Origin of the sequence: Stenotrophomonas sp. PFBMAA-4, assembly GCF_030053215.1 — a bacterium.
GTDB lineage: Bacteria > Pseudomonadota > Gammaproteobacteria > Xanthomonadales > Xanthomonadaceae > Stenotrophomonas.
This window is the reverse complement of sequence record NZ_JASGBW010000038.1, coordinates 1-46,137: the sequence shown is the minus strand read 5'-3', so window position 1 is coordinate 46,137 and position 46,137 is coordinate 1. Positions and strand designations below refer to the sequence as shown.

The window sequence follows — 46,137 nt, the reverse complement described above, 5'->3', positions numbered from 1 at the left end:
TCCGCAGATCCATGCTTGTCGGTCCCTCCACCCTGGCTCCTACATACCTCGTAGGAGCCGGGGGGAACATACAAGCCATGCTCGGCTGCCTCTGCCAAAAGTAGCCGGGCATGGCTCGGCTCTACGGAAAATCAAAAGCAGCCGAGCATGGCTCGGCTCTACAGAAGATCGAAAGCAGCCGAGCATGGCTCGGCTCTACAGAAGATCAAAAGCAGTCGAGCAAGCTCGACTCTACGGAATATCAAAAGCAGCCGGGCATGGCTCGGCTCTACAACGGGCGAACTCAACAAGGCGCATGATGTAGTCGGTCATCGCCCCGGAGCACGTGCATGTCCCGCTTCGCCAGCTTCCGCGAGTTCTACCCGTTCTACCTGGACGAACACCGCCATCCGGTCTCGCGACGCCTGCACTTCATCGGCAGTTGTGGCGTACTGCTGCTGGTGGCCGCAGCGCTGCTGCGCGGCCAGCCGATGCTGCTGCTCGCGGCACTGGCATGCGGCTATGGGTTCGCCTGGGTCGGCCATTTCTTCTTCGAGAAGAACCGCCCGGCTACCTTCCGCCACCCGCTGTACTCGTTCGTCGGCGACTGGGTGATGTTCGCCGACATCCTGCGCGGCCGGATCAAGTGGTGACCCGTTTTTGTAGCAGAGCCAGCCGAGCATGGGCTCGGCTCTACAGAGAAGCAGGCGCCGCCATCACACCGGCTGGCGCGGCCCGAACATGATCACCGCCATGCCCGCCAGGCACAGTGCGGCACCCAGCAGGTCCCAGCGGCTGGGGCGGATGCCATCGACCAGCCACAGCCAGAACAGCGCGGTGCCGATGTAGACGCCACCGTAGGCGGCATACACGCGGCCGCTGGCGGTGGGGTGCAGGGTCAGCAGCCAGGCAAACAGGGCCAGGCTGGCCGCAGCCGGCAGCAGCAGCCACACGCTGCCGCCCTTGCGCAGCCACAGCCACGGCAGGTAGCAGCCGACGATCTCTGCCAGCGCAGTCAGCAGGAACAGGGCGAGGGTCTTCACGCCTTCTCCGCGGCCTTGGCGTGCTGCCACAGCGCTTCCTGCGCATCCAGGTCCAGCGCGGCCAGACTTTCGCCCTGCGCGCCCGCCTGCGCTTCCATTGCCCGGAAGCGCCGCTCGAACTTGTGGTTGGCACCGCGCAGGGCCGCGCCCAGGTCGAGGTCGGCATGGCGCGCCAGGTTGGCGCAGACGAACAGCAGGTCGCCCAGTTCTTCCTGCAGCCGCGCCTTGTTGCCGGCGACGTCGCCGCGCTCGAATTCCTCGCGCAGTTCCTGCAGTTCCTCGGCAGCCTTGTCCAGCACCGGCAGCGGACCGGGCCAGTCGAAGCCGACCTTGGCCGCGCGCGACTGCAGCTTCACCGCACGCTGCCACTCGGGCAGCCCGCGCGAGATGCCGGCCAGCGCCGAGGTGTCCTGGTCGCCCTTGGCGGCACGCTCGGCACGCTTGATCGCGTCCCAGTTGCGCATCACGCCATCGGCATCGTCCACGCTGGCATCGGCGAACACGTGCGGATGGCGGCGCTGCATCTTGTCGCTGATCGCGCGCGCCACGTCGGCGAAGGCGAACGCTCCCTGCTCCTCGGCCATGCGCGCATGGAACACGACCTGCAGGAGCAGGTCGCCCAGTTCGTCGCAGAGGTCGTCCAGGTCGCCACGATCGATCGCATCGGCGACCTCGTAGGCTTCCTCGATGGTGTACGGGGCGATGGTGGCGAAGTCCTGCTCCAGGTCCCAGGGACAACCGCCCTGCGGATCGCGCAGCCGCGCCATGATCGCCAGCAGGCGCTCCAGTTCGGTGCTGGCGGCACTGCCGGCGGTGGGGATGTCGCTCATGCGGGCTCCAGGGTCAGTCGGACAGCCAGTCCCGCCACGGCAGGCTGGTGTCGCCAAGGGCGATGAAATCGCCGTTCAACAGGGTGCTGCGGCGGTTGTAGCGGAACGGCTTGCCGCTGCTGGCCGAGAGCACCGCCCCCCCGGCAGCGTGCAGCACGCACTGGCCGGCGGCGGTGTCCCATTCGGAGGTCGGGCCCAGCCGCGGGTACACGTCCAGGCCGCCCTCGGCGATGCGGCAGAACTTCAGCGACGAGCCCTGCGCCACGGTTTCGATGTCGCCCATGCGCTCGAGCAGGGCGATGGTTTCCGGCGAGCGGTGCGAGCGGCTGGCGGCCACCCGCAGCGGCGCGGTGGCCGGCGTGCGGGTGCGCAGCACGCTGTCGTGCAGGCCCTGGCGGCGGTAAGCCAGCTCGCCGCGCATGGCGTGCCAGACGATGCCGGTGACCGGCGCCTGGACCACGCCGAAGGCCGGCGCGCCTTGGTAGATCAGCGCGATGTTGACGCTGAATTCGCCGTTGCGCTTGACGAATTCGCGGGTGCCATCCAGCGGGTCGACCAGCCAGTAGGCGCCCCAGTGCTGGCGCTGTTCCCACGGCACCATCGCCGATTCCTCGGACAGGATCGGCAGGTCCGGGGTCAGCTGGCGCAGGCCCTGCTGGATGACCCGGTCGGCGGCGAGATCGGCGGCGGTGACCGGGCTGTCATCGGCCTTCAGGGTGACATCGAAGCCGTCGCTGTAGACCTGCATGATCGCCTGCCCCGCTTCCTGGGCAATGGCGATCGTGGTTTCGCGCAGCTCGGTGGTCAGCTTGATCATCAGCGCCCCTGCAGCCACTGGCGCGCGATGAACAGCGCGGCCAGCGAGCGCCCTTCGGAGAAGTCCTCGCGCAGCATCAGCTGGTCCAGGTCGGCCAGCTTCCACGGCACCACCTCCAGCTCTTCCGGCTCGTCGCCGGCCAGCTTTTCCGGGTAGAGGTCGCGCGCCACCACCAGCCACGACTGGTGGCTCATGTAGGTCGGTGCCAGGGTCATCGCGCGCAGCACGTCGACGCGGCGGGCGCCATAGCCGGCCTCTTCCTTCAGTTCGCGGTCGGCGGCCTGCTCGGGCGTTTCGCCGGCATCGATGCGGCCCTTGACCAGGCCCAGCTCGTAGCGGTGCACGCCGGCAGCGTATTCACGCACCAACAGGACGGTCTCCTCGTCCAGCATCGGCACCACCACCACCGCGCCATGGCCACGGCTGACCAGGCGCTCGAAACGGCGGTGTTCACCGTTGGAGAACTCCAGGTCCAGGTGCTGGCGCTGGAAGGGACCGTTCTCCTCGTCGGTGATCCGGTGGATGATCGGCAGGCGACGGCCGCTGCGGTCGTCGTTCATGCGGAATCTCCGTGGCGGCCGGCGCGTGCGCCGGGGCCGATAGAATGTGCAGGCAGCAACATGTTCATGAGCCCGAAATGCTAGCAGACCCAACCCCCTCCCCGCTGCCCCGGCAGTGGCAGCAACGCGACCTGCAGGTGCTGTGGCACCCGTGCACGCAGATGCGCGAGCATCCGGACACGCTGCCGCTGGTGCCGATCGCGCGTGGCCAGGGCGCCTGGCTGATCGACCACGACGGCAACCGCTACCTGGATGCGGTCAGCAGCTGGTGGACGAATCTGTTCGGTCATGCCGAACCGCGCATCGGCGCGGCCATCGCCGCCCAGGCCGGGCAGCTGGAACAGGTGATGCTGGCCGGGTTCAGCCATGAACCGGCGATCACCCTGGCCGAACGCCTGCTGGCGCTGGCGCCGCGCCAGCCCGGCCGCGCGCCGCTGGCCAAGGTCTTTTACGCCGACAACGGCTCGGCCGGGGTGGAAGTGGCACTGAAGATGGCGTTCCAGTACTTCCAGAACCGCGGCGAGACCCGGCGCACACGCTTCATCGCGCTGGAAAACGGCTACCACGGCGAGACCCTGGGGGCGCTGGCGCTGGGCGACATCCCGCTGTACCGCCGCGTGTACGCGCCGCTGCTGGCCGAGGGCCTGTTCGCGCCCTCCCCCGATGCCTACCTGGCCGAACCGGGCCAGAGCGCGGCCGACCGTGCGCGGCAGGCCGCCGATGGCCTGGCCACCCTGTTCGACCAGCACCCCGGCGAGATCTGCGCGGTGATCCTGGAACCGCGCCTGCAATGCGCCGGCGGCATGCGCATGCATGACCCGGTCTACCTGCAGCGCGTGCGCGAGCTGTGCGATGCGCACGGCGCGTTCATGATCGCCGACGAGATCGCCACCGGCTTCGGCCGCACCGGCACGATGTTCGCCTGCGAACAGGCCGGGGTGATGCCCGACCTGATGTGCCTGTCCAAGGGCCTGACCGGCGGCTTCCTGCCGCTGGCCGCGGTGCTGGCCACGCAGGCGCTGTACGACGCCTTCCTCGATGAGTCGCGCGAGCGCGCCTTCCTGCATTCGCACAGCTACACTGGCAACCCGCTGGCGTGTGCGGCCGCCCTGGCCACACTGGATATCTTCCGCGACGAGGACATGGTCGCGCGCAACCGTGGCACCGCCGCGGTGATGGGCACGCTGGCCGCGCCCTTCGCCGACCACCCGCACGTGGCCGACGTGCGCCAGGCCGGCATGGTGGTGGCCTTCGAACTGTCGCGCAACGGCAACCGGCGCACGCCGTTCAACCCGACGCTGCGGCTTGGCCTGCACGCCTACAAGGCCGCGCTGAAACGCGGCGTGGTACTGCGCCCGCTGGGCGACGTGCTGTACTGGATGCCACCTTACTGCGTGGATGACGAACAACTGGAGCTGCTGGCACATACCACGCTGGCAGCCATCGACGAGGCGATTGCATGCGCGTGACCCGCTGCCCCATCGACCTGGCGCTGCACAGCGGCCAGACCGTGACCCTGCCGGAAGAGACGGCCAACCACCTGGTACGGGTGATGCGCCTGCGCGAAGGCGATGCCTGCGTGCTGTTCAACGGTGATGGCCACGATTACAGCGCCACCCTGACCGTGGCCGGCAAGCGCGAGGTGCAGGTGCGCATCGACGCGGTGCAGGCCGTGGACAACGAATCGCCGCTGGTGATCACCCTGCTGCAGGGCATCGCCCGTGGCGAGAAGATGGACCTGATCCTGCAGAAGGCCACCGAGCTGGGCGTGGGCGCCATCGTGCCGGTGAATGCCGAGCGCACCGAGGTGAAGCTGGATGCGGCGCGTGCGGAAAAGCGCGTGGCGCACTGGAACAATGTGGTGACCTCGGCGTGCGGCCAGTCCGGGCGTGCGCGCATTCCGCAGGTGGGCCCGCCGCTGTCGCTGGCCCAGGCAGCGGCGGCGCTGCCGGCCGATACGCTGCGGCTGACGCTGGACCCGCAGGGCGCGCACCGGCTGTCGACGCTGCAGGCCGCGCCGTCCGGTGGCATCGTCATTGCGATCGGTCCGGAAGGTGGCTGGTCGCCGCGTGATCGCGACCAGCTGGCGGCGGCCGGTTTCCAGGGGCTGCAGCTGGGCCCGCGCATCCTGCGCACCGAAACCGCGGGCCTGGCTGCGATTGCAGCGTTGCAGGCACGGCTGGGGGATCTGGGGTAAGGGGCGGATCGCGCGACCGCTGCGCTCGCCGGGCATGGCCCGGCGCTACCACCGTCCGGTAGCGCCGGGCCATGCCCGGCGGATGGTCAGGCGGCCAGCGAATCCAGCGCGGATTCCAGCGCGTCCAGGTTCGGCAGCAGCGCGCTGCGTTCACCCAGCAGCACGCGCATGTGCACGATGTCCGGCAGGGTTTCTTCCGAAGCGTCGGCCAGCAGGCCGTCACGCGGCACGGCAATCAGCTGCGGGAAGTTCTGCGTCAGCAGCGCGTAGTACGGGCGCTGTGCGTTGCCGCTGAGGGCCTTCAGCACCACCACCTTGTTGTGGCCGCCGACCACTTCATCGCCCAGGCCGGACAGGCGGGCGAAGGACAGCAGCGGCACCTGCCAGCCGTGCCAGGCGATCTGCCCGACCAGCCAGCGCGGTGCGTCGGCCACCGGTTCGACCGGCACGCGCGACATCATTTCGGCCACCGTGGCATTGGGCAGCAGCACGCGTTCGCCACCGGACTGGATCAGGACGCCACGGATTTCATCGTTGCTTGCGTAGCTCATGGCGTCTCTCCGTTGTCCTCGTCCACGCCCCAGCGCGCGGCGATGGCCCGCGCCAGTTCCTGCGGTTCGCCGGCGACCATGCCGGCAGCCACCACGGCGGTCGCCGCGGCGGGGTCATAGCAGCCTTCACCCACCTGCCCGGCCACCCAGGCACCGGCGGCGGCCAGATCCAGCGCCGGGCCGACATGGGCCAGGTCGGCACCACTGAGCAGGATCAGGGCGCTGTGTTCGGCCGGCAGGCCGGCAATCGATACACCCAGCGGATCGGTCTGGAAATGCAGGCCATCGGCGGCGGCACGCACGCCGATGTCGTCGGACAGGATGTGGACTTCGCCCGGCGTTGCGCGCTGGCCGGCTTCGGCCAGCTGCACCGGCAGCGGCGAAACCCGCGCCATCTGCTTGACCAGGTTGCCGTAGCGGCCACCGTCCAGGCGCATGTGCACCAGCACCGGCACGGCCAGCCCGGTCGGCAGCGCGCCCAGCAGGCGGCGCAGCGCATCGGGACCGCCAATGCCGGCCAGCACCAGCAGCGAGCCGGCGCGCGCGCCGGCCGGTAGGCCGGCATCCAGGTCGACCAGGCTCAGGTGGCCGGTCTCGAAGGACGGCACTGCGGGCGGCTCGTTGCGCGTGGGCGCGGCGGCAGGCGCATCGGCGGCCTCATCAACCAGCGACCACGCGGTGTGATCGAAGGACACCGGCGGCGGCACGGGGGCGTCGGCAGCGGGTGCCTCGGCTGCATCAGCGGCCGGCTCCGGCGGCAGCGCCTGCAGGGCCGCCAGGTGCTGTTCCAGCGACACCGGCTCGGCGAACGTGGGCGACGGCGTCGGCGGTGCGTACAGGCTGTCGGCGGGCACATCGCCGGCCCAGTCCTGGGCCTGCTCCATGTGCGCGTGCAGTACCTCGTCCTTCGGCGGCACCGGCGGCGGCGAAGGCCGGCCCGGTTCCAGCTGCAGGCTGGGTTCGTCCTCGGCGCCCGGCGGCAGCACCTGCTGGTGGCCGTGCAGCTTGGCCGACAGGTGGCGGCCCCAGCGCTGCGCTTCCCAGCCATCGCGGCGCGCGGCCAGTTCGGCCTCGTCGAACACCAGGGTCAGGCCCGGCGCCGACAATGCCGGCTCCAGGCGCTCCAGCGCGTCTTCGATGGCCGCTTCCAGGGCGATCACCACGAACTGCGGATGGGCATCGGCCAGCGCCTGCGGCTCCAGCGTGACCGGATCATCTTCCAGCACGATCTGCACATCGGCATGGGCCAGCGCTTCGCGCAGGCGCTCGCGTGCTGCGCCCGGGCGGGCCAGCAGGGCAACGGCCGGAACCGGATTGACGTCACTCACGGACACGGGCGATCCCCAGCAGGTCATACACGTTACGCATCAGGTCCAGCTCCTGGTACGGCTTGCCCAGGTAGCGCTGCACGCCGATCTCGAAGGCGCGCTGGCGATGCTTGTCGCCGCTGCGCGAGGTGATCATCACGATCGGCACATCCTTGTAGCGCGGGTCGGCGCGCATCGCGGTGGCCAGCTCGTACCCGTCCATGCGCGGCATTTCGATGTCCAGCAGCATCAGGTCGGGCACGCGTTCTTCCAGCTGCTCCAGTGCTTCGACACCGTCGCGGGCGACGCTGACCTCGAAGTTGTGACGCTCCAGGATGCGGCCGGTGACCTTGCGCATGGTCAGCGAATCGTCGACCACCATCACCAGCGGTACCTGGCGGTCCTGGCGCGGTGCGTTTTCCTGCACCGGCGCGATCGGGTTGGCCAGGTAACGGCGCACCAGCGGTGCCACGTCGAGGATGACCACCACGCGGCCATCGCCGGTGATGGTGGCACCGTAGATGCCGGGCACCGACGCGATCTGCAGGCCGACCGGCTTCACCACGATTTCGCGGTTGCCCAGCACCTGGTCGATCGCCACGGCGGCACGCAGGTCGCCGGCGCGGACCAGCAGCAGCGGCACCTGGTCCTGGCCGTCGGCGCGCGCCGGGGCCTGCCCGACCAGGCTGCCCAGGTCGTACAGCGGATAGTCTTCGCCGCTGTAGCGGTAGCTGCTGTCGGCGGCTTCGAACCGCTCGCGCGACAGGCGGCCGATACCACTGACCGACGCCACCGGCACGGCGAAGGTGGTTTCGCCGATCTGCACGAACACGGCCTGGGTGACGGCCAGCGTCTGCGGCAGGCGCAGGGTGAAGCGCACGCCCTGGCCACGCACCGACTGGATGTCGACCGAGCCGCCGAGCTGGCGCACTTCGTTGCGCACCACGTCCATGCCCACGCCACGTCCAGCCAGCTGGCTGACCTGGTCGGCGGTGGTGAAGCCGGAGGCAAAGATCAGGTTGTCCAGTTCCTGCTCGTTCGGCGCGGCATCGGCGGCCAGCAGGCCACGGTCGATGGCACGGCGGCGGATCGCCTCGCGGTCCAGGCCGGCACCGTCATCGGCCACTTCCAGCACGATTTCCGAGCCTTCGCGGTGCAGGCGGATGGCGATCTCGCCTTCTTCCGGCTTGCCGGCAGCGCGACGCTGTTCCGGTGCTTCCAGGCCGTGGGCCACCGAGTTGCGCAGCATGTGTTCCAGCGGCGCGACCATGCGGTCCAGGACGTTGCGGTCCAGTTCGCCGTGGGTACCTTCCAGGGTCAGGTGGACCTGCTTGCTGGTGTCCATGCCCGCCTGGCGGACGACACGGCGCAGGCGCGGCACCAGGCCGTCGAACGGCACCATGCGCGCACGCATCAGGCCGTCCTGCAGTTCCGAGCTGACGCGCGACTGCTGCTGCAGCAGGGAGTCGTACTGGCGCGACAGATCGTCCAGCACGCCCTGCAGGCCACCCAAGTCGGCTGCGGACTCGTTCAGCGCACGGCTGAGCTGCTGCAGGGTCGAGAAGCGGTCCAGTTCCAGCGGATCGAACTTCTGGTCGGCCTGGTCCTGCTCGCGCTGGTAACGGGCGACGATCTGCGCTTCGGTTTCCAGATCGAGGCGGCGCAGCTGGTCGCGCAGTCGCGCATTGGTGCGCTCCAGTTCGCCCATGGCGCCACGGAAGGCACCCAGCTGCTGCTCCAGGCGCGAGCGGTAGATCGCCACTTCACCGGCATGGTTGACCAGGCGGTCGAGCAGGTCGGCGCGCACGCGCACCTGTTCCTGCTGCGGGCGGGCCAGCGGATCTTCGTCCGGCGTGCCTTCCACCGGCAGCGGTGCCGACAGCGGTGCGTCGGCCAGGGCCAGCGGCGCGGCGGCAACCGGTGCCTCGACGGCCTCCTCGGCGATGCCTGCGCTGGTGCTGGCGGCAACGGCGGCGTCGCTGCGGGTACGAGCCTCGAAGGCCTCCACCAGATCCTGCGCCGGCTCGACCACGCGGTGGTCGCCGGTGCGGGTGAGCAGCTGGTGCAGGCGGTCGAAGCCCCGCTCCAGCAGCTGCACGTCGCGGCGCTCGATCTCGGTGCGGCCGGCGGCCACGGCTTCCAGCAGCGATTCGATGCTGTGGCCGAGGTCGCCGATGGCATTGATGCCGGCCATGCGCGCACCGCCCTTGAGCGTGTGCAGGTCGCGCTGCAGCCCGGCCACCACTTCGCGGTCCTGCGGTGCATCGCGCAGCTCGCTGATCAGCCCGTCGCAGTGGTCGAGCAGGTCCTTGCCTTCCTCGACGAAGATGTCGACCAGCTCGCGGTCATAGATGCTGAAGTCGAGCTGTTCGGCGTCGGCTTCGACAGCTTCCACCGCTTCGACAGCTTCCACCTCTTCGACCGCCTCAGCTTCCACAGCGGCCACTTCAGGCGCCTGCGCGACGGCAGCCTGGCTGTGACCCGGCGCCTCTTCCATCTCGAACAGGCGCACCGGCGCGGCGGCATCGGCCACGGCATCGGTCGACACGTCGTCAATCACCGTCGCCGGGGACGGCAGGTCGGCGCTCTCTCCTTCACCGACCGCCGCCTCCCCGCCGACGTCCGCATCCTCGGCAAAGGCTTCCGCCTCGCCCGGCGCGAGTTCGCTGGCCTGCAGGCCGAGCACCGGCCACTGGCCATCCTCGTCCTGCGCCTGTTCTTCCTCGATCACGTGCAGGCCGGCGTCGAGCGCGGCTTCCAGCGAGACCGGTTCTGCGAAGCCCGGCACAGCCATTTCATCCTGAAGGCTGGATGCGTCGCTGTCGAGCGCCAGGGCCTCGATGTCTTCATCGGCATCTTCGATGACCGGCGCCTGCATAGGAGCTTCCGAGGCAATTGCGTCATTCTCCGCCGCAGCCTCGGCGTCTTCCGGATCCCGGTCGTCCACAGGCAGCGCGCTGGCGTCCAGGTAGGGCGACAGGTCGTCGACGGCAGTGAGACCGGCGGCATCGACGTCGATCGCCACCGGCGCGACGTCCACCGCGTCCTGCGCGGTTTCGATGGTTTCGGGGGTCTCTACTGTGCCTGCCTCGCCGGTCGCCGTCGGCAGCGTTGCGGCCGCCTCCGGCATCGACGGCCAGCCGGCGTCGAAGTAGCGCGACAGGTCTTCGCCACCGGTCAGTTCGGCGGCAGCCAGGCCGATGTCCGGTGCGGTGACGGTGTCGGTGCCGGTGTCGACCACAGCCTCGGCCAGGGCCGCTGCGTCCGGTTCCTCCGCCAGGGCCAGTCCGGTGATTTCAGCGGGCGCCTCGATCGGTGCTTCGACCGCTTCAACCTCGGGCTCGACAGGCGTTTCGTCGGCGATGACTTCGGCTTCGGCTTCGATGGGCGTTTCGACAGCGGCGACGTCGGCTTCGATCCCGTCCAGCTCGTCGTCGTCCAGGTCCAGGCCGACCATCGGCCAGCGTGCTTCCGGCAGCTCAGCGGCCAGCGCCTGCAGGCGCTGCGCCAGCTCGGCCTGCGGTGCGATGCGCGGCTGTTCAGCCTGCAGCGCTTCCATGGTCGCGCTGATCGCCTGCGCGGTCGCCTGCAACGCACCCAGCGCCTCGGCGCCCGGCACTACCTCGGCGGCCAGCGCACGCTTGATGTAGGACTCGGCAGCGCCGGTGACGGCAGTGATCTCCGGCACTTCGGTCATCGCGAAGGCGCCGTTCATGGTGTGCACGGCGCGCAGCAGCGCATCGTTCACCGGCTGCTCGGCCTGCTGTGCCGACTGCAGCCACTGCTGCAGCGTTGCCAGGTGGACGTCCACCTCGGCTTCCAGGATCTCGCGCAGCACGCTGTCGATGTTGGCCGGCGTACCGACCGGCTCGGCCACGGGCTCGGCGGCAAACGCATCGACCTCGGCCGGCACGGCCGGCTGCGGTGCAGCGGCAACCGGCAGCGGCACGTAGAAGGTTTCCTCACCTGCGGCAACGCGATCGGCAATGGCCTGCATTGCCTGCAGATCGACGGTGACACGCTGGCCATCGCGCAGCGCGGCGTTCAGCTGCGGCAGCGCGGCGTTGGCGTGGTCGACCATCGCCAGCACGGCCGGGGTGGCTGCACGCTTGCCCTCAAGCACGCGGTTGAGCATGCCCTCGATCTTCCAGGCAAATTCGCCGAGGGTACGGGCGCCAACCAGGCGGCCACTGCCCTTGAGGGTGTGGAAGACGCGGCGGATCGGGCGCAGCCGGTCCATGTTGTCCGGCTGCGTGCGCCAGGCCGGCAGCAGCGCACCGAGATTGCCCATCTCGTCGTCGAACTCTTCCAGGAACACCTCGCGGATGTCCTGGTCGATGTTCTCGGCGTCATCGTCGAAACCGGCCTCGAAGCCAGCCGCTTCGACGGCCTCGACGGCCTGGGCGGCGACGTCGGCAACCGGTGCGGCCGGTGCGGCCTGCGGGTCGAATTCGGCGGCCGCGGCGCTCAGTTCAGCGAAGAACTGCGCGTCGGCCTCGCTGAAATCGATCGGCGCAATGGTATCGACGTCGACCAGGGACACGGTCGCGGCAGGTGCCGCAACGGTCGCCAGGCCCTCGTCCGCGCCGGTCTCGGCGGCGGCCAACGCTTCGATCATTTCGACCGGCGCAGCCTCGGCAGCGACGTCGGCCATGTCGATGTGCTCGACCGGCTCGATGGTCGCGGCAGGCGCCAGTGCTTCGACCGGCGCAGCCTCGACGGCGTCGGCGAACTCGACCACCGGCTGCGGCGCGTCCAGTTCCTCGTCCAGCGACAACGTTTCCATCGCCTGCAGCGACAGCACGTCATCAGCGTTGTCCAGGGCGCTGTTGTCGAAGTGGAACACCACATCGTCCAGCATCGCCGGGGCGTCATGCTCGGCGGCCACCGGGTCGAACGCCGGGGCAGCGGAAAGCTCCAGCGAAGCGCCCGTGGCGGCTTCGTCCAGCGCGGCAAAGCCGAAGTCCTCGACGCTGTCTTCCAGCACCAGCGCGTCGCCTTCATCGGTCTGTGCATCGGCCACCTCGGACAACGACCACTGCGGGGCCACCTGCACGTGCTCGGCGCCCACCGGGTCGAAGCTGACCGAGTCGAAGCTGACCGGATCGAAGCTGTTGAAGGTCGGCGCGCGCTCATCGGCGGCGGGCGCAGGCTCGTGGCTGCCCAGTTCCCACTGCGGCACGCTCGGTGCCGGCGCAGTGGAAGCGGCGAACAGCAACGACGCCGGTTCGGCCTGTTCCGGGGTGGCGGCAGTGTCCTGCCCGCCCAGCGCACCGAACATCAGGCTGTTGTCGGCCACCGGCGCAGCAGGCAGCGGATCGAAGGTGAAGTCCGGCAGCGACGGCGGGACCTCGCCCGGCGCCGGTGCGGCAGGCTGCACGTCGATCTCCACCGGATCCAGCTGCAGCGGCGCGGAGGCCACTGCCACCCCTTCTCGCACGATGGGCTGCACCGCGTCGGCGTCGGCCTCGGCACCGGCGCTGGCGCGCTCGGGCAGCGGCCAGTAGCGCAGGGTTTCCAGGCTGCTGCGGGTGATGTCGAGAATGTCTTCGCGACCCGGGCGGCGGTCACGCAGCGCTTCCAGGTAGTACTCCAGGCTGGCCATGGCATCGGCCAGCGTGTCCAGCTGGCGGCCACTGGGCACGCGCTGGCGGCCGATCAGTTCGGCCTCGATGTACTGCTGCACGCCACGCAGGTAGTCGGCGGCGGTGCCCAGGTCGAGCATGCGCAGTGCACCGGACACATCGCCCAGCAGGCGCGGCACGTCCTGCAGCTCGGCATGGTTCCAGCTGGTTTCGATGAACGCGACGAAATGCTCGCGGGCGGCGGCGAAATTGGCGATCGCCTCGTGCGCCAGCACTTCCACCGTGCGCCGGTTCTCCACCGCGCTCGGGTCATCCTCGCCACTGCCACCGGCGCCCAGATGGGCGACCTGGTCGTCCAGCGACGCGTCGACATAGAGCAGTGCGCCGGCGATATCCAGCAGCATGTCCTCGTCGATCTGCTGGCGGCCTTCGACCACGGCCAGCAACGCATCGCGCTGCTGCGCGACCACGTTGCGGGCAGCGCCCAGGCCCATCATGCCCAGCGTATCGCCGACGGCGCCCAGCTTGGTCACCTGTTCCTGCAGCTGCTGCGGCGCACCGCCGGTGCGCAGATGCAGGTCCAGAGCATCCTTGACCTGCAGCAGTTCTTCCTTGACCGCGCTGCCAACGGTGTCGAGCAGCTCGCGGTTGCGTCCGCTCAGGCTGCCACGGGCGTGGTCCAGCTCGGCTTCGGTGGCGCTGACGCTGTCCGGTGCAAAGGCGAACAGCACGCTGTCATTCACGCCTTCCTCGCCACGCGCGGCGCGGATCTCGTTCAGCAGCGGCATCAGCACGATGGGAATATCGCGGTGGCCGTTCTGCAGGCGTTCCAGGTAATCGGGCAGCAGCACGCTGCCGCGCATCAGCGTGGCGCAGGCTTCATCGCGGTCGGCCACGCGGCCTTCGCCGACAGCCACGGCCAGCTGTTCCAGTTCCTCGGCCACCATCGCCGGGGCATACAGCTCGACCATGCGCAGGGTGCCCTGCACCTGGTGCAGGTAGCCGGCGCAGATGCGCATGCGGCTGCCGTCAGCCGGGTCCTCGGCGAAGTACTCGACCTCGTGGCGCACCTGGCGCAGGGTCTCGTCCAGCTCCGGCTTGACCCAGCCCAGCGCTGCATGGCTCATCGCATCGCGCAGGCTGCTCATGGACGCGCTCCGGTCGCCGCCGCGCGGAGGCCGCGCGCATTCTGGCGTGGAAAATGGAAATGCTTCATCGAATGATTCCTTGCTCGCCGCCCTGCCCGCGTCACGCCGGCAGCTTGAAGTCGGCGACCGAACGACGCAGGTCGGCCGCCAACTGCGCCAGGTGGCCGATCGACTCGGCGGTCTGACCGGCACCCTGCGAGGTCTGGCCGGTGATCTGGCGGATCACGCCCATCGTGCGGGTGATGTCCGAGGCCGCCGCGGACTGCTGCTGGGCGGCGATGGAGATGTTCTTGATGAGGGTATTGAGGGCGTTGGACACGCGCTCGATCTCGGTCAGTGCGGTGCCGGCGTCCTCGGCCAGGCGCGCACCGGACACCACTTCGGCGGTGGTCTGTTCCATCGAGGTGACCGCTTCGTTGGTATCGGCCTGAATGGCCTGGACCAGGTTTTCGATGCGTCGGGTCGCACCCGAGGTACGTTCTGCCAGGCGCTGCACTTCGTCGGCCACGACCGCGAAACCGCGACCGGCTTCACCGGCCGATGCGGCCTGCACGGCGGCGTTCAACGCCAGGATGTTGGTCTGCTCGGAAATGTCGTTGATCAGTTCCACGATCGAGCCGATCTCCTGCGAGGACTCGCCCAGGCGCTTGATGCGCTTGGAGGTTTCCTGGATCTGGTCGCGGATCTGGTCCATGCCCTGGATGGTTTCGCGCACCACGCCGGCACCCTCGGCGGCGATGACCACCGAGCGCTGTGCCACGTCGGCCGACTCGGCCGAGTTGCGCGACACCTGTTCGATGCTCGCTGCGATTTCGCCGATGCGGTCCGAGGCCGAGGTGATCTGGTTGGCCTGGTGGCCGGCGGCCTCCGCCAGCTGCATCGCGGTGGCCTGGGTTTCCTGGGTGGACACGGCGACCTTGGCCGAGGTGTCGTTGATGGTGGTCACCAGGTGGCGCAGTTCGTCCACGGCGTAGTTGATCGCGTCTGCGATCGCGCCGGTCATGTCCTCGGTCACCGAGGCCTTCACCGTCAGGTCGCCCTCACCCAGCGAGGAGATTTCGTCCAGCAGCCGCATGATCGCCTGCTGGTTGCGGCTGTTGAATTCCACCTGGGTCTGGTAACGCAGTTCCTGCTCGCGCGAACGGCTGCGCACGCTGGTGGAGACGAAGCCGATGATCGCGATCAGCGACAGCGCACCGGACACCACGCCGATCCAGAAGTTCGGGAACAGGCGGGTATCGGACACCGAGCCGAACGAGGAGAACGCTTCGAACAGCTTGCGGCTGTCGTCCAGCATGCGCGCCGAGCCCTGGCCCAGCGCGTTGGCTGCCGACTGCGCGGCAAACAGCTGGCGCGAGCTGGCCAGGATCGCGTCGGCGTCCTGCTTCATCGCCTCCCACTTCTGCTGCGACTGTTCCAGCGCGGCCACGGCGCCGGCACCGCGCACAGCGGTGATGCCGAGGTCTTCATTGCCGTTGCGCAGGCCATCGAGCACCTGCGAGAACACGGTGATGTCGCGGGCCAGCGCGTCGCCCGAAGCGGCCGCGGCGGTGCCGCCGGCGCGCATTTCGGTCACGCGACGGGCCATCGAACCGGCCACCACGACCTGCTGCAGGGCGCTGTACACCTGCGATGCCGGGGCACCGGAGGCGGACATCGCGCGCACCAGCTCGTTCAGCTGGGCCTGCAGGCCCGGCACGGCGCCGGTGAAGTTGTTGGCGTTGCCGGCCAGCGCAAGCACCGCCGGCTCGCTGGCCACCAGCTGGCCAGCCTGCTTGCCCAGCGGCGTCCAGGTGTCGGACAGGCGGGTGATCGCCTTGGACACGCCCGGCTCGTTGCCGTAGCGGCCCTGCAGCGTGGACACGTTCTGCTCGATGGCGTTGCGGGTGGCCTTGAAGGCGGTGAACGACTGCGCGTTGCCGCCCACGGCGTCACGGCCCTGGTTGGCCAGCTGCTGCGAGAGCACCTGCAGGTCGGCCGCCTTGGAGCCGGCGTCGGCCAGGCGGCTGCCCTGCCAGGTGGATACGCCGGTGTTCACACCGAACAGGATCATCGACAGGGCCAGCAGGGCCAGCCAGAGGTTGCTGCCGCCCAGCCGCAGCTTGCCGGTCTTGGGGGCGTCCGAAGCAGTACTCATCGTTCAACCTCGATCTTCAATGCAGGGGGCGTTGCCCGGCCTCAGGCCGCGGCTTGCCGGAATTCAGGGGTGCGCGACAGCAACGAGAGCGAGAATACGCCCCAGTCGTAGCCATCGGCATGGAAGGCGCGATCGACGAAGTGACCGTAGCGGCCTTCGGCCAGGGTGCCGGCCTGGACCTGCTGGCCCAGTTCGAAACTGCGCTGGCCAAACAGCTCGTCGATGGTCAGGGCAACGTCGCCGCCGGCCTGGCGCATGATCAGCACGCGCTGGCCTTCCTGCTGCACGGTGCGCGTGCCTTCCAGGAAATACTTCAGGTCGACCACCGGGAACAGGTTGCCGCGCAGGTTGCCCACGCCCAGCAGCCAGGGCTGCGCGCAGGGCACCGGGGTCACCGGCGGCATCGGCACGATTTCCACCACTTCGCGGAAATCGGATACCAGCCGGCGCTGTCCCACGCGGAAACCGACGCCACGCCAGATGTCCTCGGCGAACTGCCGCCCGGGCAGCTGCACCGCATGGGACAGGCTGCGCCGTTCATAGGCTTCAAGAATGTCGAAGGGCGAACGCATCAGGCCACCAGTTCGTTGATCCGCGCGATCAGGTCTTCCTCGCGCGGCGGCTTGACGATGTAATCGGCCGCGCCCTGGCGCAGGCCCCATGCCTTGTCGGTTTCCATCGCCTTGGTGCTGACGATGATGACCGGGATGTGCTTGATCGCCGCGTCGCGGGCCATCGCACGGGTGGCCTGGAACCCGCTCATGCCGGGCAGGACCACGTCCATCAGCACCAGCTGCGGAACCTGGTCACGCACCAGCTGCAGGCCATCTTCAGCGTTGTCCGCTTCCAGCACCTCGTGGCCGGCACGGCGCAGCCACTGGGTGAACACCGCGCGGTCGGTCGGTGAATCCTCGATCAGGACGATACGAGCCATTGTGCCTTTCCCCCCTGGTCAGGCGTTGACGTATGTGCGGATGGCACCCAGCAGTTCTTCACGCGTGAAAGGCTTGGTCAGGTACTGTTCCGAGCCGACGATGCGCCCGCGGGCCTTGTCGAACAGGCCGTCCTTGGAGGACAGCATGATCACCGGCGTCGCCTTGAACAGCTGGTTGCCCTTGATCAGCGCGCAGGTCTGATACCCGTCGAGACGGGGCATCATGATGTCCACGAAGATGATCTGTGGCTGCTGGTCGGCGATCTTGGCCAGGGCCTCGAAGCCATCGGTCGCGGTCACTACTTCGCAGCCTTCGCGCTTCAGCAGTGTTTCCGCAGTCCTGCGGATGGTCTTCGAGTCATCGATGACCATCACCCGGAGTCCTGCGAGCTCCCCGCCCGCAGTCGTGTTTTCAGTCATTGCCTTTCCCCAAGCGCGCGACCCTTCTGTGCTGGGGGCCGCTACGAAGGCGTATCTATATCGCACTTCCGGCGCCCGCTTCAAGCCACGCCCACGGCGCTTGGGTCGGCGGCTGGCTGAACGTGACCCGTTTGGCAATGACTGCGCAGGCCGCAGGACGGACGCAGCGTTGCACTGCCCCGGGCAGGCACGCGGGGGGCGTTGCCGCTACCATCAACGCCTTGCCTGACAGGTGCACCCATGCCGTTGAACGTCATCGTGGTGATGGACCCCATCGCCCACATCAAGATCGCCAAGGACACCACGTTCGCCATGCTGCTGGAAGCCCAGCGCCGCGGCCACGCCCTGCACTACGTGCGGCCGGGCGGCCTGGCGCTGGAAGGCGGCGTGGCCGTGGCCCAGACCGCCCCGCTGCAGGTCCGCGACGACCCCGCTGGCTGGTACGAGCTTGGCGCATTCAGCCGCACCGTATTCGGCCCCGGCCAGATCGTGCTGATGCGCAAGGACCCGCCGGTGGATGCCGAATACGTCTATGACACCCAGGTGCTGGACGTGGCCGCCGCTGCCGGCGCCTGCGTGGTCAACAACCCGCAGGGCCTGCGCGACTACAACGAGAAGCTGGCCGCCCTCCTGTTCCCGCAGTGCTGCCCGCCGACCCTGGTCAGCCGCGACGCCAAGGCGCTGAAGGCCTTCGCCCTGGAACACGGCCAGGCCGTGCTGAAGCCGCTGGACGGCATGGGCGGTCGCTCCATCTTCCGCAGCGGCCAGGGCGATCCGAACCTGAATGTGATCCTGGAAACCCTGACCGACGGCGGCCGCAAGCTGGCGCTGGCCCAGAAGTTCATCCCCGACATCACCGCCGGCGACAAGCGCATCCTGCTGGTCGACGGTGAACCGGTGGACTACTGCTTGGCGCGCATCCCGCAGGGTGACGAGTTCCGCGGCAACCTGGCCGCCGGTGGCCGCGGCGAAGGCCGCCCGTTGAGCGAGCGTGACCGCTGGATCGCCGCCCAGGTCGGGCCGGAGATGAAGCGCCGCGGCATGCGCTTCGTCGGCCTGGATGTCATCGGCGATTACCTGACCGAAGTGAACGTGACCAGCCCGACCTGCGTGCGCGAACTGGACGCGCAGTACGGCCTGAACATCGCCGGCACCCTGTTCGACGCGATCGAGGCCGGCCTGCGCTGATGGACGCCGCACCTGCTGTGCTGGCCCCGCCGCCGCGCGAAGCGCAGCGGCTGGGGGCCACCCTTGCCCTGTCGGTCATCGTCCACGCCCTGCTGATCCTGGGCGTGGGCTTTGCCGTCAAGGGCGAGGCGCCGCTGGTGCCGACGCTGGAGGTGATCTTCAGCCAGACGCGCACGGCGCTGACGCCGAAGCAGGCCGATTTCCTGGCGGCGGCCAGCCAGGAAGGCGGCGGCGAGCATGACCGTGCGCAGCGCCCGCGTGACAACCAGACCGGCATCGTGCCGCAGGCCCAGGCCGGGCTGAGCCCGGTGCCGCAGCAACAGCAGTCGGCCGCGCCGGTGCCGCCACCGCAGGCGCGGGTGGTCAGCAGCCGCAATGGCGAGGACACCGTGGCGCAGGCGCAGGCCCGCCCCACCCCGCTGGAACCTACGCCGGATGCGGCGCAGACCGCGCGCGAGCAGCGTGATGCAGAAATGGCCCGGCTCGCCGCCGAGGTGCACCTGCGCTCGGCGCAGTATGCCAAGCGCCCGAACCGCAAGTTCGTCTCGGCCAGCACGCGCGAATACGCCTATGCCAACTATTTGCGTGCGTGGGTGGACCGCGCCGAGCAGGTGGGCAACCTGAACTACCCGGACGAAGCGCGCCAGCGCCGGCTGGGCGGCCAGGTGGTGATCAGCGTGGGGGTGCGCCGCGATGGCAGCGTGGAAAGCAGCCGCATCCTGAAATCCAGTGGTACACCGTTGCTGGATGAGGCGGCCTTGCGGGTGATCAGTCTGGCGCAGCCATTCCCGGCGCTGCCGAAGACGGATGATGGCGTGGATATCCTGCAGGTGACCCGGACGTGGGTGTTCCTGCCGGGTGGCGAACTGCGCGACGACCAGTAAGTTCTCTGTTGCCCGGGCCTGCGGCCCGGACCCGCTGGACGTCAACGTCAACGTCAACTTCAACGTCAAAAGCGGCGGTTGGGCTGTGGGTCTGGCGGGGCGGTGTGGGCTTGCAGGACACGCCGTAAACCCGTCCATGGGGGCTCGTAGGCGCCATCCATGGCGCCTGCGGTCCTGCAAGCCCACACCGCCCCACCTCTGACAGATCGCGGCGCATCCTCGCTCTTGGTAGGTGTCGACCTTGGTCGACACACATCCACGCAACGCGTGGATGCTTTTGACTTTGACTTTTCTTTTTCGATTTTCCGTGGCGGACGCGCACGGAAACTGTCAGAGGTCGGGCGGGTGGGTTGCGCAGGGGCGCAGGCGCCATGGATGGCGCCTACGAGCTTACATGGACGTACTTGCAGCGTCCCCTGCGCACCCCACCCGCCCGACCCAGCGCGGCTGTTGCAGTCGACTAACAGTCGACTCTACCGATCTTCAGCCACGAGGGGCTCAGCCGTTGGCTTTCGCCTTCGCCTCGCGGGCGGCCTGCTGCTCGACCAGGGTCAGCGCGACGTTGTCACGCAGATAGGCCGGCTCGACCTTCTCCGCCGCCATGCCTTCGCCACGGGCGAACGCGGGCACCGCCAGCGCCAGCACGTCCGATGCGCGAGGCAATGCTGCTGCATCGAAGCCACGCAGGCCCGCGCCGAGCTGTGCCACCAGCGCGCCCTCGGCCGCGCCGAAACCGGTGCCGACACCGTAGGCCTGCAGCCCGTCCGGCAGCGCCACCGCCGCCGGTGCGCAGACGCGCTCGGCATCGCGCGCCACCGGCAGACCGTCCACACGCTCGAAGCGCGCAACGTACAACTCGCCCATCCGCGCATCGATCGCCGACAGGATCTGGTCTTCTTCCGCCGGCGCACGCAGCGCCAGCACCTGCAGCGTCGATACCGGCAGCAGCGGCCGGTCCAGTGCCAGCGCGATGCCCTGCGCGATCGCGATCGCCAGGCGCACGCCGGTGAACGCGCCGGGGCCCCGACTGAGCGCGATGCCATCCAGCTGGCGGCGGCTGATGCCGGCCTCAGCCAGCAGCGCCTCGGCCCACGGCAGGCTCAGTTCGGCATGGCGGCGCGGTGCGATCTCGAAGCGCTCCAGCACCTGCCCATCGACATGCAGGGCAACGGAACAGGCTTCGGTGGCGGTTTCAAAGGCGAGCAGTTTCATCGGATCGGATCAGGACGCATCGGGTCAGAACAGGGGGAACGTGGCACCGGGGGCCGGCTCCGGACCCGGCGCGGGGGCCGGGGCGGTCGGGGCGGCGGCGTCCTCGGCCACGGGGGACCATTGTGGCGCAAAGAAGGCCTGCACATCGGCCAGCGCGCGGGTGCGGCGGAACGGCGGCAGGGAATCGAGGAACACCCGGCCATAGCCGCGGTTGAGCAGGCGCGGGTCACACAGCACCAGCACGCCGCGATCGGTCTCGCTGCGGATCAGCCGGCCCACGCCCTGCTTGAGGGCGATCACCGCCTGCGGCAACTGCTCGTCGCGGAACGGATTGCCGCCCTGGCTGCGGATCGCCTCCAGCCGTGCTTCATAGACCGGGTCATCCGGCGCGGCGAACGGCAGTTTGTCGATCACCACCACGCTCAGCGCCTCGCCCACCACGTCCACGCCTTCGCGGAAGCTGGCCGAGCCGAGCAGCACGCCGTTGCCGGAATCGCGGAAGCGCTGCAGCAACGTGGCGCGCGGCGCCTCGCCCTGCACGAACAACGGCCACGGCCCATCGCGCAGCGCCTCGGCCGCCTCGCGCAGCGCACGGTGCGAGGCAAACAGCAGGAATGCCCTGCCCTGCGAGGCCTGCAGCACCGGCCGCAGGGCCTGGATGAGCGCCGTGCCGAAGCCGCGCGCCGCCGGATCGGGCAGGCCTTCAGGCAGATAGCACAGCGCCTGCTCGGGCCAGTTGAACGGACTCGGCTGGACCAGCGTGTGCGGATCATCCAGGCCCAGGCGGGTGGTGATGTGCTCGAAGCCCCCGCCCACGGTCAGCGTGGCCGAGGTGAAGATCCAGGCCGCGCGGCTGCGCTCGCGGTGCTCGCGCAGCGGCCCGGACACATCCATCGGCGTGCGCTGGCAGCGGAAACCGCGCGGCGTGAGTTCGTACCAGAGCACGTCGGCGGCACGCGCCAGCTCGGCCGGGTCGGTATCGAAATCCAGGGTGGGTTCGTCGTCGCCCAGCCAGCGCGCCAGCCGCGAAACCGCTTCGCGGGCGCGGGCGTGGCAGGCATCAAGTCCGGCGGCGGCTTCGCGCAGCGGCTGCAGCGCCTGTTCCAGCGCCACCAGGCAGCTCATGGCCATATCGAAGCCCTCGCGTACCTGCGGCATCGCCAGCGCGCGCCACTGCGTGCCACGCGACGGCAGCCCTTCCATCGCCAGGCGCAGCGCCAGCAGCGCCTGCTGCAGCTGGTCGACGGGGTCCTGCAGCGCCGACTGCGCCCCGCCCACGCCACGCGCCTCGGCCAGGCAGTCGCGGCCCAGTTCCTGCCATGGGCGCATGCCGAAGCCTTCGCCGAAGAACTGCGCGGCAAGTTCGGGCAACTGGTGCGCCTCATCGATGACAAACGCCTGCGCACCCGGCAGCAGTTCGCCGAAGCCATCCTGCTTCAGGGCCAGGTCGGCCAGCAGCAGGTGGTGGTTGACCACCACCACGTCGGCCGCCTGCGCGCGCTGCCGCGCGTGCACGACAAAGCAGTCGTCCCAGAACGGGCAGTCGGTCCCCAGGCAGTTGTCGACGGTGGAGGTCACCATGGGCAGCAGCGGCGAATCGTCGGCCAGTCCATCCAGCTCGGCGATGTCACCGAACTGGGAGCGACCGGACCAGGCGAGGATGCGCTGGAACTGCGCGGCCTGTTCGGGGCTGGAAAAGCGCGGTTCGCCCCGTGCCTGCTGCAACCGGTAGCGGCACAGGTAGTTGGCGCGGCCCTTCAGCAGCGCGCTGCGCAGGCCGACGCCCAGCGCCTGGCGCACGCGCGGCAGGTCACGATGGTAGAGCTGGTCCTGCAGCGCACGGGTGCCGGTGGAGATGATGGTGCGCAGGCCGGACAGCAGCACCGGCACCAGGTAGGCGAAGGTCTTGCCGGTACCGGTGCCGGCTTCGGCCAGCAGCAGATCGCGCTGCTGCAGCGCATCGGCGATGGCCTCGGTCAGGCGCAGCTGCGCGGGACGCGGGACGAAGGCATCCAGGTGCGAGGCGAGCGCGCCGCCTTCGCTGAGCGCTTCGCGGCTGGCATGGACGAGGTCGGACATCAGACAGGAAGGATACCCGGCCGGGCGCTGCCCGGCACCCGTTTCAAGCCAGAGCGTAGGCAACGGCAACAGCAACAGCGGTGTTCATGGCTCTGGGTTGCTGCGTGCTGGGCGGGGCGGGAGGGACAGGCAGGACACGCCGTAAACCCATCCATGGGGGCTCGATGGCGCCATCCATGGCGCCAACGGTCCTGCCTGCCCCTCCCGCCCCACCCTCGACAGCTTCCCGGCGACGGATGGACCTGCTTCGTAGAGTCGAGCTTGCTCGACTGGCATCTGGAAGCGGTGATGTAACGGAAACAAGAAGGGATCGGAGCCGTTTTCCTGCGGAAAACGGATCCGACCCCACGGCGAGTGCGCGCAGCGCGCGACCCGCTTTTGATTTGTATTTTCTTTTCCGTGGCTGGACGCACACGGACACTGTCAGAGGCCGGGCGGGTGGGCTGCGCAGGGGCGTGAGCCGCATGGATGCGGCGACCGAGCTTACAGGGGTGAGGGCGCTCTGCTTGCGAAGCACTGCTTCGCGAGCGACCGAACGCACAGCCGCCAGCGGCTGGGCCGGGCCCCGGAGGGGGACTTGCAGCGTCCCCTGCGCAGCCCAACCGCCCGGCCCACCTCGCAAGGCCAGTCGACTAACAGTCGACTCTACCGACCGGCCAGCCACGAGGGGCTGCGCCGTTGGCTGGAAACTCAGTACCGCTTGATCCCCGGCACCGTGCACCCTTCAATCTGCGAATGCGCCGACACCGCATTCTCCTTCTCGCCGCGCGCCAGGCGCGACTGCTCGATCGTCGCCCAGTGCCGGCGGCACAGCGGGCCCGTCTTCGACCCCAGGCCCACCGCCTTGCGCGCGAAAGCCTCCGCCTCGGCCCACTGGCCCTGCAGCAGCGCGATCTCCGCGCGTTCCTGCAACACCGCCGGGTCGCCGGCCACGATCTGCAAGGCCTGGTCCAGGCTGCCCGCGGCCGCTGCCAGGTCGTTGCCCTGGCGCTGGGCCAGCGCGGTCTGGCGCAGGTCTTCCACCTGCGGATCACGCAGCGGCTGTACCGACAGTTCCTTGTCGTCCGGGCCCGCTGCCGCTTCCACGGCGGCCAGGCGCTGCGCCGGCGTGGTCGTGGCCACCGGCTTGGCGGCCGGCGGCGGGCTGCTCACGCAGGCGGCCAGCGCCAGGCTCAGGCCGGTCACGGCCAGCAGCGGATACAGGGAACGAAGGGTCATCGGCATCACCGGCTGGGAGGAGGAGTGGCGGTGGCAGGCGCTGCCGCCGGCTCGGCCGGCGGTTCCTGCTTGCGGTCCAGGCCGAACCAGCTGCGCCAGCCGCCGCCTTCGCTCTCGCCTCCCTGCTCCTCCGGCAATGCGGCCGGGGCGCAGGGCGCGTAGGCCGGCGCGTAGCCGACCACGAACGGGAAACGACGGGCGTCGGGGCAGCCTTCATCGGTGCTGTTGGTACCGGTGCCAGCCACCGACTGCCAGTCCAGGCCCTTGTTGCTGACCTTCAGCGGCGCACTCGGCAGGCGCTGGAAGATGCCCGACCAGACCCGCATCGAGCCGGTGGCGCCGTACAGGCCAGCCTGCTCGTTCTGGTCGTTGCCCATCCAGATCACCGCCAGGTGGTCACCGGTGTAACCGGCATACCAGCTGTCGCGGCCATCGTTGGTGGTACCGGTCTTGCCGGCCGGCTGCAGGCGGCCCAGGCCATCGGCGTTCAGGCGCTGCGCGGTGCCGCTGGCCACCACCTGCTGCAGGCCGATGCTGATCAGGTTGGCGGCAATCGAATCGCCTTCCTGGGCCGGTGCCGGGGTCTTGTCGTAGCGCTTGAGCAGCTTGCCCTGCGGATCAAGCACGCCACGCACGGCATGCAGCGGCTGGATCTCGCCGCCGGACGCCAGGAACTGGTACAGCTGGGCCATCGCGTACGGGCTCTGGTCGGTCGAGCCGAGGATCACCGCCGGATTGGGATCGGCCTTGATGCCGGCCAGCACGTGGATCAGCTGGGTCACCCGCTCCGGGCCCACATCCATGCCAACGCGCACCGTGGCCTGGTTGTAGGAATGGGCCAGCGCATCGATCAGGCGCACCGTGCCGTGGCTGCGGTTGTCCGCGTTGCCCGGGCTCCAGTTGCGGCCGCGGCCGAGCTGCACCGTCACCGGCGAATCGTCCACCCAGCTGGCCAGCGAATAGCGGTTGGGCTGGGCCAGGGCCAGCAGGTACACGAACGGCTTCAGCAGCGAACCCACCGGGCGCTGTGCCTCGATCGCGCGGTTGAAGCCGACTTCGGACACCTCGCGGCTGCCGATCACCGCCACCACGTCGCCGTTGTGCACGTCGGTCATCACCAGGCCGGCCTGCAGCTCGGGGCGACGCTTGCTTTCCAGCGACTTGATGGTGCGGGTCACCGCGCCTTCGGCGTAGGCCTGCGCGGACGGCGACATGCCGGACATCACGCTCAGGCCGGCGCCCTGCAGGGCCGATTCGGGGTAGTCATGGCCGAGCTGGCGCCGCACCAGGTCGACGTAGGCCGGGAAGCGGTTGGCCGCCACCAGGCCCGGGCTCTTGGGCACGCCCAGCGGCGCCTTCAGCGCACGCTGGTACTCGGCGTCATCGATCAGCGTTGCTTCGTGCAGCTTGCCCAGCACGAAGTTGCGGCGGTCGGTCGCCCGTTCCGGGTTGCGTCGCGGGTCGTAGTAGGACGGGCCCTTGACCAGGCCGATCAGCAGCGCGATGTGCTCGGTGTCCAGCGAGGACAGGTCGCGGCCGAACCAGAACTCGGCGCCGGAGGACATGCCGTGGATCGCCTGGCTGCCGCGCTGGCCCAGATACACCTGGTTGAGGTACGCCTCGAAAATGGTGCGCTTGTCGTAGCGCGCTTCCATGATCAGCGCATACAGCACTTCATTGAACTTGCGGGTGAGGGTCTGCTCCTTGCCGATGCCGAGCAGGCCGCTGCGGGCAAGCTGCTGGGTCAGCGTGGATGCGCCCTGGCGGCTCTGGCCACCGGAACGGATGGTCACCCACACCGCACGCGCGATGCCGGACAGGTCGATGCCGTGATGGCGGTTGAAGTCCTTGTCCTCCACCGCCTGCAGGCCGGTCACCAGCAGGTCCGGCGCTTCGTTCATGCGGATCAGGCGGCGCTCTTCCTGCTTCTGCCCGTACAGCGTGGCGATGCGCGCCGGATCGAGGCGGGCCGCTTTCAGCGCCTTGCGCGAATCGGCATCACGCAGCGAGGCGATGCTGCCGCCGGACAGCGACAGTTCCACCCGCTTGGCGGCGACGTGGCCATCGACATCGTTGTAGCCGCGGCTGGAGATGGTGAAGCGCCCGCCCTGCACCGCGTAGGTGGCCGGGTCCTTGCCCTGTCCATCATCACGGTAGGCCGAGGCGGCCAGTTCGGTCTTCAGCGTGGCCGCATCCATGGCCTTGCCGGGCACGAGCACCAGCGGGCGCGCGTAGACACGGGTCGGAATCTGCCAGCGCAGCTCGCCGAAACGCTGGGTGACCTGTTGATTCAGGTACAGCGTATAGGGGATCAGGAAACCCAGTCCCAGCGCGACTGCCGCCATGGTCCAGGTGATCAGCCGGCGGCGCCACAGCGGTCCGGAGTCCTGCAGGTCGTCGTCGGAATCGTCGATGTCGTCGGAATCGTAGCGTCGGGGCACGGGAATGCGGGAATGTAGGGTCAGGCGAGTCTACCCCAGCCCTTCCCGCAGGAAAGGTCTGCAATTGGGCCTGTTCAGCGACTGCCCGGTGGCAGCCCGCCCGTCACGCCCCGCACGCCGTCCCACAGGCCCTTCAACATGAACCGCAGTCGAACCCAGCGCGGGGCCAGGAACAGGCCATTGCCCACCAGCTTCAGCAGCAGCCGCGGAATGTCCTGGGCGATCCATACGCGCGGGGTGTAGGCGCGGGCGTACAGCAGCACCCGGTTGCGCATGATGAAGTACAGCCGGAACGGCTTGTGCACGATCACCCCGTCCGCCTTCGCGCGCGAAGGCAGCAGCTCCTCGCCGATGCTGTGGCTCATCTGCGCGTCGCAGATGCCGTACAGCGCATAGCCGGCGCGCTTGGCGCGGAAACACCAGTCCATGTCGAGGTTGTCGATGAACAGCCCCTCGTCCATCGGGCCGATGGCCTGCAGCGCCTTCATCGGCACCAGCGAGCCGGAGGTGATGAGGAAGTCGCACGACACGCGCTGCCCCGGCCCACCGCGCAGCTTGTGGTTGAGCGGGAAACCGAAACGCACGAACGGTGCCAGCACGCCACTGCGTGAATCGCGGAACTGCGGCCCGACCGCAGCCACCGGCCCGTCCTGCGCCAGCTCGACCAGCGCCGTCCACAACACATCGACCATGCCTGGCGCCAGCACACTGTCCTGGTCCATCAACAGCACGTGGTCGAAACCCAGTGCGTCGGCCGTTTCGTACGCGCGGTTCAGCGCGCAGCCGAGCCCTACGTTGCGGGGCGAAGCCACCAGGGTGACGCCGGTCCTGTCGCCCAGGATCGCGGTGACATCGACATCGCCACTGCCATTGTCGAACACGACCAGATGGCCGACCTGCTGCAGCACGCTGTCGACCACGCGCTGCAACAGCACCGGGTCCGGTCCGTAGGTGACGATCACTGCGCAGACGCGGGACGCGTCGGTGGCGGACAGGCACGCGGGTGATTGCTGGATCATCGGGCCCACCGCATCGCCGGCACCATGCTCCAGCCGACAGTTGCTTTGAACGCTATGCGAAACATGGCCAGACGGGGGAAGTTGGAGCCGCTGGACTATACCCGACTCCCCTCCACGGCGCAGGGTCAACGCCGCCAGGATTCCGCTCCCACCTGCCGCAGGCGCTGCTCGAACGCGTCCAGTTCCGGCAGGTCCGGCTGCAGCTGGCGCACCTGGGCAACGGCGGCCTCGGCGAAGGCCACGTCGCCGCGGCCCAGGCGCTCGCTGCCGATGGCCAGCCAGCGCTGCGCCAGCCGCACCCGTGCCGACGGCAGGCCCGGTGCGGTCGGCGCCAGCGTCTGCCACGCCTGCAGGCAGGCGCCCGCAGCCTGTACCCGGTTCTGCCGCAGGTTGTCATTGAAACACTGCCGGCTGGCCGGCAACAGGCGCGCAGCGGCCGCCCTGACGCGGGCATCGCGCGGGGCCAGTGACTGCGCCTCGCGCAGTGCGTCGAACGCGCTGTGCCCGGGCGGGCTGATCCAGCGTCCTTCGCGTTCGGCGCGGTCGATCTGGCGCAGGCGGTCGCGCAGCTGCCGCTCGCGCTGGGCCGCGCTCAAGGTGGGTTGCTGCTGCGCCTGCCGGGCCTGCTGCGCACGCTGGATGCGCTGCGCGGCCTGCTGCAGGGCCGCCTGCGATGCGCCCAGTGCAGCGGCCCGCGCACGGTCGGCCTCGGCCGCTTCGAACTGGAAATCGGCAGCGTGGCGCTGGCTGCGCGCCAGCAGTGCCTGCGCACTCTGCTCGCGGCCGCGCAGCGCATTGGGATCATCGGCCGCCACCGCCAGCACCGCCTCGAAGGCGTCGGCCGCGGCCTCCAGCTTCTGCTGTTTCAGCGCGCGCTGGCCCTGCCGCAGGCGCTGGTCCAGCGCACGTGCCAGCGCTTCCTGGCTGGCCGGCAGATCGCTGTGCCCGGCATCAAACTGGCGCGCGCGCTGCAGCAGCGCCGCGGCCTGTGCCAGCTCGCCGCGTGCGGCCAGCGCCCGTGCGCGCTGCAGCAGGTCACTCAGCGCGTCCTCGCGCCCTTCGAGCGCCGGCAGGTTGTCCGGCTGCAGGGCCAGGATGCGCTGGAACAACGGCAGTGCGCTGCTGTCGCCGTCATCCAGACGGCCGGCCGCGAAGGCATTGCGCGCCTGTGCCAGCAATGCGCCGATACCGGCACCTGCACTGCGCCGTGCCTGCAGCTGCTGCGCCACGGCATCGGCCTGGCCCTGCGGCACCTGCAGTTCGCGGGCCAGGGCCAGCGCCTTTGCACTGCCGTCCAGGTCATCGGCCTGCAGCCGCTCGCCGGCCTGCCGCAATGCCGCCGCCCCCGTGCGTGCCAGGCCCTGTCGCGCCTGCAGGCGGTCGCCATCGAGGGCCAGCGCGGCCTGGTAGCGTTCGCGTGCGCCGCTGCCGTCGTCGGCGCTCAAGCGCCCCGCGGCCAGCGCGCGGTCGCCCTCGGCCAGCAGCTGTTCGATCTGCGGTTCGTCCCAGAACCAGTCCGCCAGCGGCCTGCGCAGCAGCACCAGCGCCACGAACACCAGCACCGCCGCCAGCAGTGCCCAGCGCCAGACCCGGCGCGCATGGCGCGCCTGCAGCCACCACCAGCGCCCCTCGCGGCGAACGCGGTCCAGCGCGGGGTGGTCGGCGCCGTGGCGGCGATGCGGGGGCTCGCGTTCCATGCGTGCAGGGTAGTCGGGGCAGCGTGAAGCTCAGCCCAGACGACGCGCCTCGCTCACGCCCGGCAGGGCATCCAGCTTGCCCAGCAGGTTCGACAGCTGGCCGTAATCGGTCACCTTCAGGCGCAGGCGCAGGTGCGCGCGGCCGCTGTTGCGCACGTTGTCGCTGTGGATGTCGAGCACGTACGCGTCTTCCTGTGCGATCAGGTTGGTGATGTCCTTCAGCAGCCAGCGGCGGTCGACCGCGCTGACCACAACGTCCACTTCGTAGCCGCCGCCGGCCTGGCCCCATTCCACCGGCAGGATGCGCTGCGGGCTGGCGGCGGCAAGCCGTGCCAGCGCCGCGCAGTCTGCACGATGCACGGTGACACCCCGGCTACGGGTCAGGTAGCCGACGATGGGTTCGCCCGCCACCGGCTGGCAGCAGCGCGCCAGCTGCACCAGCAGGTTGCCCACGCCCTGCACGGTGAACTTGGAATTGCCCAGGTTCTCGCGGCGCGCAGTCGGCCGCGGCAGGGTCGGCGCAGGCGCCGGCTGGCTGGCCGCACGCTCGGCTTCCAGCAGCGCGCGGCTGACCTGGTTGGGGCCCGTATCGCCCAGCGCCACCTGGATGTACAGGTCGTCGATGCTGTCGGCGTGGAACTTCTTCGCCGCCGCTGCCAGGTCTGAATGCTGCAGGCCCAGCCGCTTCAGCTCGCGCTCCAGCAGCTCGCGGCCGGCCTGCACGTTGCGTGCACGGTCAAGCTTGTGGAACCAGCTGCGCACCTTTTCGCGCGAGCGGTTGCTGGCCAGGAAGCCCAGCGCCGGCATCAGCCAGTCGCGGCGGGGATCGGCCTCCTTGCCGGTCAGGATCTCCACGCGGTCGCCGCTGCGCAGGCGGTAGGTGAGCGGCACGATGCGGCCATTGACCTTGGCGCCCCGGCAGCGGTGGCCCACCATGGTGTGCACCTGGTAGGCGAAATCGAGCGGCGTGGCGCCCTGCGGCAGGTCCAGCACCTCATCCTTGGGGCTCAGCGCGTAGACCCGGTCTTCGGTCAGCTCGGCATCCAGCGCGCCAGCCAGTTCGTTGCCCTGCCCTTCCTGCGCCTGCTCCAGCAGCTGCCGCATCCAGGTGATCTTGCGATCAAAGGCTTTTTCCGCGCCCTTGCTGCCTTCCTTGTACTTCCAGTGCGCGGCCACGCCCAGCTCGGCCTGCGCGTGCATGTCATGGGTGCGGATCTGCACTTCAATGGTGCGCCCTTCCGGGCCGACCACGGCGGTATGCAGCGAACGATAGTCGTTGGCCTTGGGGCGGGCGATGTAGTCATCGAACTCGCTGGGCACCGGCGCCCACAGTGCGTGCACCACGCCCAGCGCGGCGTAGCAGGCGGCCACATCGTCCACCATCACCCGCACCGCACGGATGTCGTACAGCTGGTCGAAGGCCAGCCGCTTCTTCTGCATCTTCCGCCAGATGCTGTAGATGTGCTTGGGCCGCCCGCTCACTTCAGCGTGGATGCCCTGCGCGGCCAGTTCGCGCGACAGCGTCTTCTTGACGTGCTCGACGTAGCGTTCGCGGGCGATGCGCGTTTCGTCCACCTCGCGCGCGATGCGGCGGTAGGTGTCCGGCTCCAGGTGGCGGAACGCCAGGTCCTCCAGCTCCCACTTCAACTGCCAGATACCCAGGCGGTTGGCCAGCGGGGCATGGATGTCACGGGTCAGCTGGGCCAGCGCGCGGCGCTGCTCCTCATCCAGCTTGTCGGCCGCACGCATGCGCGCCAGCTGGCGGGCCAGCAGGATCGGCACCACCCGCAGGTCGTGGATGATGGCCAGCAGCAACCGGCGCAGGCCTTCGCTGTTGCGCCCGGCTTCGCGGCCGGCATGCAGTGCCCAGACCGGATCAGCCGCGTCCTGGCCGTCCAGCAGCCCGGCCACCGCGGCCTTGTGGCTGCCCAGCGGCAGCGCGTCCAGGTGCGCGCGCAGGCCCGGCAGGTCGAACAGCAGGGCGGCCAGCACCGCGCCTTCGTCGGCCGACAGCAGGGCCAGTGCGTCCAGCGTATCGGCCAGTATCGACAGGCTGCTGCCACGCATCTCGTGCGAGGTATCGGCAGCGTCCCACCACTGCAGCAGGGCTTCGCGCAGCGGCGCGGGCAGCACCGCTGCCGAGGGACGGTTCAACAAGGCTTCCAGGCCGGGGGCAGACGCGCGGTTCACAGCATCGGACATCAAAGACAGAGGGCTCTACGGTAACGCTCCGCCCGTTCAGGAACAATCGCCAGCGCCTTCATCGACGCTCATGTGTTCATGCCGGCGCAGGCCCGTGGCAGCGGGCGCGGCACCCTGCTTCCTGACTGGATGGTTCAGACAACCACGCCCGGTTTACAAACCGCTGGGCATGGTCGAGTCCGCTGCGGTGGTGTGCCGCAGCGTGCCTGCGGGGAGTGCCGATGTCGTGGATGGAAAACGTTTCACTCGTCACGCTGCTGTTCAACTTCGCCTTCTTCTATCCGGTCGTGATGGCCTTTTTCTGGATGGTCGGCGGCATCTACTACTACCTGCGCCGCGAACGCGGTGCGCCGCTCCCTGACGCGCCCCCGCCATTGCACAGTGAGCCGCCGGTCAGCGTGCTGGTGCCCTGCTTCAACGAGGCGCGGCACATCGCAGACACGATCCACGCGATCGCTGCACAGGTTTACCCGCGGCTGGAAATCATCGCCATCAACGATGGCAGCAGCGATGACAGCGCCACCGTGCTGGAGAGCCTGCTGCCGCAGTATCCGAACCTGCGCGTGGTGCACCTGGAACAGAACCAGGGCAAGGCCAATGCGCTGCGCATCGGTGCACTGGCCGCGCGTTCGGAATACCTGGTCTGCGTGGATGCCGATGTGCTGCTGGACCCGCATGCAACGCGCTGGATGGTGGGCCACCTGATCGATGGGCCGCGGGTTGGCGCGGTCACCGGCAACCCGCGCGTACGCAACCGCACCACCCTGCTGGCCCGCATGCAGGTGGGCGAGTTCTCGGCCATCATCGGCCTGATCAAGCGCGCCCAGCGCGTGTACGGCCGGCTGTTCACCCTGTCCGGTGCCGTCTGCGCGTTCCGCCGCACCGCGCTGCATCGGGTGGGCTTCTGGAACGACCGCATGGTCACCGAAGACATCGACATCTCCTGGCGCCTGCAACTGGATGGCTGGGACATCCGCTACGAACCCAATGCGCTGAGCTGGGTGCTGATGCCTGAAACCGTAGGCGGCCTGTGGCAGCAGCGCCTGCGCTGGGCACGCGGCGGCGTCGAAGTCCTGCTGCAGCACGGGCGCAGGGTGCTGTCGTGGCGGCGGCGGCGGATGTGGGGCGTACTGCTGGAATACGCCCTGAGCCTGGCCTGGGCCTACACCATGCTGGTCATCGTGCTGCTGTGGCTGCTCGGCAAGGTGATGCCCCTGCCCCGCGCCCTCTACGTGGATACGCTGCTGCCGCGCTGGCACGGCGTCGTGCTGGCCCTGGTGTGCCTGCTGCAGTTCGGCACCAGCCTGCTGATCGAACGCCGCTACGAACGCGGCCTGGCGCGCCAGTTCTACTGGGTCATCTGGTATCCGCTCGCTTTCTGGACCATCGGTATGGCCGCCGCGGTGGTGGCCCTGCCGCGCACCTTGCTCTCCTGGCGGCAGCAACGCCGCGCACGCTGGATCAGCCCGGATCGGGGGGTTTCATGACGCCACCACCTGTCATCGTCCGGCCCGAGCGGCTGGCGCGCCAGAAGCGCTTCCTGCAGCGCGCAGCCACCCTGCTGGCGTGGTCGGCCTACGCCTGGCTGTGGGTGCCGCTGGTCACGCTGGTCGCCTGGGTCCTGGGCCTGCAGGCGGGCTGGGACCGGCTGTACCTGCACCGCAACGCGGTCGACCCCTTCATTCTCGCCGCGCTGCCGATCATCGCGCTGCTGTGCGGGCTGCTGCTCATCGGCTGGGCCGAGTACAACCGTGCCCGTTTCGCCGATGCCGACCGCCGCCTGCGCCGCTCGGACGTGGCCGACGCGGCAGTGCGGGAACGGCTGCAGGCCCCCGCCCAGGTGATGCATACCCTGCGCCGGCACCGGGTGGTGACCGTACGCATGGACGAGCAGGCGCGGCCGGTGAAAGCGTGGCGGACACCACGCGGGCCGTAGGGCAGGTGCCGCCTGGCGTGGGCTGCTCTACACTCGGGCCACATCCTGGAGAAACGCCATGTCCCTGCGCCTGTTGCGCCCGCTCTGCCTTGCTTTCGTTCTATGCACCGTCGCGTTGCCGGCCCTGGCCCAGCGTGTTGTCGAGGGCGACCTGCAGACGCAGATGAGCCACGAGGAATTCAAGGCCGCCGGCCTGGACAAGCTCAGTGCCGCCGAACTGGCCACGCTCAACCGCTGGCTGCAGGGCAAGGTCGAAGCGGCCACCACCCAGGCCGTGGCCGCCGTGCGCGAAGAAGCGCGCGAAGAGGGCCGCCAGGAAGTGATCGTCAAGAACCGCGGGTTCTTCGATTTCGGCAGCAATGAGCCGGTCACCGGCGTGCTGCAGGGCGAGTTCCGCGGCTTCGGCAAGGGCCGCATCTACACCCTGGACAACGGCCAGGTGTGGGAACAGACCGACGCCACCAGCCTGAGTGGCGTGCGCCGCACGTCGCCCAAGGTCAGCATCTCGCCCGGCATGATGGGCGTGTGGTACATGAAGGTGGAAGGCGTGAACACCCAGGCCAAGGTGCGCCGCACCAAATAACACCGTGACCTTGCTGTAGAGCCGAGCCCACGCTCGGCTGATTGCGATGCATCGAAAGGCAGCCGAGCGTGGGCTCGGCTCTACAGGTCAGGATTCACGCCTGGCGCAGCGCGGTCACCCGCTGTGCCAGTTTCTTGGCCGAGATGCCAGTACGGGCACCCAGTTCCTGCGCGAACAGCGATACCCGCAGCTCTTCCAGGTCCCAGCGCAGCGCCTGCCATTGCGGGCGCTCACGCAGGCCCCGCGTATCGCCTTCGCGCAACGCATCCAGGAACGGGGTCAGTTCCAGCATGCGCGCCTGGTCGCGTGGCGGATCGCGCTTGGCGCGTTCAGTGCGCAGGATCATCGCCTTGAGGTAGCGCGGGTACTGCGCCAACGCGTCGGCCGGCGTATCGCGCAGGAAGCCGGGATGAATCAGGCCCACCAGCTGCGCTTCCATGTCATCCAGGTTGCCGCGCGCCCAGCCCATCAGCGGTGCTTCCAGCAGCGGCTTCAGCTCCGCCACCAAGGCCAGGATCGTCTCGGCCAGTTTCAGCCGCGACATCGCCTCGCCGAACAGCGCCTTGGCCGCGTGGTCGCGACGCTGCTCGAAGGCGGCCGCGTCGCGGATGTCCTCCAGCCCTTCGGCCAGCACGGCGTTCATCGCCGCATCAACGAGGTCGCCACGCAGGCGTTCCTGCGATTCGATGGCCGCATACAGCAGGCCGGTCTTGGGCGCGACCGGCAGCTGCTTGCGCGCCTGCTTCACTTTCTCGGCCAGGGCGATCTCCAGCAGACGGCGCACGCCCAGCGGATGGGCCTCCTGTGCCTGCTGGCGGTCGGCGAAGATGCGCAGCGCCACGCTGTCACCCTCGTCCAGCAGCGCCGGATAGGCCGGCACGCCGGCTTCGCCCGGTACCTGCAGCGGAATCGGCGTGGCCGGGAACGTGCGCAGCCCATCGGCCGCCATCTCGCGGCCAGCCCGCGCAGCGAAGGCCTCACCGGCACGGCCACCGAACGTCGCACGCAGCGCATCGAGGTCGCGCGAGGTCGCCAGCACCTTGCCGTGCTCATCGCGCAGGCGCAGGTTCATGTGCAGGTGCGGCTCGATCGAACCAGGCTCGAAATCAAGCGCGCTTACCGTCGCACCGGTCGCGCGTGACAGGAAGCGCGCCAGTTCACCGCTGATGGCATCGGCGCTGGGCTGCGGGAACGCCTCGAAGAAGGCGCGGCCGAAATCCGGTGCCGGCACGTAGTTGCGGCGCATCGCCTTGGGCAGGCTGCGGATCAGCGCCGAGGCCTTGTCGGCCACGAAGCCCGGCGCCAGCCAGCCCAGCTGCACCGGGTCCAGCGCATTGAGCAGGTGCAGCGGCACATCCAGGGTCACGCCGTCGTCGTCGGCGCCCGGCTCGAAGCGGTAATGCAGCGGCAGGCGCGCCTGGCCCAGCGGCAGGTACTTGGGGTAACGCTCCTGCTCGCTGCCTTCGCCGGGCAGCAGGTCGACCAGCGACCAGTGCAGCGTCCTGCGCTGTTCCGGCGGCAGTGCTTTCCACCAGGTATCCAGGCCAGCAGCCGAATGGATCTGTGGCGGCACCCGGTCCAGGTACCAGCGCGCCTGCCAGTCCTCGTCGGCGACGATGCCGGCACGGCGCAGCTTGGCCTCTTCCTCGCGGGCCAGTTCCAGCACCTTCTGGTTGTCGGCCACGAAGCTGGCGCGGGTGTTGATCTCGCCGGTCACCAGCGCCTGCCGCACGAAGATGTCATGCGCCTCGCCAGGCTCGATGCGGCCGTAGTGCACCGGCTTCTTCGGTGCCAGCACCAGGCCGAACAGGCTGATCTGCTCGGAGGCCAACACCTGTCCCTGCGCGCGCGACCAGTGCGGGTCGAAGTGCTTGCGCAGCAGCAGGTGCGGCAGCTCGGCGATCACCCAGTCCGGCTCGATCGCGGCCAGGGTCATGCCCCAGACCTTCTGCGTGTCCAGCAGGTTGGCCACCAGCAGCCACGGCGGCGGGCGCTTGGACAGCGTCGAGCCCGGGAACGGCAGGAAGCGGCGCTGGCGCGGGGCCTGGAAATCGCCCTTCTCGGTGCGATGGCCGATCTGCGTCGGCAGGCCTGCCACCAGTGCGCGGTGCAGCGTCTGGTAGGCGGCCGCACGCACGCGTTCGCTGAAACCGCCCCCGGCGGGGGCCTGTTCCTTCTGTGCGCGCACGGCCACCGGGGCCGGCGCGGCTTCGGCCTTGCCTTCGCGGGCCAGGCGCGCGGCGCGGTGCAACTGGCCACGGGTGGCCTTCACCGCCGCCGCATCGTCACGCGCCGGCGCCGGCGCACTGCTGCCGGCCAGCAACGGTGCCATCGAGGCATCGCTGGTTTCTTCCTTCCAGCCCAGTTCTTCGCAGAGCAGGCGCAGCTGGCGGTGCAGTTCGCGCCATTCGCGCATGCGCAGGAAACCGAGGAAGTGGCGCCCGCACCAGTCGCGCAGCTTGGACTGGGTCAGGTCTTCGTGGGCCTGCCGGTAGGCATCCCACAGCCGCAGCACGCCGACGAATTCGGAGCGGCCATCGGCGAACTGCGCATGCGCGCTGTCGGCCGCACCGCGGGCTTCGGGCGGGCGCTCGCGCGGGTCTTGGATGCCCAGGAACGAGGCGATCACCAGCATCGGCCGCAGGCAGCCGGCGGCCTGCGCGGCCACCAGCATGCGCGCCAGCTTCACGTCCACCGGCAGGCGAGCCATCTGCTTGCCGATGGTGGTCATGCGCCGCTCGGCATCGATCGCGCCCAGCTCGGTCAGTTGCTGCCAACCGTCGGCCACCGCACGTTCGTCCGGCGCTTCCAGGAACGGGAAATCCTCGATGCGGCCCAGGCCCAGCTGCAGCATGCGCAGGATCACCCCGGCCAGGCTGGAGCGGCGGATTTCCGGATCGGTGAACTCCGGACGCGCCTGGAAATCAGCCTCGGCGTACAGGCGGTAGCAGATACCTTCAGCGATACGGCCGCAGCGGCCCTTGCGCTGGTTGGCACTGGCCTGCGAGATCGGCTCGATGTGCAGGCGGTCCAGCTTGTTGCGCGGGCTGTAGCGCTTGACGCGGGCAAAGCCCGGGTCGACCACGTACCGGATGCGCGGCACCGTCAGCGAGGTTTCCGCCACATTCGTGGCCAGCACGATGCGCCGGTTCGGGCCGGGGTTGAACACCCGGTCCTGGTCCTGGTTGGACAACCGCGCGTACAGCGGCAGCACCTCGGTGTTGCGGTACTTGCGCCGCTCCAGCGACTGGTGCGCGTCGCGGATCTCGCGTTCGCCGGGCAGGAAGATCAGCACGTCGCCGCGCGAATCCAGGCGGGTGATCTCGTCGATGGCCGACACGATGGCATCGTTGACGGTGCGCTCGCCCTGGTCTTCGCCCTCGCCTTCCAGCGCGCGGTAGCGCACTTCCACCGGGAAGGTGCGGCCTTCCACGCTGATCACCGGCGCATTGTCGAAATGCTGGGCGAAGCGTTCGGTGTCGATGGTGGCCGAGGTGACGATCAGCTTCAGGTCCGGGCGCTTGCGCAGCAGCTGCTTCAGGTAGCCCAGCAGGAAGTCGATGTTGAGGCTGCGTTCGTGCGCCTCGTCGACGATGATCGTGTCGTAGTTCGACAGCCAGCGGTCACTGGCGATTTCCGCCAGCAAAATGCCGTCGGTCATGAACTTGATGCGGCTGTCTTCGCTGACCTTGTCGTTGAAGCGCACCTGGTAGCCGACCAGCTGGCCCAGTTCGCTCTGCAGTTCCTGCGCCACGCGGCTGGCCACCGCACGTGCGGCAATCCGTCGCGGCTGGGTGCAGCCGATCATGCCGGCCTGGCCCCGGCCCGCGGCCAGGCACAGCTTGGGCAGCTGGGTGGTCTTGCCCGAGCCGGTTTCGCCGGCAATCACCACCACCTGGTGGTCGCGGATCAGGCCGATGATCGCCTCGGCTTCACGCGCAATCGGCAGCTGCGGGTCCAGAGTAATGGCCGGCTGCTGTTGCGCCCGTACCTGCCGGCGCTGCACCGACGCCTGCAAGGCCTGCTCGAAGGTAGCGGCCAGCGCCGCATCCTGCGGCTTGGCCTGGCAACGCGAGAGCATTCCCAGCAAACGGCCCCGGTCGCGGCTCATGGCGCCGTCAATGGCGGCGCGCTGTTGGCGCAGGCGGGGCGGCGGATTTTTATCGATAGCGTTCATCAATCGGTTCGTTCAAAACTTTGAAAGCGACCAGTCATCGAGACTGATTTACTGTGAAGGCCAACGATTCCACAAGGAGGAACCCCATGGCGAAGACCAAGAGCACGACCAAGCCCAAGACCGGCAAGCAGAAGCTTGCAGCGGCGGCACCGTCGGCACCCAACATCGATATCGGGATCACCCAGGGCGACCGCAAGAAGATCGCCGACGGTCTGTCGCGGTTCCAGGCTGACGCGTTCACGCTCTACCTGAAGACCCACAACTTCCACTGGAACGTGACCGGTTCGATGTTCAACTCGCTGCACACGATGTTCGAGACGCAGTACACCGAGCAGTGGGCGGCGCTGGACGATGTGGCCGAGCGTATCCGTGCGCTGGGTTTCAATGCCCCGGGCTCCTACCGGGAATTTGCTGCGCTGACCTCGATCGCCGAGGAGCCGGGCCTGACCGACAGTGCGGACTGGCGGGAAATGGTACGCCAGTTGGTGGTCGCCAACGAAGCGGTCTGCCGTACGGCGCGTGAAGTGCTGGATGTGGCGGACGACGCCGACGACGCCCCGACCGAGGATCTGATGACCCAGCGCCTGCAGACCCACGAGAAGTACGCCTGGATGCTGCGCTCCCTGCTCCAGTAAGGGTTGAGGGGGTTTCGGCAGGGCTTGCAGCCCTGCACCTGCAGAATCAACGTCAACATCAACGTCAAAAGCTGGGTTTCCTGAGGGTTGGCGGGGTGGGTCCGGTGGCAGGGGACGCCGGAACCTGCTGCTGAAGGTGGGTGCCGACCGTTGGTCGGCACGGGGTTGGATATCGATATCTGACAGATGTGCCGACCAACGGTCGGCACCCACCAACAGCCGCATGAAACTGTCAGGGGTGGGGCGCAGCCCTGCCGAGACACCCCCGCCGGGGTAAACTAGCCGGATGGCTTCCCGTCCCGCGCACGAACTGCTCCAACGCGTCTTTGGTTACGACGATTTCCGTGGTCCCCAGCAGGACATCGTGGAGCACGTGGCTGCCGGTCATGACGCACTTGTCCTCATGCCCACCGGCGGCGGCAAGTCGCTGTGCTATCAGGTCCCGGCCCTGCTGCGCGACGGTTGCGGCATCGTCATCTCCCCGCTCATCGCGCTCATGCAGGACCAGGTCGAAGCCCTGCGCCAGCTCGGCGTGCGCGCCGAATACCTGAACTCTACCCTGGATGGCGAAACCGCCGCCCGCGTCGAGCGCGAGCTGCTGGCCGGCGAGCTGGACATGCTCTATGTGGCCCCCGAGCGCCTGCTGACCGGCCGCTTCCTGTCCCTGCTCTCGCGCAGCCACATCGCCCTGTTCGCCATCGACGAGGCGCACTGCGTGTCGCAGTGGGGCCACGATTTCCGCCCCGAGTACCGCCAGCTGACCGTCCTGCACGAGCGCTGGCCGGATATTCCGCGCATCGCCCTCACCGCCACCGCCGACCCGCCCACCCAGCGCGAGATCGCCGAGCGCCTGGACCTGGCCGAGGCACGGCACTTCGTCAGCTCCTTCGACCGCCCCAACATCCGCTACACCGTGGTGCAGAAGGACAACGCCCGCAAGCAGCTGACCGATTTCCTGCGCGGCCACCGCAGCGAGGCCGGCATCGTCTACTGCATGTCACGGCGCAAGGTCGAGGAGACCGCCGAGTTCCTCTGCGGCCAGGGCTTCAATGCCCTGCCCTACCACGCCGGCCTGCCGCCGGAAGTGCGCGCCAACAACCAGCGCCGCTTCCTGCGCGAGGACGGCATCGTCATGTGCGCCACCATCGCCTTCGGCATGGGCATCGACAAGCCGGACGTGCGCTTCGTGGCGCATACCGACCTGCCCAAGTCGATGGAAGGCTATTACCAGGAAACCGGCCGCGCCGGCCGCGACGGCGAGGCCGCCGAGGCCTGGCTGTGCTACGGCCTGGGCGATGTGGTGCTGCTCAAGCAGATGATCGAGCAGTCCGAGGCCAGCGAGGAACGCAAGCAGCTGGAGCGGTCCAAGCTGGACCACCTGCTGGGCTACTGCGAATCCATGCAGTGCCGCCGCCAGGTGCTGCTGGCCGGCTTCGGCGAAACCTACCCGCAGCCCTGCGGCAACTGCGACAACTGCCTGACACCGCCCGCCGCCTGGGATGCCACCGTCCCCGCGCAGAAAGCACTGAGCTGCGTCTACCGCAGCGGCCAGCGCTTCGGCGTCGGCCACCTGATCGACATCCTGCGCGGCAGCGAGAACGAGAAGATCAAGCAGCAGGGCCACGACAAGCTGAGTACCTATGCCATCGGCCGCGACCTGGATGCGCGCACGTGGCGCAGCGTGTTCCGCCAGCTGGTGGCGGCCAGCATGCTGGAAGTGGACAGCGAGGGCCATGGCGGCCTGCGCCTGACCGACGCCAGCCGTGACGTGCTGACCGGCCGCCGCCAAGTCAGCATGCGCCGCGATGCCGCCAGCACCAGCGGCGGCCGCGAACGCAGCGCGCAGCGCACCGGCCTGTCGGTGCTGCCGCAGGACCTGGCCCTGTTCAACGCCCTGCGCGGCCTGCGGGGCGAGCTGGCGCGCGAACAGAACGTGCCGGCCTTCGTGATCTTCCACGACAGCACCCTGCGCAACATCGCCGAACAGCGGCCGACCAGCCTGGACGAACTGGCCCGGGTCGGCGGCATCGGCGGCACCAAGCTGAGCCGCTACGGCCCGCGCCTGGTGGAGATCGTGCGCGAGGAAGGGTGACCGTTCTGCCGTGCCGTTCTGCGCGCTCGCCGGGCGTGGCCCGGCGCTACCGCATGCGGTGTATGCCGTTGTAGAGCCGAGCCCATGCTCGGCTGCCGTTGCCGCAGAAGCAGCCGAGCATGGGCTCGGCTCTACATTGGTGCGGCTCCAACCTTGAACGCGCCATTCAGCAAGAAGTGCATCGCGCGCCGCTTGCCGCTAGATTGACGCCCATGTCCCTCGCCTCGACCCTGCTCCGCGTCGTGCTCATGCTCAGCCTGTTGCTCAACGGGCTGAACGCGGCCATGGCCAGCGGGCACGAGCAGACGGGCCAGATGGCGCACGCCATGGCCGCCGCAGGCGCGGCCGAGGGCGATTGCCATCACCACGCTGGCATGAAGGCCGAGCCCGCGCCCCAGGCCGAAGCTCCCGCCCACGATGCCCACTGCCAGATCAAGGACTGCGTGCGCAGCTGCGCCCAGCACCCGTTGCTGGCCGTGCAGCCGCAGCCGTTCCTGGCCGGCCCGGCACTGTCGCTGGCCCCGCAGCCGATGCCCGGCGCTGGCCGCCCGGCACCGCCGCTGCCGCCCATCTCACGCCCTCCCATCGGCTGATTCCACGCGTACCGCTGCCGGCGTCCTGCCGGCGCCTTCCCGTGTCTGGAGTCACCCCATGAATACCCGCATTCCCCCCGGCCCGGGCGGCCTGCCCATGCCGTCGCGCCGCCTGTTCGTACAGGGCCTGGCCGCTGGCGGCGTGGTCGCCGGCGCCACCGCCATCGGCGTGCCGCAGCGCGCGCTTGCCGCGGCCAGCGCCACCCCGCGCCTGGCCGGCGCGCCCGCCGTGCTGACCGATACCCGCATCGAGCTGGCCATCGGCGAGTCGCTGGCCAACTTCACCGGCCGCACCCGCCCGGCCATCACCGTCAACGGCTCGCTGCCAGCGCCCATCCTGCGCTGGCGCGAAGGCCAGACCGTAGACCTGTTCGTGCGCAACACGCTCGACCGCCACCCCACCTCCATCCACTGGCACGGCATCCTGCTGCCGGCCAACATGGACGGCGTGCCCGGCCTCAGCTTCAACGGCATCGGCCCCGGCGAGACCTACCACTACCACTTCCAGCTGAGGCAGTCGGGCACCTACTGGTACCACAGCCATTCGATGTTCCAGGAGCAGGCCGGCCTGTACGGCGCGCTCATCATCGACCCGGCCGAACCGGCGCCGTACCACCACGACCGCGAGCACGTGATCCTGCTCTCGGACTGGACCGACATGGATCCGGGCGCGCTGTTCCGGCGCATGAAGAAGCTGGCCGAGCACGACAACTACTACAAGCGCACCCTGCCCGACTTCGTGCGCGACGTGCGCCGCGATGGCTGGTCGGCCGCCGTGGCCGACCGTGGCATGTGGGGCCGGATGCGGATGACGCCCACCGACATCTCCGACGTCAACGCGCACACCTATACCTACCTGATGAACGGCACGGCGCCGGCCGGCAACTGGACCGGGCTGTTCCGCAGCGGCGAGAAGGTGCTGCTGCGCTTCATCAACGGCGCCTCGATGACCTACTTCGACGTGCGCATCCCCGGCCTGAAGATGACCGTGGTCGCCGCCGACGGCCAGTACATCCACCCGGTCAGCATCGATGAATTCCGCATCGCCCCGGCCGAGACCTTCGATGTGCTGGTGGAACCGACCGGGCAGGACGCCTTCACCATTTTCTGCCAGGACATGGGCCGCACCGGCTTCGCCGCCGGCACCCTGGCCGTGCGCCATGGCCTGCAGGCACCGGTGCCGCAGCGCGACCCGCGCCCGCTGCTGACGATGAGCGACATGGGCCATGACATGGGCGGCCACGATATGGGCGGCCACGGTGGCCACGACATGGCCGCGATGAAGAGCATGGAAGGCGGCTGCGGCGCCAGCATGGGCCACGGCGCCCATGGCGATGCGTCCGCCAGCAAGGCACCGAAGCACCCCGCCAGCGAACGCAACAATCCGCTGGTGGACATGCAGAGTTCGGCCAGCGAGCCGAAGCTGGATGACCCCGGCATCGGCCTGCGCGACAACGGCCGCCAGGTGCTCACCTACGGCGCCATGCACAGCCTGTTCGAAGACCCCGATGGCCGCGAGCCGAGCCGCGAGATCGAGCTGCACCTGACCGGGCACATGGAAAAGTTCGCCTGGTCGTTTGACGGCATTCCCTTCGCCAGCGCCGAACCGCTGCGGTTGAACTACGGCGAGCGCATGCGCATCGTGCTGGTCAACGACACCATGATGCAGCACCCCATCCACCTGCACGGCGTGTGGAGCGACGTGGAAAACGCACAGGGTGAATTCCAGGTGCGCAAGCACACCGTGGACATGCCGCCGGGCACCCGCCGCAGTTACCGCGTGCGCGCCGATGCGCTCGGCCGCTGGGCGTACCACTGCCACCTGCTGTACCACATGGAAGCAGGCATGATGCGCGAAGTGAGGATCGAAGAATGAGCCGTCACCTCTCCCGCAGCCTGCTGGCCCTGGGCCTGGCCGCTGCCCTGCCTGCGTTCGCGCAGTCGCATGACGCGCATGCCGGCCATGACATGGCCACGCCCACACCGGCGCCGGTCGATCACTCGACGATGGACCACTCGAAGATGGATCATTCGAGCATGGACCATGGCGCGATGGATCATTCGCAGATGGACCATTCGGCGATGGGCCACGACATGCCCATGCCCGCGCCCAGCGAACCCCGCGAGCCCATCCCGGTGCCCACCGATGCCGACCGCGCCGCCGCGTTCCCGCCCATCGACCATGGCGCCATGGAACACGCCCCGGACATCAACAGCCTGCTGCTGATCGATCGCCTGGAACACTGGGACGGCAGGAACGGAAACGGCCAGGCCTGGGAGGCCACCGGCTGGATCGGCGGCAACATCAACCGCCTGTGGCTGCGCAGCGAGGGCGAACGCAGTGGCAGTCGTACCGAGTCATCATCGCTGGAAGCGCTGTACGGCCGCAGCGTGTCGCCGTGGTGGGACGTGCTGGTGGGCGTGCGCCAGGATTTCCGCCCGGCCGATTCGCGCACCTGGGCCGCCATCGGCATCCAGGGCCTGGCGCCGTACAAGTTCGAAAGCTCGGCCACGCTTTACCTGGGCTCCGGCGGGCAGGTGCTGGCCAAGGCCGAAGTGGAGTACGAGGTGCTGCTGACCAACCGGCTGATCCTGCAGCCGCTGGTGGAAGCGACGCTGGCAGCCAAGGACGAACCGGAACATGGCATCGGCCGCGGCCTGAACAAGGTCGAGACCGGCCTGCGCCTGCGCTACGAGTTCAGCCGCCGCTTCGCGCCCTACATCGGCATCAGCCACGAGCGCAGTTTCGGCGATGCTGCCGACCAGGCCGGTGACCACGCGCGCGACACGCGCTGGGTGGCCGGTGTGCGCATGTGGTTCTGACGCACTGCACGGCCCCGGCAACTGCCGGGGCCAGCTACACTGCGCCGCGTTCCATCCCACACACCGCCATGTCCCTGCAGATCCGCCGCGCCACCCTGGCCGATGCCGAAGCGCTTTCGGGCATCGCCATTGCCACCTACACCGAAACCTGGGGTGATTCGTACCCGCCGCAGGAGCTGGACGTGTTCCTGCAGGACCACTACGGCATTGCGCCGCAGCGCGAGGAACTGTCCGACCCGCGCAGCGCGGTCTGGCTGCTGCTGGAGCATGCGGACGTGGTCGGCTACCTGGCCGCCGGTGCCAACACCCTGCCGCATGCCGATGCACGCGAGGGCGACATCGAGCTGAAGCGGCTGTACATCCTCGCCGCCCACCAGAACGGCGGCCATGGCGCGCGCCTGATGGATGCGTTCATCGCCTGGCTGGACCAGCCCCGGCACCGCACCCTGTGGGTGGGCGTGTGGGAAGAGAACTTCGCCGCGCAGCGCTTCTACGCGCGCTACGGCTGCGAGAAGGCCGGCGAGTACGACTTCATCGTCGGCAGCACGCTGGACCGCGAGTTCATCCTGCGCCGCCCGTAGAGTCGAGCTTGCTCGACTGCACCTGTTCCGTAGAGTCGAGCTTGCTCGACTGCACCTGTTCCGTAGAGTCGAGCTTGCTCGACTGCACCTGTTCCGTAGAGTCGAGCTTGCTCGACTCTACAAACAGCGTCAGAAGTCGAACAGTTCCGACAGGAAGCTCTCTTTCTTCTTTTTCTTGTAACCGTGGCCGTACTGCCCACGGTTTTCATCCTGGCGCTGGCCAAGATGGCGGGTATCGCGATGCATCACCGGCGGCGGCGCAACCTGCGGCGCGGCCTGCACCGGGGCCGGCGGCGGCACTGCAGCGCCGGCACGCTCGATGATCTTGTCCAGCTCCCCACGATCCAGCCACACGCCACGGCAGCCCGGGCAGTAGTCGATTTCGATGCCGTGGCGCTCGGCCATCTGCAGGGTCTGGGTGGTACACACGGGGCACTGCATGGGCGTGGCTCCTGTTGGTCAGCATTCGACTCTACCTGTGCATCGATGACTGGCCGGCAACATGACCGTTGGCGGGGGCCCCGCCCTGCGTGCTGTAACGCCGTCTTAGCCGACCCTGCACGCCGGGATCACCCCACGGTCGAGCATACTTGCGCGCCTTTTCACCAATTGCTGTCCGGAGTTGTCGCGTCATGTTGCTGTCCAAGCGCCACGTAGAGCCCCGCGTCCTGCTGATCGAGGACGCCGAGGAGACCCGCGAGCTGAGCCGCATGGCGCTGGAGAGCCAGGCCTGCCACGTGGTGGGCGTGAGCTCGGCCGAAGCCGCGCTGGGCCTGCTGGCCGCCGGCGAGCGCTTCGACCTGCTGTTCACCGACGTCAACCTGGGCCTGGTCAGCGGCATCGAGGCCGCCAACCACGTGCGCGGCCTGTACCCGCAGCTGCCGATCCTGGTCACCTCGGGCATGGACCAGCACGCGGTGCTGCCGCAGCTGCGCGATGGCATCCACTTCCTGCCCAAGCCGTACAACATGAGCGAGCTGCTCGACGCCATCCGGCTGTGCTTCCGCCACGCCGATGCCGGCGTGTTGACCGGCCCGGACGCGCAGGCCGCCTGAAGCCCTGATCCACGCGTGGCGTGGATCTACTGACACTGAAGTAGATCCACGCCATGCGTGGATGACCGTCGACCAGCCCGGACGCGCAGGCGGCGTAAGGCCCATTGATCCACGCGTGGCGTGGCTCTACCGGACAATGAAGTAGATCCACGCCATGCGTGGATGACCGTCGACCAGCCCGGACGCGCAGGCCGCCTGAAGCCCCGATCCACGC

Annotated in this window: 36 protein-coding genes; 16 read left to right on the top strand and 20 right to left on the bottom strand. The window is 69.0% G+C overall.

What is annotated here, in order from left to right:
* The first annotated feature begins 110 nt into the window (after nt 1-110).
* On the top strand, nt 111-299 hold the full coding sequence (locus QMZ26_RS18965) for a hypothetical protein (RefSeq protein WP_283222352.1): 189 nt from the start codon (nt 111-113) through the stop codon (nt 297-299).
* Nucleotides 300-329: 30 nt separating this feature from the next.
* On the top strand, nt 330-632 hold the full coding sequence (locus QMZ26_RS18960) for a DUF962 domain-containing protein (RefSeq protein WP_108747211.1): 303 nt from the start codon (nt 330-332) through the stop codon (nt 630-632).
* Nucleotides 633-695: 63 nt separating this feature from the next.
* Here QMZ26_RS18960 and QMZ26_RS18955 read toward each other — a convergent pair whose 3' ends face one another.
* Genes QMZ26_RS18955 through nudE form a run of 4 tightly spaced genes read right to left on the bottom strand, consistent with a single transcriptional unit; the run spans nt 696 to nt 3,229 of the window.
* Nucleotides 696-1,022 (bottom strand): YnfA family protein, encoded by a 327-nt coding sequence (locus tag QMZ26_RS18955; protein ID WP_079222853.1) that lies wholly within the window; start codon nt 1,020-1,022, stop codon nt 696-698.
* Nucleotides 1,019-1,852 (bottom strand): nucleoside triphosphate pyrophosphohydrolase, encoded by an 834-nt coding sequence (gene mazG / locus QMZ26_RS18950; RefSeq protein ID WP_283222351.1) that lies wholly within the window; start codon nt 1,850-1,852, stop codon nt 1,019-1,021. Before mazG ends, QMZ26_RS18955 begins: the two co-directional genes overlap by 4 nt.
* 13 nt (nt 1,853-1,865) lie before the next feature.
* The gene (cysQ, locus tag QMZ26_RS18945; RefSeq protein WP_108747213.1) at nt 1,866-2,669 is read right to left on the bottom strand and encodes a 3'(2'),5'-bisphosphate nucleotidase CysQ; all 804 of its coding nucleotides are present in this window, start codon (nt 2,667-2,669) and stop codon (nt 1,866-1,868) included.
* Nucleotides 2,669-3,229 carry an ADP compounds hydrolase NudE gene (nudE, locus tag QMZ26_RS18940; RefSeq protein ID WP_283222350.1) on the bottom strand — a complete coding sequence of 187 codons (561 nt, stop codon included), beginning with the start codon at nt 3,227-3,229 and terminating at the stop codon, nt 2,669-2,671. Before nudE ends, cysQ begins: the two co-directional genes overlap by 1 nt.
* A gap of 77 nt (nt 3,230-3,306) precedes the next feature.
* On the opposite strand from nudE, the gene bioA reads away from it, so the two are divergent.
* Nucleotides 3,307-4,698 (top strand): adenosylmethionine--8-amino-7-oxononanoate transaminase, encoded by a 1,392-nt coding sequence (gene bioA, locus QMZ26_RS18935; protein WP_283222349.1) that lies wholly within the window; start codon nt 3,307-3,309, stop codon nt 4,696-4,698.
* The gene (locus tag QMZ26_RS18930; protein ID WP_079222858.1) at nt 4,689-5,426 is read left to right on the top strand and encodes a 16S rRNA (uracil(1498)-N(3))-methyltransferase; all 738 of its coding nucleotides are present in this window, start codon (nt 4,689-4,691) and stop codon (nt 5,424-5,426) included. Before bioA ends, QMZ26_RS18930 begins: the two co-directional genes overlap by 10 nt.
* Nucleotides 5,427-5,512: 86 nt before the next feature.
* Here QMZ26_RS18930 and QMZ26_RS18925 read toward each other — a convergent pair whose 3' ends face one another.
* From QMZ26_RS18925 to pilG, 7 genes are all read right to left on the bottom strand, one after another.
* Nucleotides 5,513-5,977, bottom strand: a complete 465-nt coding sequence (locus QMZ26_RS18925) for a chemotaxis protein CheW (RefSeq protein WP_079222859.1) — start codon at nt 5,975-5,977, stop codon at nt 5,513-5,515.
* Nucleotides 5,974-7,311 carry a chemotaxis protein CheB gene (locus QMZ26_RS18920; RefSeq protein WP_283222348.1) on the bottom strand — a complete coding sequence of 446 codons (1,338 nt, stop codon included), beginning with the start codon at nt 7,309-7,311 and terminating at the stop codon, nt 5,974-5,976. The genes QMZ26_RS18925 and QMZ26_RS18920 overlap by 4 nt, the downstream gene beginning before the upstream one ends.
* Entirely contained in the window at nt 7,298-14,017 is a 6,720-nt protein-coding gene (locus tag QMZ26_RS18915; RefSeq protein ID WP_283222347.1) for an Hpt domain-containing protein, read from the bottom strand. The genes QMZ26_RS18920 and QMZ26_RS18915 overlap by 14 nt, the downstream gene beginning before the upstream one ends.
* Before the next feature lie 100 nt (nt 14,018-14,117).
* On the bottom strand, nt 14,118-16,154 hold the full coding sequence (locus QMZ26_RS18910) for a methyl-accepting chemotaxis protein (RefSeq protein ID WP_079222861.1): 2,037 nt from the start codon (nt 16,152-16,154) through the stop codon (nt 14,118-14,120).
* 41 nt (nt 16,155-16,195) lie between these two features.
* Nucleotides 16,196-16,726, bottom strand: a complete 531-nt coding sequence (locus QMZ26_RS18905; protein WP_108760549.1) for a chemotaxis protein CheW — start codon at nt 16,724-16,726, stop codon at nt 16,196-16,198.
* A complete protein-coding gene (locus QMZ26_RS18900) occupies nt 16,726-17,088 on the bottom strand; it encodes a response regulator (RefSeq protein ID WP_079222863.1) in 363 nt (120 codons plus the stop codon). Before QMZ26_RS18900 ends, QMZ26_RS18905 begins: the two co-directional genes overlap by 1 nt.
* 18 nt (nt 17,089-17,106) lie before the next feature.
* Nucleotides 17,107-17,508: a twitching motility response regulator PilG gene (gene pilG / locus QMZ26_RS18895; protein WP_005418455.1), complete on the bottom strand. Its 402-nt coding sequence runs from the start codon at nt 17,506-17,508 to the stop codon at nt 17,107-17,109.
* A gap of 240 nt (nt 17,509-17,748) precedes the next feature.
* Here pilG and gshB point away from each other — a divergent pair, with 240 nt between their 5' ends.
* Nucleotides 17,749-18,696: a glutathione synthase gene (gene gshB, locus QMZ26_RS18890; RefSeq protein ID WP_079222864.1), complete on the top strand. Its 948-nt coding sequence runs from the start codon at nt 17,749-17,751 to the stop codon at nt 18,694-18,696.
* On the top strand, nt 18,696-19,580 hold the full coding sequence (locus QMZ26_RS18885; RefSeq protein ID WP_283222346.1) for an energy transducer TonB: 885 nt from the start codon (nt 18,696-18,698) through the stop codon (nt 19,578-19,580). Before gshB ends, QMZ26_RS18885 begins: the two co-directional genes overlap by 1 nt.
* Nucleotides 19,581-20,078: 498 nt before the next feature.
* Here the strand turns inward: QMZ26_RS18885 and tsaB are convergent, their stop codons facing one another.
* The 7 genes from tsaB to QMZ26_RS18850 all read right to left on the bottom strand — a co-directional run bounded on the left by tsaB (nt 20,079) and on the right by QMZ26_RS18850 (nt 31,436).
* Nucleotides 20,079-20,792 (bottom strand): tRNA (adenosine(37)-N6)-threonylcarbamoyltransferase complex dimerization subunit type 1 TsaB, encoded by a 714-nt coding sequence (tsaB, locus tag QMZ26_RS18880; RefSeq protein WP_079222866.1) that lies wholly within the window; start codon nt 20,790-20,792, stop codon nt 20,079-20,081.
* 24 nt (nt 20,793-20,816) lie between these two features.
* Nucleotides 20,817-22,871, bottom strand: coding sequence for an ATP-dependent DNA helicase (locus tag QMZ26_RS18875; RefSeq protein WP_283222345.1), 2,055 nt, complete (start codon nt 22,869-22,871; stop codon nt 20,817-20,819).
* Between the two features lie 690 nt (nt 22,872-23,561).
* Nucleotides 23,562-24,095 (bottom strand): hypothetical protein, encoded by a 534-nt coding sequence (locus tag QMZ26_RS18870; RefSeq protein WP_283222344.1) that lies wholly within the window; start codon nt 24,093-24,095, stop codon nt 23,562-23,564.
* Nucleotides 24,095-26,530 carry a penicillin-binding protein 1B gene (mrcB, locus tag QMZ26_RS18865; RefSeq protein WP_079222869.1) on the bottom strand — a complete coding sequence of 812 codons (2,436 nt, stop codon included), beginning with the start codon at nt 26,528-26,530 and terminating at the stop codon, nt 24,095-24,097. The genes QMZ26_RS18870 and mrcB overlap by 1 nt, the downstream gene beginning before the upstream one ends.
* Before the next feature lie 74 nt (nt 26,531-26,604).
* A complete protein-coding gene (locus tag QMZ26_RS18860; RefSeq protein WP_283222343.1) occupies nt 26,605-27,549 on the bottom strand; it encodes a glycosyltransferase family 2 protein in 945 nt (314 codons plus the stop codon).
* A gap of 125 nt (nt 27,550-27,674) precedes the next feature.
* The gene (locus QMZ26_RS18855; RefSeq protein ID WP_283222342.1) at nt 27,675-29,246 is read right to left on the bottom strand and encodes a hypothetical protein; all 1,572 of its coding nucleotides are present in this window, start codon (nt 29,244-29,246) and stop codon (nt 27,675-27,677) included.
* Between the two features lie 30 nt (nt 29,247-29,276).
* A complete protein-coding gene (locus tag QMZ26_RS18850) occupies nt 29,277-31,436 on the bottom strand; it encodes a bifunctional (p)ppGpp synthetase/guanosine-3',5'-bis(diphosphate) 3'-pyrophosphohydrolase (protein ID WP_174214139.1) in 2,160 nt (719 codons plus the stop codon).
* 242 nt (nt 31,437-31,678) lie between these two features.
* Between QMZ26_RS18850 and pgaC the strand changes: the two genes are divergently transcribed.
* The 3 genes from pgaC to QMZ26_RS18835 are packed head-to-tail and all read left to right on the top strand — an operon-like array spanning nt 31,679 to nt 33,967.
* Complete coding sequence (gene pgaC / locus QMZ26_RS18845) at nt 31,679-32,935, top strand: poly-beta-1,6-N-acetyl-D-glucosamine synthase (RefSeq protein ID WP_345782699.1); 1,257 nt, start codon at nt 31,679-31,681, stop codon at nt 32,933-32,935.
* Nucleotides 32,932-33,384: a poly-beta-1,6-N-acetyl-D-glucosamine biosynthesis protein PgaD gene (pgaD, locus tag QMZ26_RS18840; protein ID WP_283222340.1), complete on the top strand. Its 453-nt coding sequence runs from the start codon at nt 32,932-32,934 to the stop codon at nt 33,382-33,384. The genes pgaC and pgaD overlap by 4 nt, the downstream gene beginning before the upstream one ends.
* Nucleotides 33,385-33,442: 58 nt before the next feature.
* Nucleotides 33,443-33,967, top strand: a complete 525-nt coding sequence (locus QMZ26_RS18835; RefSeq protein ID WP_283222339.1) for a hypothetical protein — start codon at nt 33,443-33,445, stop codon at nt 33,965-33,967.
* A 94-nt stretch (nt 33,968-34,061) separates the two neighbouring features.
* On the opposite strand, the gene hrpA is transcribed toward QMZ26_RS18835, so the two are convergent.
* Nucleotides 34,062-38,144, bottom strand: coding sequence for an ATP-dependent RNA helicase HrpA (hrpA, locus tag QMZ26_RS18830; protein WP_283222338.1), 4,083 nt, complete (start codon nt 38,142-38,144; stop codon nt 34,062-34,064).
* Between the two features lie 86 nt (nt 38,145-38,230).
* Between hrpA and QMZ26_RS18825 the strand changes: the two genes are divergently transcribed.
* From QMZ26_RS18825 to QMZ26_RS18800, 6 genes are all read left to right on the top strand, one after another.
* Nucleotides 38,231-38,779 (top strand): Dps family protein, encoded by a 549-nt coding sequence (locus QMZ26_RS18825; protein WP_079222875.1) that lies wholly within the window; start codon nt 38,231-38,233, stop codon nt 38,777-38,779.
* 286 nt (nt 38,780-39,065) lie between these two features.
* Nucleotides 39,066-40,871 carry a DNA helicase RecQ gene (recQ, locus tag QMZ26_RS18820; RefSeq protein ID WP_283222337.1) on the top strand — a complete coding sequence of 602 codons (1,806 nt, stop codon included), beginning with the start codon at nt 39,066-39,068 and terminating at the stop codon, nt 40,869-40,871.
* 212 nt (nt 40,872-41,083) lie between these two features.
* Nucleotides 41,084-41,464: a CopL family metal-binding regulatory protein gene (locus tag QMZ26_RS18815; RefSeq protein WP_283222336.1), complete on the top strand. Its 381-nt coding sequence runs from the start codon at nt 41,084-41,086 to the stop codon at nt 41,462-41,464.
* 58 nt (nt 41,465-41,522) lie between these two features.
* On the top strand, nt 41,523-43,340 hold the full coding sequence (locus QMZ26_RS18810; protein ID WP_283222335.1) for a copper resistance system multicopper oxidase: 1,818 nt from the start codon (nt 41,523-41,525) through the stop codon (nt 43,338-43,340).
* Nucleotides 43,337-44,287: a copper resistance protein B gene (locus QMZ26_RS18805; RefSeq protein WP_283222334.1), complete on the top strand. Its 951-nt coding sequence runs from the start codon at nt 43,337-43,339 to the stop codon at nt 44,285-44,287. The genes QMZ26_RS18810 and QMZ26_RS18805 overlap by 4 nt, the downstream gene beginning before the upstream one ends.
* Before the next feature lie 68 nt (nt 44,288-44,355).
* A complete protein-coding gene (locus QMZ26_RS18800; RefSeq protein ID WP_283222333.1) occupies nt 44,356-44,868 on the top strand; it encodes a GNAT family N-acetyltransferase in 513 nt (170 codons plus the stop codon).
* 129 nt (nt 44,869-44,997) lie between these two features.
* Here QMZ26_RS18800 and QMZ26_RS18795 read toward each other — a convergent pair whose 3' ends face one another.
* Nucleotides 44,998-45,309, bottom strand: a complete 312-nt coding sequence (locus QMZ26_RS18795; protein WP_116864732.1) for a zf-TFIIB domain-containing protein — start codon at nt 45,307-45,309, stop codon at nt 44,998-45,000.
* 191 nt (nt 45,310-45,500) lie between these two features.
* Here QMZ26_RS18795 and QMZ26_RS18790 point away from each other — a divergent pair, with 191 nt between their 5' ends.
* On the top strand, nt 45,501-45,923 hold the full coding sequence (locus QMZ26_RS18790) for a response regulator (RefSeq protein WP_108747225.1): 423 nt from the start codon (nt 45,501-45,503) through the stop codon (nt 45,921-45,923).
* Nucleotides 45,924-46,137: the final 214 nt, after the last annotated feature.

What these genes read in the sequence shown, in the direction of transcription:
- QMZ26_RS18915 (WP_283222347.1), bottom strand. Translation starts at nt 14,017, where the DNA reads ATGAGCAGCCTGCGCGATGCGATGAGCCATGCAGCGCTGGGCTGGGTC.
- QMZ26_RS18825 (WP_079222875.1), top strand. Translation starts at nt 38,231, where the DNA reads ATGGCGAAGACCAAGAGCACGACCAAGCCCAAGACCGGCAAGCAGAAG.
- gshB (WP_079222864.1), top strand. Translation starts at nt 17,749, where the DNA reads ATGCCGTTGAACGTCATCGTGGTGATGGACCCCATCGCCCACATCAAG.
- QMZ26_RS18870 (WP_283222344.1), bottom strand. Translation starts at nt 24,095, where the DNA reads ATGCCGATGACCCTTCGTTCCCTGTATCCGCTGCTGGCCGTGACCGGC.
- QMZ26_RS18965 (WP_283222352.1), top strand. Translation starts at nt 111, where the DNA reads ATGGCTCGGCTCTACGGAAAATCAAAAGCAGCCGAGCATGGCTCGGCT.
- QMZ26_RS18930 (WP_079222858.1), top strand. Translation starts at nt 4,689, where the DNA reads ATGCGCGTGACCCGCTGCCCCATCGACCTGGCGCTGCACAGCGGCCAG.
- QMZ26_RS18810 (WP_283222335.1), top strand. Translation starts at nt 41,523, where the DNA reads ATGAATACCCGCATTCCCCCCGGCCCGGGCGGCCTGCCCATGCCGTCG.
- QMZ26_RS18805 (WP_283222334.1), top strand. Translation starts at nt 43,337, where the DNA reads ATGAGCCGTCACCTCTCCCGCAGCCTGCTGGCCCTGGGCCTGGCCGCT.
- QMZ26_RS18795 (WP_116864732.1), bottom strand. Translation starts at nt 45,309, where the DNA reads ATGCAGTGCCCCGTGTGTACCACCCAGACCCTGCAGATGGCCGAGCGC.
- cysQ (WP_108747213.1), bottom strand. Translation starts at nt 2,669, where the DNA reads ATGATCAAGCTGACCACCGAGCTGCGCGAAACCACGATCGCCATTGCC.
- pilG (WP_005418455.1), bottom strand. Translation starts at nt 17,508, where the DNA reads ATGACTGAAAACACGACTGCGGGCGGGGAGCTCGCAGGACTCCGGGTG.
- QMZ26_RS18860 (WP_283222343.1), bottom strand. Translation starts at nt 27,549, where the DNA reads ATGATCCAGCAATCACCCGCGTGCCTGTCCGCCACCGACGCGTCCCGC.
- QMZ26_RS18960 (WP_108747211.1), top strand. Translation starts at nt 330, where the DNA reads ATGTCCCGCTTCGCCAGCTTCCGCGAGTTCTACCCGTTCTACCTGGAC.
- pgaC (WP_345782699.1), top strand. Translation starts at nt 31,679, where the DNA reads ATGGAAAACGTTTCACTCGTCACGCTGCTGTTCAACTTCGCCTTCTTC.
- recQ (WP_283222337.1), top strand. Translation starts at nt 39,066, where the DNA reads ATGGCTTCCCGTCCCGCGCACGAACTGCTCCAACGCGTCTTTGGTTAC.
- QMZ26_RS18885 (WP_283222346.1), top strand. Translation starts at nt 18,696, where the DNA reads ATGGACGCCGCACCTGCTGTGCTGGCCCCGCCGCCGCGCGAAGCGCAG.
- bioA (WP_283222349.1), top strand. Translation starts at nt 3,307, where the DNA reads ATGCTAGCAGACCCAACCCCCTCCCCGCTGCCCCGGCAGTGGCAGCAA.
- QMZ26_RS18900 (WP_079222863.1), bottom strand. Translation starts at nt 17,088, where the DNA reads ATGGCTCGTATCGTCCTGATCGAGGATTCACCGACCGACCGCGCGGTG.
- mazG (WP_283222351.1), bottom strand. Translation starts at nt 1,852, where the DNA reads ATGAGCGACATCCCCACCGCCGGCAGTGCCGCCAGCACCGAACTGGAG.
- QMZ26_RS18875 (WP_283222345.1), bottom strand. Translation starts at nt 22,871, where the DNA reads ATGTCCGACCTCGTCCATGCCAGCCGCGAAGCGCTCAGCGAAGGCGGC.
- QMZ26_RS18905 (WP_108760549.1), bottom strand. Translation starts at nt 16,726, where the DNA reads ATGCGTTCGCCCTTCGACATTCTTGAAGCCTATGAACGGCGCAGCCTG.
- QMZ26_RS18835 (WP_283222339.1), top strand. Translation starts at nt 33,443, where the DNA reads ATGTCCCTGCGCCTGTTGCGCCCGCTCTGCCTTGCTTTCGTTCTATGC.
- QMZ26_RS18910 (WP_079222861.1), bottom strand. Translation starts at nt 16,154, where the DNA reads ATGAGTACTGCTTCGGACGCCCCCAAGACCGGCAAGCTGCGGCTGGGC.
- QMZ26_RS18925 (WP_079222859.1), bottom strand. Translation starts at nt 5,977, where the DNA reads ATGAGCTACGCAAGCAACGATGAAATCCGTGGCGTCCTGATCCAGTCC.
- QMZ26_RS18790 (WP_108747225.1), top strand. Translation starts at nt 45,501, where the DNA reads ATGTTGCTGTCCAAGCGCCACGTAGAGCCCCGCGTCCTGCTGATCGAG.
- nudE (WP_283222350.1), bottom strand. Translation starts at nt 3,229, where the DNA reads ATGAACGACGACCGCAGCGGCCGTCGCCTGCCGATCATCCACCGGATC.
- QMZ26_RS18815 (WP_283222336.1), top strand. Translation starts at nt 41,084, where the DNA reads ATGTCCCTCGCCTCGACCCTGCTCCGCGTCGTGCTCATGCTCAGCCTG.
- QMZ26_RS18855 (WP_283222342.1), bottom strand. Translation starts at nt 29,246, where the DNA reads ATGGAACGCGAGCCCCCGCATCGCCGCCACGGCGCCGACCACCCCGCG.
- tsaB (WP_079222866.1), bottom strand. Translation starts at nt 20,792, where the DNA reads ATGAAACTGCTCGCCTTTGAAACCGCCACCGAAGCCTGTTCCGTTGCC.
- hrpA (WP_283222338.1), bottom strand. Translation starts at nt 38,144, where the DNA reads ATGAACGCTATCGATAAAAATCCGCCGCCCCGCCTGCGCCAACAGCGC.
- QMZ26_RS18800 (WP_283222333.1), top strand. Translation starts at nt 44,356, where the DNA reads ATGTCCCTGCAGATCCGCCGCGCCACCCTGGCCGATGCCGAAGCGCTT.
- pgaD (WP_283222340.1), top strand. Translation starts at nt 32,932, where the DNA reads ATGACGCCACCACCTGTCATCGTCCGGCCCGAGCGGCTGGCGCGCCAG.